This is a genomic window from Sphingobium sp. OAS761, from assembly GCF_024168485.1.
Lineage (GTDB): Bacteria > Pseudomonadota > Alphaproteobacteria > Sphingomonadales > Sphingomonadaceae > Sphingobium.
Window position 1 is genome coordinate 222,066 of the sequence record NZ_JALJVY010000001.1, and the last position, 57,671, is coordinate 279,736.

General features: G+C 65.0%; 52 protein-coding genes and 1 riboswitch (1 of these 53 only partly in view). Of the genes, 36 read left to right on the plus strand and 16 right to left on the minus strand.

Annotation, left to right across the window (positions count from 1 at the left end; translation table 11 throughout):
* Positions 1-109, minus strand: the 5' portion of a protein-coding gene (locus J3E64_RS01145; protein ID WP_253338722.1) for a 50S ribosomal protein L11 methyltransferase. The gene continues 890 nt to the left of window position 1, outside the view; 109 of the gene's 999 nt are visible here — the first part of the coding sequence; it begins with the start codon at positions 107-109; its stop codon lies off the left edge, out of view.
* Positions 110-147: 38 nt separating this feature from the next.
* Entirely contained in the window at positions 148-1,482 is a 1,335-nt protein-coding gene (locus J3E64_RS01150) for a methyl-accepting chemotaxis protein (RefSeq protein ID WP_253338724.1), read from the minus strand.
* Positions 1,483-1,652: 170 nt separating this feature from the next.
* On the opposite strand from J3E64_RS01150, the gene sdhC reads away from it, so the two are divergent.
* The 3 genes from sdhC to sdhA are packed head-to-tail and all read left to right on the plus strand — an operon-like array spanning position 1,653 to position 4,239.
* A complete protein-coding gene (gene sdhC, locus J3E64_RS01155; RefSeq protein WP_253338726.1) occupies positions 1,653-2,048 on the plus strand; it encodes a succinate dehydrogenase, cytochrome b556 subunit in 396 nt (131 codons plus the stop codon).
* A complete protein-coding gene (gene sdhD, locus J3E64_RS01160) occupies positions 2,048-2,437 on the plus strand; it encodes a succinate dehydrogenase, hydrophobic membrane anchor protein (RefSeq protein WP_253338728.1) in 390 nt (129 codons plus the stop codon). Before sdhC ends, sdhD begins: the two co-directional genes overlap by 1 nt.
* Complete coding sequence (sdhA, locus tag J3E64_RS01165) at positions 2,437-4,239, plus strand: succinate dehydrogenase flavoprotein subunit (RefSeq protein WP_253338730.1); 1,803 nt, start codon at positions 2,437-2,439, stop codon at positions 4,237-4,239. Before sdhD ends, sdhA begins: the two co-directional genes overlap by 1 nt.
* A gap of 159 nt (positions 4,240-4,398) precedes the next feature.
* On the opposite strand, the gene tatC is transcribed toward sdhA, so the two are convergent.
* From tatC to glmU, 8 genes are all read right to left on the minus strand, one after another.
* Positions 4,399-5,178 (minus strand): twin-arginine translocase subunit TatC, encoded by a 780-nt coding sequence (gene tatC / locus J3E64_RS01170; RefSeq protein WP_253338732.1) that lies wholly within the window; start codon positions 5,176-5,178, stop codon positions 4,399-4,401.
* Complete coding sequence (gene tatB / locus J3E64_RS01175) at positions 5,175-5,615, minus strand: Sec-independent protein translocase protein TatB (protein ID WP_253338734.1); 441 nt, start codon at positions 5,613-5,615, stop codon at positions 5,175-5,177. The genes tatC and tatB overlap by 4 nt, the downstream gene beginning before the upstream one ends.
* A 27-nt stretch (positions 5,616-5,642) precedes the next feature.
* Positions 5,643-5,879 carry a twin-arginine translocase TatA/TatE family subunit gene (locus J3E64_RS01180; protein WP_253338736.1) on the minus strand — a complete coding sequence of 79 codons (237 nt, stop codon included), beginning with the start codon at positions 5,877-5,879 and terminating at the stop codon, positions 5,643-5,645.
* Between the two features lie 27 nt (positions 5,880-5,906).
* Positions 5,907-6,500 (minus strand): SMC-Scp complex subunit ScpB, encoded by a 594-nt coding sequence (gene scpB / locus J3E64_RS01185; RefSeq protein ID WP_253338738.1) that lies wholly within the window; start codon positions 6,498-6,500, stop codon positions 5,907-5,909.
* A complete protein-coding gene (locus J3E64_RS01190; protein ID WP_253338740.1) occupies positions 6,497-7,282 on the minus strand; it encodes a ScpA family protein in 786 nt (261 codons plus the stop codon). Before J3E64_RS01190 ends, scpB begins: the two co-directional genes overlap by 4 nt.
* A gap of 22 nt (positions 7,283-7,304) precedes the next feature.
* Positions 7,305-9,128: a glutamine--fructose-6-phosphate transaminase (isomerizing) gene (glmS, locus tag J3E64_RS01195; RefSeq protein WP_253338742.1), complete on the minus strand. Its 1,824-nt coding sequence runs from the start codon at positions 9,126-9,128 to the stop codon at positions 7,305-7,307.
* A 101-nt stretch (positions 9,129-9,229) separates the two neighbouring features.
* Positions 9,230-10,105, minus strand: a complete 876-nt coding sequence (locus J3E64_RS01200) for a metallophosphoesterase (RefSeq protein ID WP_253338744.1) — start codon at positions 10,103-10,105, stop codon at positions 9,230-9,232.
* Entirely contained in the window at positions 10,102-11,397 is a 1,296-nt protein-coding gene (gene glmU / locus J3E64_RS01205) for a bifunctional UDP-N-acetylglucosamine diphosphorylase/glucosamine-1-phosphate N-acetyltransferase GlmU (RefSeq protein ID WP_253339378.1), read from the minus strand. Before glmU ends, J3E64_RS01200 begins: the two co-directional genes overlap by 4 nt.
* Before the next feature lie 153 nt (positions 11,398-11,550).
* Here glmU and J3E64_RS01210 point away from each other — a divergent pair, with 153 nt between their 5' ends.
* On the plus strand, positions 11,551-12,219 hold the full coding sequence (locus tag J3E64_RS01210) for an HAD family hydrolase (protein WP_253338747.1): 669 nt from the start codon (positions 11,551-11,553) through the stop codon (positions 12,217-12,219).
* Positions 12,216-12,977: an enoyl-CoA hydratase-related protein gene (locus tag J3E64_RS01215; protein ID WP_253338749.1), complete on the plus strand. Its 762-nt coding sequence runs from the start codon at positions 12,216-12,218 to the stop codon at positions 12,975-12,977. Before J3E64_RS01210 ends, J3E64_RS01215 begins: the two co-directional genes overlap by 4 nt.
* 68 nt (positions 12,978-13,045) lie before the next feature.
* Here the strand turns inward: J3E64_RS01215 and J3E64_RS01220 are convergent, their stop codons facing one another.
* Together J3E64_RS01220 and J3E64_RS01225 are read right to left on the minus strand one after the other, a co-directional pair.
* Positions 13,046-13,174: an entericidin A/B family lipoprotein gene (locus J3E64_RS01220; protein WP_066762587.1), complete on the minus strand. Its 129-nt coding sequence runs from the start codon at positions 13,172-13,174 to the stop codon at positions 13,046-13,048.
* A gap of 346 nt (positions 13,175-13,520) precedes the next feature.
* The gene (locus tag J3E64_RS01225; RefSeq protein ID WP_253338751.1) at positions 13,521-14,477 is read right to left on the minus strand and encodes a cell wall hydrolase; all 957 of its coding nucleotides are present in this window, start codon (positions 14,475-14,477) and stop codon (positions 13,521-13,523) included.
* 210 nt (positions 14,478-14,687) lie between these two features.
* Between J3E64_RS01225 and J3E64_RS01230 the strand changes: the two genes are divergently transcribed.
* From J3E64_RS01230 to gcvPB, 25 genes are all read left to right on the plus strand, one after another.
* Positions 14,688-15,683 (plus strand): cysteine synthase A, encoded by a 996-nt coding sequence (locus J3E64_RS01230; protein ID WP_253338753.1) that lies wholly within the window; start codon positions 14,688-14,690, stop codon positions 15,681-15,683.
* A 41-nt stretch (positions 15,684-15,724) separates the two neighbouring features.
* Positions 15,725-16,054, plus strand: a complete 330-nt coding sequence (locus J3E64_RS01235; RefSeq protein ID WP_367398590.1) for a hypothetical protein — start codon at positions 15,725-15,727, stop codon at positions 16,052-16,054.
* A 3-nt stretch (positions 16,055-16,057) separates the two neighbouring features.
* Positions 16,058-17,320, plus strand: coding sequence for a GldG family protein (locus tag J3E64_RS01240; protein ID WP_253338763.1), 1,263 nt, complete (start codon positions 16,058-16,060; stop codon positions 17,318-17,320).
* A gap of 192 nt (positions 17,321-17,512) precedes the next feature.
* Positions 17,513-18,010, plus strand: coding sequence for a division/cell wall cluster transcriptional repressor MraZ (locus J3E64_RS01245; protein ID WP_253338765.1), 498 nt, complete (start codon positions 17,513-17,515; stop codon positions 18,008-18,010).
* Positions 18,010-18,984, plus strand: coding sequence for a 16S rRNA (cytosine(1402)-N(4))-methyltransferase RsmH (gene rsmH, locus J3E64_RS01250; RefSeq protein WP_253339380.1), 975 nt, complete (start codon positions 18,010-18,012; stop codon positions 18,982-18,984). The genes J3E64_RS01245 and rsmH overlap by 1 nt, the downstream gene beginning before the upstream one ends.
* Positions 18,981-19,631, plus strand: a complete 651-nt coding sequence (locus J3E64_RS01255; RefSeq protein ID WP_253338767.1) for a colicin transporter — start codon at positions 18,981-18,983, stop codon at positions 19,629-19,631. The genes rsmH and J3E64_RS01255 overlap by 4 nt, the downstream gene beginning before the upstream one ends.
* Positions 19,631-21,346, plus strand: coding sequence for a penicillin-binding protein 2 (locus J3E64_RS01260; protein ID WP_253338769.1), 1,716 nt, complete (start codon positions 19,631-19,633; stop codon positions 21,344-21,346). Before J3E64_RS01255 ends, J3E64_RS01260 begins: the two co-directional genes overlap by 1 nt.
* The gene (locus J3E64_RS01265) at positions 21,343-22,788 is read left to right on the plus strand and encodes a UDP-N-acetylmuramoyl-L-alanyl-D-glutamate--2,6-diaminopimelate ligase (RefSeq protein WP_253338771.1); all 1,446 of its coding nucleotides are present in this window, start codon (positions 21,343-21,345) and stop codon (positions 22,786-22,788) included. Before J3E64_RS01260 ends, J3E64_RS01265 begins: the two co-directional genes overlap by 4 nt.
* On the plus strand, positions 22,785-24,176 hold the full coding sequence (gene murF, locus J3E64_RS01270) for a UDP-N-acetylmuramoyl-tripeptide--D-alanyl-D-alanine ligase (RefSeq protein WP_253338773.1): 1,392 nt from the start codon (positions 22,785-22,787) through the stop codon (positions 24,174-24,176). Before J3E64_RS01265 ends, murF begins: the two co-directional genes overlap by 4 nt.
* Entirely contained in the window at positions 24,176-25,249 is a 1,074-nt protein-coding gene (mraY, locus tag J3E64_RS01275) for a phospho-N-acetylmuramoyl-pentapeptide-transferase (protein ID WP_253338775.1), read from the plus strand. The genes murF and mraY overlap by 1 nt, the downstream gene beginning before the upstream one ends.
* Positions 25,250-25,253: 4 nt before the next feature.
* Positions 25,254-26,588, plus strand: a complete 1,335-nt coding sequence (gene murD, locus J3E64_RS01280) for a UDP-N-acetylmuramoyl-L-alanine--D-glutamate ligase (protein ID WP_253338777.1) — start codon at positions 25,254-25,256, stop codon at positions 26,586-26,588.
* A 38-nt stretch (positions 26,589-26,626) separates the two neighbouring features.
* Positions 26,627-27,829, plus strand: a complete 1,203-nt coding sequence (locus tag J3E64_RS01285; protein ID WP_253338779.1) for an FtsW/RodA/SpoVE family cell cycle protein — start codon at positions 26,627-26,629, stop codon at positions 27,827-27,829.
* Positions 27,826-28,992: an undecaprenyldiphospho-muramoylpentapeptide beta-N-acetylglucosaminyltransferase gene (murG, locus tag J3E64_RS01290; protein WP_253338781.1), complete on the plus strand. Its 1,167-nt coding sequence runs from the start codon at positions 27,826-27,828 to the stop codon at positions 28,990-28,992. Before J3E64_RS01285 ends, murG begins: the two co-directional genes overlap by 4 nt.
* Complete coding sequence (gene murC / locus J3E64_RS01295; protein ID WP_253338788.1) at positions 28,989-30,416, plus strand: UDP-N-acetylmuramate--L-alanine ligase; 1,428 nt, start codon at positions 28,989-28,991, stop codon at positions 30,414-30,416. Before murG ends, murC begins: the two co-directional genes overlap by 4 nt.
* Positions 30,413-31,312, plus strand: a complete 900-nt coding sequence (murB, locus tag J3E64_RS01300) for a UDP-N-acetylmuramate dehydrogenase (protein WP_253338790.1) — start codon at positions 30,413-30,415, stop codon at positions 31,310-31,312. Before murC ends, murB begins: the two co-directional genes overlap by 4 nt.
* A complete protein-coding gene (locus J3E64_RS01305) occupies positions 31,309-32,256 on the plus strand; it encodes a D-alanine--D-alanine ligase (RefSeq protein ID WP_253338793.1) in 948 nt (315 codons plus the stop codon). Before murB ends, J3E64_RS01305 begins: the two co-directional genes overlap by 4 nt.
* On the plus strand, positions 32,249-33,178 hold the full coding sequence (locus J3E64_RS01310) for a cell division protein FtsQ/DivIB (RefSeq protein WP_253338795.1): 930 nt from the start codon (positions 32,249-32,251) through the stop codon (positions 33,176-33,178). The genes J3E64_RS01305 and J3E64_RS01310 overlap by 8 nt, the downstream gene beginning before the upstream one ends.
* Before the next feature lie 3 nt (positions 33,179-33,181).
* The gene (gene ftsA, locus J3E64_RS01315) at positions 33,182-34,465 is read left to right on the plus strand and encodes a cell division protein FtsA (protein ID WP_253338797.1); all 1,284 of its coding nucleotides are present in this window, start codon (positions 33,182-33,184) and stop codon (positions 34,463-34,465) included.
* Positions 34,466-34,572: 107 nt separating this feature from the next.
* A complete protein-coding gene (gene ftsZ / locus J3E64_RS01320; protein WP_253338799.1) occupies positions 34,573-36,009 on the plus strand; it encodes a cell division protein FtsZ in 1,437 nt (478 codons plus the stop codon).
* Positions 36,010-36,175: 166 nt separating this feature from the next.
* The gene (locus J3E64_RS01325; protein ID WP_253338801.1) at positions 36,176-38,026 is read left to right on the plus strand and encodes an SPOR domain-containing protein; all 1,851 of its coding nucleotides are present in this window, start codon (positions 36,176-36,178) and stop codon (positions 38,024-38,026) included.
* A 10-nt stretch (positions 38,027-38,036) separates the two neighbouring features.
* Positions 38,037-39,197: a deoxyguanosinetriphosphate triphosphohydrolase gene (locus J3E64_RS01330; protein WP_253338803.1), complete on the plus strand. Its 1,161-nt coding sequence runs from the start codon at positions 38,037-38,039 to the stop codon at positions 39,195-39,197.
* A 59-nt stretch (positions 39,198-39,256) separates the two neighbouring features.
* Positions 39,257-39,356, plus strand: a riboswitch (glycine riboswitch).
* A 175-nt stretch (positions 39,357-39,531) separates the two neighbouring features.
* Positions 39,532-40,683, plus strand: a complete 1,152-nt coding sequence (gcvT, locus tag J3E64_RS01335; protein ID WP_253338804.1) for a glycine cleavage system aminomethyltransferase GcvT — start codon at positions 39,532-39,534, stop codon at positions 40,681-40,683.
* A gap of 26 nt (positions 40,684-40,709) precedes the next feature.
* The gene (gcvH, locus tag J3E64_RS01340; RefSeq protein WP_253338806.1) at positions 40,710-41,081 is read left to right on the plus strand and encodes a glycine cleavage system protein GcvH; all 372 of its coding nucleotides are present in this window, start codon (positions 40,710-40,712) and stop codon (positions 41,079-41,081) included.
* Positions 41,082-41,125: 44 nt separating this feature from the next.
* Positions 41,126-42,484 (plus strand): aminomethyl-transferring glycine dehydrogenase subunit GcvPA, encoded by a 1,359-nt coding sequence (gene gcvPA / locus J3E64_RS01345; RefSeq protein WP_253338808.1) that lies wholly within the window; start codon positions 41,126-41,128, stop codon positions 42,482-42,484.
* Complete coding sequence (gene gcvPB / locus J3E64_RS01350; protein ID WP_253338810.1) at positions 42,481-44,043, plus strand: aminomethyl-transferring glycine dehydrogenase subunit GcvPB; 1,563 nt, start codon at positions 42,481-42,483, stop codon at positions 44,041-44,043. Before gcvPA ends, gcvPB begins: the two co-directional genes overlap by 4 nt.
* Positions 44,044-44,118: 75 nt before the next feature.
* On the opposite strand, the gene J3E64_RS01355 is transcribed toward gcvPB, so the two are convergent.
* On the minus strand, positions 44,119-45,024 hold the full coding sequence (locus tag J3E64_RS01355; RefSeq protein ID WP_253338812.1) for a LysR family transcriptional regulator: 906 nt from the start codon (positions 45,022-45,024) through the stop codon (positions 44,119-44,121).
* Between the two features lie 138 nt (positions 45,025-45,162).
* Between J3E64_RS01355 and J3E64_RS01360 the strand changes: the two genes are divergently transcribed.
* The 6 genes from J3E64_RS01360 (at position 45,163) to J3E64_RS01385 (ending at position 53,949) form a co-directional block, all read left to right on the plus strand.
* The gene (locus J3E64_RS01360) at positions 45,163-45,699 is read left to right on the plus strand and encodes a VOC family protein (RefSeq protein WP_253338814.1); all 537 of its coding nucleotides are present in this window, start codon (positions 45,163-45,165) and stop codon (positions 45,697-45,699) included.
* Positions 45,700-45,727: 28 nt separating this feature from the next.
* Positions 45,728-47,110: an LLM class flavin-dependent oxidoreductase gene (locus tag J3E64_RS01365; protein ID WP_253338816.1), complete on the plus strand. Its 1,383-nt coding sequence runs from the start codon at positions 45,728-45,730 to the stop codon at positions 47,108-47,110.
* Between the two features lie 53 nt (positions 47,111-47,163).
* The gene (locus J3E64_RS01370) at positions 47,164-49,833 is read left to right on the plus strand and encodes a TonB-dependent receptor (protein ID WP_253338818.1); all 2,670 of its coding nucleotides are present in this window, start codon (positions 47,164-47,166) and stop codon (positions 49,831-49,833) included.
* Between the two features lie 2 nt (positions 49,834-49,835).
* A complete protein-coding gene (locus tag J3E64_RS01375) occupies positions 49,836-51,185 on the plus strand; it encodes an MFS transporter (protein WP_253338820.1) in 1,350 nt (449 codons plus the stop codon).
* 12 nt (positions 51,186-51,197) lie between these two features.
* Positions 51,198-52,844, plus strand: coding sequence for a GMC family oxidoreductase (locus J3E64_RS01380; protein ID WP_253338822.1), 1,647 nt, complete (start codon positions 51,198-51,200; stop codon positions 52,842-52,844).
* Positions 52,845-53,070: 226 nt separating this feature from the next.
* The gene (locus J3E64_RS01385; RefSeq protein WP_253338824.1) at positions 53,071-53,949 is read left to right on the plus strand and encodes a hypothetical protein; all 879 of its coding nucleotides are present in this window, start codon (positions 53,071-53,073) and stop codon (positions 53,947-53,949) included.
* Here the strand turns inward: J3E64_RS01385 and J3E64_RS01390 are convergent.
* From J3E64_RS01390 to J3E64_RS01400, 3 genes are all read right to left on the minus strand, one after another.
* The gene (locus J3E64_RS01390) at positions 53,906-55,897 is read right to left on the minus strand and encodes an ATP-binding protein (RefSeq protein ID WP_253338826.1); all 1,992 of its coding nucleotides are present in this window, start codon (positions 55,895-55,897) and stop codon (positions 53,906-53,908) included. The two genes, J3E64_RS01385 and J3E64_RS01390, sit on opposite strands and share 44 nt — an antisense overlap.
* 110 nt (positions 55,898-56,007) lie before the next feature.
* A complete protein-coding gene (locus J3E64_RS01395) occupies positions 56,008-57,270 on the minus strand; it encodes an aminotransferase class I/II-fold pyridoxal phosphate-dependent enzyme (RefSeq protein ID WP_253338828.1) in 1,263 nt (420 codons plus the stop codon).
* Between the two features lie 133 nt (positions 57,271-57,403).
* Positions 57,404-57,649 carry an acyl carrier protein gene (locus J3E64_RS01400; protein WP_253338831.1) on the minus strand — a complete coding sequence of 82 codons (246 nt, stop codon included), beginning with the start codon at positions 57,647-57,649 and terminating at the stop codon, positions 57,404-57,406.
* Positions 57,650-57,671 lie beyond the last annotated feature (22 nt).

The following is a 57,671-nucleotide window of genomic DNA, read 5'->3' on the forward strand; positions in this document are numbered from 1 at the left end:
CCATCAGGGCGAAAGCCGCAATGTCCCCGTCCAGCGCCTCGGCTTCGACGCGCGTGCAGGGCAGGGTGACTTTCCAGCTTTGCGCGGCTGGCGCGGCGGCATTCTTCATCCCGCCGCCTTAGCGAAGGCGGTGGAACAGGGAAAGCGTCAGGCCACCTGACGGCCGAAATCCGAAGATGCGTTCAACAGTCCGGACAGCTTACCCTCGACGCTCATGAACCCGCGTTCGAGTTGGTCGATCTCCGATGCCACGACTTCGGTATCCTGCCGGATCGCGGAAATCGTCGTCGACATCGAGTCGGCTGCCAGCGCGGTTTCGTCCACGGCCGCGGTAATCATCGTCACCGTTTGCGCCTGGGCGTCCATGGCGTGGCGGATACGGTCGGCACTGGATTGAACCTCGCCAACCGTATTGCGGATACGTTCGTTGGTTTCAACCGACTGCCGGGTCGAAGCCTGGATGTCGGCGATCTTGCCGGCGATCTCGTCCGTTGCGCGTGCCGTCTGGTTGGCCAGGCTTTTGACTTCCTGGGCGACGACCGCGAAACCCCGGCCCGCATCGCCCGCACGCGCTGCCTCGATGGTAGCGTTGAGCGCCAGAAGGTTTGTCTGGCCCGCAATGTCGCGAATCAGGCCCAGGATCGATTCGATCGATTTTGCGTGCTCGGACAGGGTCGAGGACATGGTGACCGCGTCGCTCGATTGCTGGGCCGCACGCTGCGCGACGTCGGCCGCGCTTTCGACTTCCGTGCGGGCGTCGTCGATCGCGCGGATCAGTCCGGCGGAAGTCCGGGCCGCCTCGCGCATGGCCAGGGCGGACTGTTCGGCTGCTGCGGCGACTTCGGACGCCTTGCCCAGCATGCCGCGGGTAGCCGCAGAAGCGTCTTTGGCCTGTTCACGCAGCGATTCACCAAGCCGCGACGCGCCGTCGATCTCGGCAACAATGCGCTGTTCGAACATCACGCTGTAGCGCTGGCGCTCGGACCGTTCGGCCTCGGCCTTGTCATTGGACAGGACGCTGCTGAGGATCCACGTATCCATCATGCCGATCCTGTAGGTCGCAATGATCATGCGCTGGCACTTTTCAGGGTCGTCCGCGCAGGCGTTGAATACCAGTCTGGCCATCATTTCATTGCCTTTGGCGACGGCCGTCATGACGGAATAGACCGTCAGGCCGTGCTTGGCCGCATGCCGGACGCAATTGGTGATCTGACCGATCCATTCGCCCACGAGAAAATTGGTCATCTTCTGTTCGAAATAGCGCCGGGAATCCGCGCGGATTTTTTCGCAGGCCGCCAGCGAGAGCCGGTCTTTCAGGCCAGCCGATTCTTCATAGGCAAAGTAAAAGGCATCGGCGACATCGTCGAGTGACCCGGACAACAATGTGTAAAGTTCGCGGGCGCCCGCGCCCAATCCATATACGGGTTCCAGGTTGACGAGGTTTTCCGCGGTCGCCTTCCAGTTGTTCTGCCCCGTGTTCATCTAGTGCTTCCTTGATCGATGCGTCGTTTAGCTGGCACAGCGATAGGGCATTTTGGTTAATCCATTCTTAGCCCGGCAAGGACGCTTCAGAATGCGGCGCGGCTTGCCCTCATGCCACATCGACCCTAAGGGGACGGAATCAGGTAAAAGCTTCAGGGACGAAGAACTCGATGGCGCAATCCAACAGCCGGCCGCTTTCGCCGCATCTGACGATCTGGAAATGGGGGCCCGCCATGGCCGTTTCCATCATGCACCGCGTGACCGGAAACGGGCTTGCCACGGCTGGCGCGCTGGGGCTGGTATGGTGGCTGATGGCTGCCGCGACCGGACCGGATGCCTATGCGTACTTCGTCCGGTGCGCGACGTCGCCGATCGGCTATCTGGTGATGATCGGCCTTAGCTGGTTCTTCTTCCAGCATCTTTGTTCCGGCTTGCGTCACTTTGTGCTCGACATGGGCGCTGGCTATGAACTCAGGAACAACAAGAGCTGGTCGATCGCGACCTTCATCCTGTCGCTGCTGCTGACCGGGTTCATGTGGCTTTACATCTTCGGAAAGGCGCTCTGATGGGAACGGGAACTGGGATCGGCCGCGTCCGTGGCCTCGGCTCCGCCAAACATGGCGCGCAGCATTGGCTGGTGCAGCGTTACACCGCGGTCGGCAATCTGCTGCTGGTGCTCTGGCTGCTCTTCAGCCTGCTGACCCTGCCGGGGCTCGACTATGAAAGCGTCACCGGCTGGATCGCCAATCCGCTGGTCGCCGTGCCGATGATGCTGATGATCGTCAGCATCTTCTGGCACCTGCGCCTGGGGATGCAGGTGATGCTGGAAGACTATGTGCATGATAAGGGCCTCAGCTTCTTCTCCATGCTGCTGCTGAATTTCTATGCCTTCGGCGGCGCGGCCGCCGGCGTTTTCGCGATCGCCAAGATCGCCTTTCTGGGGGCCGCAGAATAATGACCGAAGCCTACAAGATCATCGACCACACATATGACACAGTGGTCGTCGGCGCGGGCGGTTCGGGCCTGCGCGCGACCATGGGCAGCGCCGAGGCGGGCCTGAAGACGGCCTGCATCACCAAGCTGTTCCCGACCCGCAGCCACACCGTCGCGGCGCAGGGCGGCATCGCGGCGTCGCTGGGCAACAACAGTCCCGACCACTGGACCTGGCACATGTACGACACCGTCAAGGGGTCTGACTGGCTGGGCGACCAGGACGCGATCGAATATATGGTGCGCGAGGCGCCGGCGGCGGTCATCGAGCTGGAACATGCCGGCGTGCCGTTCAGCCGCAACGAGAACGGGACGATCTACCAGCGTCCGTTCGGCGGCCACATGCAGAATATGGGCGCCGGCCCGCCGGTGCAGCGCACCTGCGCCGCGGCCGACCGCACCGGCCACGCCATGCTGCACGCTCTGTATCAGCAGTCGCTGAAATATGACGCGGACTTCTACATCGAATATTTCGCCATCGACCTGATCATGGAAAATGGCGAGTGCCGTGGCGTGATCGCCATCTGTATGGAAGATGGCAGCATCCACCGCTTCCGCAGTCATGCGGTCGTGCTGGCGACCGGCGGTTATGGCCGTGCCTATTTCTCCGCCACCTCGGCGCATAGCTGCACCGGCGACGGCGGCGGCATGGTGCTGCGCGCGGGCCTGCCGCTCCAGGATCTGGAGTTCGTGCAGTTCCACCCGACCGGCATCTACGGCGCGGGCGTGCTCATCACCGAGGGCGCACGCGGCGAGGGCGGCTACCTCACCAACTCCGAAGGCGAGCGGTTCATGGAACGCTATGCCCCGTCGGCGAAGGACCTCGCCAGCCGCGACGTCGTGTCGCGCTCGATGGCGATGGAAATGCGCGAAGGGCGCGGCGTGGGTCCCAACAAGGACCACATCTTCCTGCACCTCGATCATATCGATCCCAAGGTGCTGGCCGAGCGCCTGCCCGGCATCACCGAAAGCGGCAAGATCTTCGCGGGCGTCGACCTGACCCGTCAGCCGCTGCCGGTGACGCCGACCGTCCACTATAATATGGGCGGCATCCCCTGTAACTATCATGGACAGGTGGTGACGAAGGTCGGTGACGATCCGGAAGTCGTGGTCCCGGGCCTCTACGCCGTGGGCGAAGCGGCTTGCGTTTCGGTGCACGGCGCGAACCGCCTCGGCTCCAACTCGCTGATCGACCTTGTCGTTTTCGGCCGTGCGACCGGCCTGCACCTCAAGGAAACGCTCAAGCCCAACGGTAGCCACAAGCCGCTGCCGGCCGATGCGGCCGATCTGGCGCTGTCGCGTCTCGACAAGTATCGCAATGCCAAGGGCGGCACGCCCACGGCGCAGATTCGCCTGGAAATGCAGCACACCATGCAGAAGCACGCCGCGGTGTTCCGCGACAGCGACCTGCTGGCCGAAGGCGTGACGAAGATCGCGCAGGTCAACAAGCGTATGGAGGACGTCGCCGTTTCCGACCGCTCGCTGATCTGGAACACCGACCTGATCGAGACGCTGGAACTGGACAACCTCATGTCCTCCGCCGTCTGCACCATGGTCAGCGCTGAAAACCGTAAGGAAAGCCGTGGCGCCCATGCGCATGAGGATTTCCCGAACCGCGACGACGAAAACTGGATGAAGCATACCATCAGCTGGTTCGAAGGTTGGGGTGGCCAGGGCGGCAAGGTGACGCTCGATTATCGTCCGGTCCACGACTACACGCTCACGGACGAGGCGGAATATATCAAGCCCAAGGCCCGCGTTTACTGATCCGCGCGTCGGGTTGAAACAGGACAGGGCGGGCCGCAAGGTCCGCCCTTTTTTGTCAGGCGATGGCGCGGCGTGCGTAGCGGTTGCGTGACGCGAAAGCGCCGCCAGCTTTGCGGCTGGCTACATTTTGTGCCGTGCTTCTCCGCCGGTGCGGCCGGTTCAGGCGGCGGCTTCGTCGCCTTCCTGCGCAACCTTGCCTTGCCGCCGATCGGTAATCCAGATCGCCAGGATCGTGATCTCGTAGAGCAGCAGCAACGGCACGGCGAGCATTAGCTGCGATACGACATCGGGCGGCGTCAGCACCGCCGCCAGGATGAAGGCGGCCACGATCATGTACCGGCGCATGCCGATCAACTGCGCGCGCGTGACGAAGCCCGCGCGATTGAGCAGCATGAGCAGCACCGGCATCAGGAAGCTGATCCCGAACGCCAGGATGAATTGCATCACCAGGGTCAGATAGGCGTCGGTGCTGGGTAGTGCCTCCACCGCAAGTCCGCCGGCATCGCCTTGGAATTCCAGGAAGAAGTGGAAGGCGGTTGGCATCACCACGAAATAGGCGAGCGACGCGCCGAGCAGGAAGAGCACCGGCGTCATCACCAGGAACGGCAGCAACGCCTTCTTTTCCTTGGCGTAGAGGCCGGGCGCAACGAAGGCCCATAGCTGGTTGGCGATGATCGGGAAGGACAGGAAGAAGGCGCCGAACAGCGCGACCTTCACCTGCACGAAAAAGGCTTCGTAGAGCTTTGTGTAGACCAGCCGTCCGCCACCATCGCCGAAAGCCGCCTTGAGCGGCTGGACCAGGAAAGCGAAGATATGATCGGAGAAATAGAAGCAGACCGCGCCGGTGACAAACAGGGCGTAGACGCATTTGAGCAGCCGCCCGCGCAGCTCGATCAGATGGTCGAGCAGCGGTGCCTTGGTATCGTCCAGGTCCCTCATGCGGCGGCATCGCCCTTGGTGGAGGGAGCCTCCGCGACATAGGGCGGCTTGTCTCCGGCTGCCGGCGCGGACGGCGCCGCTTCGGCGACATAGGGCGGTTTTTCGGTATACGTCGTTTCAGCCGACGCCGTTTCCGCACCGTGAGACGGCGCTTCCGGGGCGGGCAGAGTGTCGGTCGAAGCGGGGCCCGGAAGGGATTCGGGCGGATGCTCGTCCATGATCCGCTTATTCTGTTGTGCCCACTTCTTTTCCAGTTCCTCCAGCTCCACCTCTCGCACCATGGCGTCGATGCCGGTGCGGAAATGGCGCGCCATGCCCTGCGCCTTGCCGACGATTTGCCCCACCTTGTAGAGCGCGCGCGGCAAGTCCTTGGGACCGATCACGATCACCGCAATGATCACGATCACCAGAAATTCGGTCGAATCGATGCCGAACATGGCCTGTCGCTATCCGGTTATGGACTTTTAGGCCTTGGTCTTTTCTTCGGTTGCGCTCGGCGCATCCTGTTCCGGTACGCGATGGCCCTCGATGCGCGTCGCAGGCTTGGTCGGGACGTCATCGTCGTCGTCGGCCATGCCCTTCTTGAAGCTCTTTATGCCCTTGGCAACATCGCCCATCAGGCCGGAGATGCGACCGCCGCCGAACAGCAGCATGACGACCAGGAGCACGATCACCCAGTGCATCAGCGAGAAGGAACCCATAACAAATACTCCTGAAAGGAGGCCTATCTAGGCCTCTTCCCCATCATTTTCCAGAACGGATTGGCCGCCCAGACCCTCCAGCGCAAGATCGACGGGATCGAGAAGACCCGCCGCACGCAGGTCTTCCAGGCCGGGCAGGTCGCGCCGGCTGCTAAGGCCGAAATGTGTCAGAAAATCTACGGTCGTGGCATAAATCAGGGGGCGGCCGGGCACTTCGCGGCGTCCAGCGGGGCGAATCCAGCCAGCTTCCATCAGCACGTCCAGCGTACCCTTGGCCACCTGAACGCCGCGGATCGCCTCGATTTCCGCGCGGCTGACCGGTTCGTGATAGGCGATGATGGCCAGTGTTTCCATCGCCGCGCGCGACAATTTGCGCGGTTCATCCTTTTCCCGTCGCAATATATGAGCAAGGTCCGCCGCTGTCTGGAAGTGCCAGCGGCCGCCCCGTTCGACCAGATTGATCCCCCGCCCGGCATAATCGCCGGCAAGGCGCGTCAGCGCGGCAGGCAGATCGCCGGCGTCGCCGACATGCAGGCGCAACTCCGCCGGGGTCATGGGTGCCTCGGCCACGAACAGCGCGGCTTCGACCGCGCGCAGGAAATCGTCCGGTTCCGTTGTCATGATGATGATCCGGCAAGCGGTGCGGGCGGGGCAACGCGCAGATAGAGAGGAGCGAATATGCCATCCTGCCTTATCTCCAGCTTGCCCTGCCGCGCCAGTTCCAGTGCCGCGACGAAGCTGCTGGCGCGCGCGGACCGGGTGCGGGCTGGGTCCAGCCCGTCGGGCAGGAAGGATTCGAGCGTCGTCCAGTCGATCGCCATGCCGACCAGCGATCCGACCCGGTGTATCGCCTCATCCAGCGTCATGACGGGCCGCACCGCGATGGTGTGCACCACCGGCTGGGTGCGAGCCCGGATCTGGCCATAGGCCTGGATCAGGTCGTAAAGGTCCGCGCGCCACCGCGCCTTTCTCACCAGCCGCAACCCTTCCGGCCGGCGGCGCGCAAATACGTCGCGGCCGACGCGGTCGCGCGCCATCAGCCGGGCGGCGGCGTCGCGCATGGCATTCAGTCGCTGAAGCCGCAATTGCAGCCGTAGCGCCAGTTCCTCCGGGCTGGGATCGGCCTGTTCCTGCCGGGGCAGCAGCAAGGAGGATTTGAGATAGGCGAGCCAGGCCGCCATCACCAGATAATCTGCCGCCAGTTCGAGCTTCAACTCCCGCGCACCGTCGATGAAAGCCAGATATTGCTCGGTCAGCGCGAGGATGGAAATTTCGCGCAAGTCGACCTTCTGGGTGCGCGCAAGCGTCAGCAGCAGGTCCAGCGGCCCTTCCCAATGGTCGAAGCTGACGGTCAGCATGTCGGGCCGGGGGATGGGGGGCAGGTCGAACAGATCCTCGTTCATGCCGCCCCCGTTCCGGCGCAGGTCATTCCACCGTGACCGATTTCGCCAGGTTGCGCGGCTGGTCGACGTCCGTGCCCTTGAGCACCGCGACATGATAGGCGAGCAACTGGACCGGCACCGCATAGACCATGGGCGCGATCAGTGGATGAACCTTGGGCATGGTGATCGTCGCTATGCACCCTTCGCCTGCCGCCTGAACCCCGTCATAGTCGGAAATGAGCACGACCTTGCCGCCACGCGCCTGCACTTCCTGCATGTTGCTGACCGTCTTTTCGAACAGCGGGCCACTGGGTGCAAGCACGATCACGGGAACCTGGTCGTCGATCAGCGCGATCGGACCGTGCTTCATCTCGCCCGCGGCATAGCCTTCGGCGTGGATATAGCTGATTTCCTTGAGCTTGAGCGCGCCTTCCAGCGCCAGCGGATAGTCCGGCCCGCGGCCCAGATAGAGGACGTCGCGCGCCGCCGCGACCAGATGCGCCATGGCCTCGATCGATTCGTCATAGGCCAGCGCGGCGTTGAGCGCTGCCGGGGCCTCGGCCAGATGGCGCACCAGTTCCTTTTCCGCCTTCTCGTCCAGCCGCCCCTTGGCACGGGCAAGGTTGGCCGCGAGCGCGGCCAGTACCGCAAGCTGGCAGGTAAAGGCCTTGGTCGACGCGACGCCGATTTCCGGCCCCGCATGGGTTGGCAGCAGCAGGTCGGCCTCGCGCGCCATGGTGCTGGTCGGAACATTGACGACGGCGGCGATCTTCTGGCCTTCCGCCCGCGCGTGACGCAGCGCCGCCAGCGTGTCGGCGGTCTCGCCCGACTGGCTGATGACGATCATCAGCCCGCCATCCTCCATCACCGGGTCGCGGTAGCGAAACTCGCTGGCGACGTCGATGTCGACGGGCACGCGGGCGAATTGCTCGAACCAGTATTTCGCGACCATACCGGCATAATAGCTGGTGCCGCAGGCGACGATGGTGACACGTCGGATCGACCCCAGGTCGAAATCGGGCACGGGCAGCGACACCTGGTCGTCCATCCGGCGCAGATAGGATCGAAGCGTCTGGGCTACGACCACCGGCTGCTCGTAAATCTCCTTGAGCATATAGTGGCGGTGATTGCCCTTGGAGATAAGTTCGCCGGTCACGCCGGAAATGGTAATTGGGCGCTCGACGGGCTTGTCATCCTTGTCGAAAATATCCGCGCCGTCCTTCGTGATGACGACCCAGTCGCCTTCTTCCAGATAGGCGATGCGCTGGGTCAGCGGGGCCAGCGCCAGGGCGTCGGAGCCGAGAAATGTCTCGCCCTCGCCATAGCCGACCACAAGCGGCGATCCGAGCCGGGCGCCGATCAGCAAGTCGGGATGGCTACGGAACAATATGGCGAGCGCGAACGCGCCGTGCAGGCGTGGCAGCACCTGGGCGACGGCGTCCTTCGGGCTTGCGCCCTGTTCGACCAGTTCGCTTACCAGGTGGGCGACGACCTCCGTATCGGTCTGGCTGTCGAAATGACGGCCGCGCGCCTGCAATTCATCGCGTAGCGTCTTGAAATTCTCGATGATGCCGTTGTGGACCAGCGCGACCTCGCCGGTGGCATGGGGGTGGGCATTGCTGGTCGTAGGCGCGCCGTGGGTGGCCCAGCGGGTGTGGGCGATGCCCGTCGTGCCCGGCAGCGGTTCCCCCGCCAGTTCCTTCACGAGGTTGGCAAGCTTCCCCTCAGCGCGGCGTCGTTCGATCGCGCCGTCATGGACGGTGGCGACGCCCGCACTGTCGTAGCCGCGATATTCAAGACGCTTGAGTCCATCGACAAGCCGTTCCGCCACGTCTTCCTTGCCGATGATTCCGATGATGCCGCACATATGTCGATACGCCCCGCCGATCCGAATGACCCTGACCCGCGCCTAGCGCAGGAAAATGGCCATGCCATTAACGCGGCCGTCATGACAGGGGGGGCGGACGATTATTGGACGTCGGGCGCAGGACGGATCGTCACCAGCCAGATGTCGGGCGGCGCCAGCAGCCGGATGGGCAGGCCGCTGGTGCCGACGCCCGCCGCCACGATCATAAGTTTCGCGCCGTCGCGATACAGGCCGCAGGCATAGCGCGTTCCATATCTTGAGGGCACATAGACGATCCCGGCGAAGGGCAGGGCGACCTGTCCGCAGTGGGTGTGGCCAACCAGGGCCAGGATCGGCGCATCGGGCAGCGGCGGAAAGACGTCCGGCCCGTGCGACAGGAGCACCGGGGCGCCGCCCACGCGGGCCATCGCCGCCAGTGTGGCGCCGATGTCGGGCTTGCGGGTGTAGATGTCCTTCACCCCGCCGATGGCCAGCGGCCCGCGTCGGACGGCACCGTCCTGCAACAGGGTGATCCCTATCTTCGAAAAAGCCGCGCGCCAGTCAGGCTGGCTGAGCGCCCGCCGGTTTTTCCGGCTGCGGCTGTCATGATTGCCCAGCACGGCGACCACGCCCAGCGGGGCGCGGAGAGAGGCGAAGGAAGCGATGCTCGCCCGCGCGTCATAAATGGCGCCGCCCTTGGCATCCCCGATATAGTCGCCGCCCAGCAGGATGAGATCGGGATGCAGGGCGTTGATCCGCGCCACGATCCGCGCCATCCGTGCCGGGCTGTTGTCCGGTCCCGACAAATGCGTGTCTGTCAGCAGCGCGACGGTTACCGGTCGCCGCGGTGCACCGGGGGGATAGGGCAAGGCGATGTCTGCCCGCCGTACCACCGGCATGGCGCGGGCGTTCATCACCAGCCATCCCAGAACGGCGACGATCAGCAGGAGAAGGATGGCGACACCGGTCAGGACCGGATAGCGCCCGGCTCCCTTCACCCCTTCGCCGCCTTGCGTGCCTTCATCTTCTCCCGAAAACGCCTGGCCCAGCCGGGCTTGTTGTCCTGCGCCGGGCGGACGAGGCAGAGCGCGTCGGCTTCTACCGGCTTCGTGACCACGCTGCCGGCGCCGACGATTGCGCCCGCGCCGATGCTCGCAGGGGCGACCAGCGCGCTGTTGGAGCCGATGAAGGCGCCCGCGCCGATTTCGGTCCGGTATTTCAGGAAGCCGTCATAATTGCAGGTAATCGTCCCCGCCCCGATGTTGGCATCCGCCCCGACCGTGGCGTCGCCGATATAGGACAGGTGATTGGCCTTGGCCCCTTCGCCCAGGCTCGATTTCTTGATCTCGACGAAATTGCCGACCTTAGCCTTGGGGCCGATGTCCGCGCCGGGCCGCAGCCGGGCATAGGGGCCGATCGCCGCGCCGCTGGCGACGCGGGCGCCTTCCAGATGGGAAAAGGCGTGGATGACCGCGCCGTCCGCGACGGATACGCCGGGGCCGAACACGACGTTGGGTTCCACCACCACGTCGCGGCCCAGGATCGTGTCGTGGGCGAAGAACACCGTGTCCGGCGCGACCAGGGTCGTCCCTTCGCGCATCGTCTCGATCCGGCGGCGTGCCTGCCACAGTGCCTCTACCGCGGCCAGTTCGATCCGGCTGTTGACTCCCGCGACTTCCCAGGCGTCGGTTTCGATGACAGCGCTCTGGGCGCCCGGCAGCATCACGACATCGGGCAAATAATATTCGCCCGCCGCATTGTCGTTGCCGATCTGGTCCAGCAGCACGAACAGATCGGTGGAACGCACTGCCATCAGCCCGCTGTTGCACAGGGTCACGGCGCGTTCCGCTTCGCTGGCGTCCTTATACTCCACCATCTTGTCGATGATGCCCTGTCCGTCGGCGATGATGCGGCCATAGGCGGCGGCATCGTCCGGGCGGAAGCCCAGCACCACCGCGCGCGGTTCGTCGCCCCGGCTCAGCCGGTCCAGCATCGCCCGCATCGTATCCGCCCGCACGAGCGGCACGTCACCGTACAGGATCAGGATGTCGCCCGCGAAGCCGGCCAGCGCATCATGGGCCTGGGCCACGGCGTGACCGGTCCCCAGTTGCTGTTCCTGCACGGCGATGACGGCACCGGTGCCCGCCACGGCCTTCTCCACCTGATCGCGGCCCGCGCCCACGACCACTACCTGCCGCTCCGGCGCCAGCGTGCCGACGCTTGCCAGCAGGTGCAGCAGCATCGGCCGGCCGGCAATCGGGTGAAGAACCTTGTGAATCGACGATTTCATGCGCGTGCCTTGCCCTGCGGCAAGGATGATCACGGCGAGCGGGCGGGGCAGGGTCACTTCGGGTCGGTCCTTATGCAAAGCGCGGTTCGACGGGTGCGCTCTGTGCCATGTTTGGCTTGCCTTTGCCACCGCGCACGCGGCATGGGGCTGGCCATGGCACGCTTTCCCTTCGACATTGTCGGCTTCGACCTCGACGGCACCCTGCTAGACACCAGCGGCGATCTGGCGGCGGCGGTCAATCATGCGATCGGCACAATCGGTCGTCCACCATTTCCCACTGCCGACATCCGGCCGTTCGTGGGCAAGGGGGCCAAGGTGATGCTCCAGCGTGCGCTCGCCGCTTCGGGCGGCTGCGACGATGCGATGCTGGAGACGACGCTGCCCATCCTGCTCGATTATTATCAGCAGAATCTGGCGGTCCATACCGTGCCCTATCCGGGGCTTATCGCGGCAATGGACGAACTGGCGGCGGCCGGGGTAAGCTTGGCCATCTGCACCAACAAGGCGGAACGCTTTACCTTGCCGTTAATGCGCCAGATCGGCCTGTCGGACCGGTTTGCCGCGATCGTGGGTGGTGACACGGTGGGGGTGGCCAAGCCCGATCCCGCCCCCATCCATGCCATGATCGACCGGGCTGGGGGCGGGCGCGCGATTTTCCTGGGCGACACGATCAATGACATTGCCGGCGCGCGCAATGCCGGTATCCCGAGCATCGCGGTCAGTTTCGGCTTCCTCGACGGACCGGTCGAGGCGCTGGAGGCGGATGCGGTAATCGATCATTTCGACGAACTGGCTCCCCTGCTGGAAAGCTGGTCGGCGTGACGCTGCGGCTGGAGCGGGACGGGCCGGTCGCCCGGCTGCTGATCGACCGGCCCGAACGGCGCAACGCCATGACCCAGGCCATGTGGGAGACGCTGCCCGCGCTGGTCGCACAGGCGATGGCCGACGATGCCGTGCGTGTCCTGATCCTCGGTTCAGCAAGGCCGGGTCTGTTCTGTGCAGGAGCCGATATTGACGAATTTGCCCGCCATTCGGGCGAGGAAAAATGGCGGATCGCCAATCAGGCGGCGATCCGCTCTACCCAATATGCTCTAGCCCATGCCGAAAAGCCCGTGCTCGCCGCAATCGACGGCGATTGCGTAGGCGGCGGATGCGGGCTCGCCCTCGCCTGTGACCTGCGGATCGCCGCGCCGCACGCGCGGCTGGGCATCACGCCCGCGAAGCTGGGGATCGTCTATTCGTTGTTCGACACGAAGTTGTTGGTCGATCTGGTGGGACCGGCGCGGGCCAAGCGAATCCTGTTCACCGGCATGTTGCAGAACGCGCAAACCGCACTCGCTATCGGCCTGATCGACGAAATCGCAGCCGACCCGATGGCCGCAGCCGAACGGCTAGCCCTGACGATCGCTGCCAATGCCCGGCATAGCGTACGATCGTCCAAGGCGATGATTCGCCGCATCCTGGACGGACAGGCGGACGACGACGACGTGACGCTGGCCTTGTTCCGCGATGCCTTCACCCTGCCGGACTTCGCCGAAGGCGTCGCCGCTTTTCGCGAAAAACGGCGTCCGGATTTCTGAAGCTGAAAAAAATGGCCCGCTCCGGTGGGAGCAGGCCATCCAGGAAAGGGAACCGTCAGGAAAAAGCGTCAGTCCGCCGCGTCTTCCACTGCCTTGCCTGCGCTCTGCACGTCGCGACCCGCACCTTCGACCGTATTGCAGGCCGCGACCATCAGCGAACCCGTCAGCAGAAGGGCGGCCAGGATCTTCTTCGTCATCGAAAATCTCCTCGTGGAACATGTGGCCGCGCATCTTTCAACGAAGCGGCAACGCGAGGGAAAACCCGCAGTTACGCAAAGCGTTCCGCTATCAAAATCATTATAATTTGAGGATGTTGCCGCCGAAAAAAGCTGAGCCCGGAACGCGTCGGGGGGGGGGAGAAACGTTCCGGGCTCATGTTATTGTGGATAGCAAGAGCGGGGGGCAAAAGATTTGCTATCCGAAATGTAGAACCCGCAAGGAATGATAAGGTTCCGGGCGATCTGCTAATTTCCTGCTTTTTTATTTTCGCGTTTATCAGTTGTTTCGGCGGTAAACCGAGCATTAACGGCAAAAAAACGCGTCTCAGGTAAGCGGGCGGCCGCTGTTGCGATATTCGGGGCGAATGGTGGATTCGGGGAGCGCGTCGTCTTCGCGCGGGGACCGGGGTAGCGGCGCCGCAGTCCAGCCGGTCGATGGGGGGGCGGCGAACGGCGGGGCCGAAATGGGCGCCAGTTCGACAGGCGCAACCGGCTTTTGCGGCCAAACGCGGCGAGCAGGCCCGGAAATCCATTCATGACCGCCATAGGCGACGGTGAACGCCGCGGGTGTCCCGTTAAAGCCCGGATTGCGATAGAAGATGTGCGCCCCGATCACCGCAACGGGGTTAAGGCTGGACGACCAGGCCGGGCGCACCGCCAGGGTATGATAATGGGTGGCGAGGCCGACAGGGGCATAGACGTGACCGTCAAGGGCGTCCTGAGCCACCCGGCGCGCACGTGCCCAGGCTGCTGCTGCGGGCATTCGCGCCATGGAGCCGTCGCAGCTGAAGGTGAACTGGCACCGGAAATCCAGCCTTTCCGACCCTTCGTAGATGACACCGCAGACCGTATCGGGCCAGAGCCGGCTGCGCACGCGGTTCAGCACCACCTGTGCCACCGCGCGCTGCCCGTCCTCCGGTTCGTTGCCTGCCTCATAATAGACCGCGTTGGTCAGGCAGTTGACCGCGCGATAGCTGTCGAGCGCGGTCATGCCGCGAAACAGCGCCGCGGGCGCGGCCTTGACCGCGTCCAGTCCCAGCACATGCGCACTTCTTACGGTTTCGACGCCGGGCGCCGGATCGAACGCCCCTTCGGCGAAGAAGAAGGCGGAACCGGGAAAGTTCGCGCCCGGCTCCTCGGCCGGATCGACGGGTGGAGGCGTGCCTTCCAGCATGTCGAGCGGGGCGGCGGTGATCAGATGGGGCGCGACGAGCAGAAGCAGCGCGACCGCAAGAATCGCGCCGCGTCCCTTCCATCCCACTATCCGCAGCCAGCGCGGCATATGCCATCCTTGCCAAAAAGAACGCGGCCACCGCCGCCCGGATGTGAGCCATAGGCGAAAACCCTTGACGCTTCGCCCTCGCTTTTCGCGCTGTACCGGGATGGGACGCACACTCGCGCAAAAGTTAACGGGGCAGGGCAAGCGGCCCTTTGCGCGTGCCATCATTCCATTGCTTGGCAAAGCGACCACGCCTCCGCTATGCGTGGCGCCATGCAATCTGGACCCAACAGCCTGGCGCTGATCGGCAACACTCCGCTGGTGCGCCTCGCCGGCCCGTCGGAAGCGACAGGCTGCGACATTTTCGCCAAGTGCGAATTCGCCAACCCCGGCGCCTCGGTCAAGGACCGTGCGGCGCTTTTCATCGTGAACGATGCCGAGGAAAGGGGGGTGCTTCAGCCCGGCGGGACGATCGTCGAGGGGACGGCGGGCAATACCGGCATCGGCCTGGCGTTGGTGGCCAATGCCAAAGGCTACAAGACGATCATCGTCATGCCCGAGACGCAGAGCCGGGAAAAGATGGATACGCTGCGTGCACTGGGCGCCGAACTGGTGACAGTGCCGGCGGCGGCCTATTCCAATCCCGGCCATTTCGTGCACACCTCCCGCCGGATCGCGGAGGAGACGGAAAATGCGATCTGGGCCAACCAGTTCGACAATATCGCCAACCGCAAGGCGCACATCGTCGGCACCGCCGAAGAAATATGGGCGCAGATGGATGGCCGGATCGATGGATTTACCTGCGCGGCCGGGACCGGCGGGACGATCGCCGGCGTGGGGCTGGGCCTGAAGGCCAGGGACGATCGGGTCACGATAGCACTGAGCGATCCGCACGGCGCCGCACTCTATAATTATTATGCCCATGGCGAACTCAAGGCCGAAGGCAGCTCGGTCGCGGAAGGGATCGGCCAGGGGCGTATCACAGCCAATCTCGAAGGCGCGCCCATCGACACGCAATTTCGCCTGTCCGACGAGGAGGGGCTCTACTGGGTCCGGCGCCTGCTGGCGGAAGAGGGGCTGTGCCTGGGCCTGTCATCGGGGATCAATGTCGCGGGCGCCGTGGCGCTGGCGAAGCAGCTCGGGCCGGGTCGGCGGATTGCGACCATATTGTGCGACACCGGCTTCCGTTATCTTTCGACGCTATACAATCGCGCCTGGCTGGAAGCGAAGGGCTTGACGATATTCCCTTGGCTGACGCAAGCTGGGTGATCGCCGACACGGGTCGCGGCGCAGGCAGCGAGAGCGCAGACATGGCTGAAACACCCCGCCGCGTGGAAGGGTTGCAGCGCGTCCAGATCGGTCTCACCGGTCTGGCGGGAGTGGTGCTGCTGGTCGGCCTGGCGAACATCGTGATAGACAAGGCGCGCATCGACGATGCTGCCGCGCCGCCTCCGACGATGCCGGCAGCGACGGCAAATGCGGTCGCGCCGAAGGAGCCGCTGGCCGAACTGGGCGTGCAACCGGCGCCGGACCAGGCGCCGGTCGTGCCCGATCTTCAGCCGGACCCCAATCTGAACAAGCCGATGGATCAAGATCCGGCGGGACCCGAGCAGCCACCGCAAAATTCCCCGCAGAACTGATCGATGACAACCGCCGGGGCTATGACCGCCATCCGGGCGGGCCTGGGCCGATTCCTCGGTTTGTGGGTGCCGATGCTGCTGGTTCTGCTGGCGGGGCTGGCGCGTGCCTGGCTGACGGGGCAGGCGGACCCGTGGGATTGGGCGGGCGCAGCCTTGGCGGTATTGGCGCTCACCGGCCTGATATCGGCTACGCACGGAACGCCGCTGCTCGTCTGGGCGGCATTGGGCGTTTGCGGGTCGGTGCTGCTGTTTTGCGCCTTCGCGGCGATGCGACTGCCCGATGGTCCGGCAGCAGCCGGCATCGTTTTCGTCGCCTTGCTGGCCGTGCTCGGCGGCGCGTGGCTGCGCGCTCCCCCCGGTCGGGTGACAGTCGCGCTTGAACGACACCGGGCATGGAGCAGGCTGTCTGGCCTGGCCCTGCTGGCAATGGCGGCATTGTTGCAGTGGCGCGGGCCGGTTCAGCCGCTCAGGCCTGCTGCCGAACGTCCGCTGCTCGCAATCCTGACCGGCCTGCCGCTGTTCTGGGCAGAGCCGGGCCGGGATGGGACAGGCCCCCGCGACGCGCCGATCACCGCGGTCCTGCGCACCCGGTTCAGCCTGCTCCCCATCGACGATCCCGCCGCACTGGTGCCGTCCCGTGCGCGCCTCTTGCTGCTGGCCCAGCCCCGCGCCCTCCCGCCTGAGGGACTGGTCGCGATCGATCGCTGGGTGCGTGCGGGCGGCACTGCGCTGGTCCTCGCGGACCCGCTGCTGGATTGGCCTTCGACGCTTCCACCCGGAGACCGCCGCCGTCCACCGCCGACCAGCCTGATAGCTCCCATGCTCGCCCACTGGGGTTTCGCTCGATCCGGACAGGATGATACCGAAAAACGGCACTTTTTGCCCGACGGGGGATTGCTGGTCCTGTCGGGAACGGACCTGTTCGACGCGCTTCCTGCGCGTCGCAAGGTCGGTCGCGGATCGGTGCTGCTGGTGGGTGACGCGGATCTGATCGACGACCGGCTGTGGCTCGCCGATCCGGCCCGACCGCTCGACCCGCGTGCATGGAGCGCGGAAACGCCGGCCCGGCTGGCGCGATGGCTGGGCGCGGGGATGCCGCGGCCGCGCCGCTGGATGCGTGACGGCGATGCCGTCGTCCTTGCCCTTCGCGCCGCGTTTCTGGCCGGGACGATCTGGGCGATCCTGGGAAGCATGATGTTCCGCCCCGCTTTCCACGCGCGATGGTGGATTCCCCAGACCCGGGAGAAAACAGAAAAAACGGACTGAAAACGCTGTATCCCAAATAAATCCGGTTTTTCCCGACCTCACCCAAAAAATCCCTTCCCCTCTCGCCCCGTGCTTGGTAGGAAAACCAGCATTGGGGTTTTCAGGCGTTGATCAGTCCTGGCGTCGGGATTCGCGGATGCGATTCCGGCGGTCGGAAGCCTGTGCTCCACGCAACAGGGGTCAGTTTCCAGCGTGTCGGACGCCATTCTCTATTCGGGCAACGCATTCAGCGTAGCGGACGGCAAGGGCCGGTTCGTGCTGCCCCTGGAGATGCGCAAGCTGGTCAAGCAGGCCAGCGGCGGCGAAAACCGGCTCTGCCTGTCCGTGCATCTCGAAAATGGCTGCGCAACCGGTTTCGGCCTTTCCCACAAGCAGTTTCTGTTCGACGAGGTGGGCGAACTGGAACGTCTCGCGCGGGAAGCCGGGCGTCCCTTCAACGGCGACCTGGAGCGCGAGAATCGCCTCGGCACGATCGAGGACGTGAATTTCGACGATGGCGGTCGTTTCTTCCTGCATCCCGACATCAAGGAAGAGGCGGGAATTGACGACGCCATCTTCTTCTACGGTGTCGGTCGCTATTTCCAGATCTGGCAGCCCGAGGCGCTGGTCGCCAGTCCCGAACGCCCCGCGCTCATCCGCAACAAGGTCCGCCGCTGGCTCGATGCGCGCGCGGCTGGGGGCAGCAAGTGATCCCGCCGCCTGCCGATCCGGCCGATGCCGGTGCGCCTCATGTGCCTGTCCTGCTCGCAGAGGTGCTGGGTGCGCTCGCCATAGCCCCGGGCGAGGTGCATATCGACGGTACGTTCGGAGCGGGCGGCTACTCCAGCGCCATGGCGCGCGCCGGCGCCCGCGTCTTCGCCTTCGATCGCGACCCCGATGCGATCCGGGAAGGGCAGGGCATGGCCGATGCGTCCGGCATCGCGCTGATTCCCGGCGAGTTTTCGCGCATGGCCGAGTTGCTGGCCGAGCGCGGCATCGCCCAGGTGTCCGGCGTGACGCTGGACATCGGTGTTTCCTCGATGCAGCTGGACCGGCCCGAGCGCGGCTTTTCCTTCCAGTCCGACGGCCCGCTCGCCATGACGATGAGCCAGGATGGCATGAGCGCCGCCGATTTCCTCAACACCGCCCCCGAAGAGGAAATTGCCGACGTCATCTATCGCTACGGCGAAGAGCCGCGTTCGCGCCGCGTTGCCCGTGCCATTGTCGATGCCCGGCCGCTTGAGCGTACCGGGCAACTCGCCGCGGTCGTTCGCCGCGCGCTGGGCTACAAGCCGCATGACAAGAAGGATCCGGCGACGCGGACATTTCAGGCCATCCGCATCCATGTGAACCGCGAGCTGGAGGAGCTGGAGCGCGGGCTGGAAGCAGCCGAGTCGCTGCTTGCGGAGGGAGGGCGGCTCGCGGTCGTTACCTTTCACAGCCTTGAGGACCGCATCGTGAAGCAGTTCCTGCGCGGTCGCAGCGGCGGAGAAGGCGGCGGTTCGCGCCATTTGCCCGAACGCGCGGCCGGCCCCGCACCGACCTTCGCCAAGCCCGCCAAGCCGGTTCGTCCCGGCGCCGCCGAACTGGCGCACAATCCCCGTGCCCGCTCCGCCACGCTGCGCAGTGCCGTCCGTACCTCAGCCCCCGCCCTTTCGTCCCATCGCCGGAGTGTCCGCCCATGATCGCCGTCAAGAGGTTGCAAAGCCTGATCTGGGTCATCCTGGTCGCGCTCGGGGCATTGGGGGCTTATATGGTTTCGCTCAAGGTGGCGACCGAGCGCAACGAACTGATGCGCGTCCGGGGTCAGATCATCGCGGCGAAAGCCGACATCCGCTATCTGGAAACCGAATTCAGCGCGCGGTCGTCGATGCGACAGCTGGAAAGCTGGAACCAGCATGATTTTCTTTATGCGACGCCAACCGCCCAGCAATATCTGGGGGGCGAGCGCGCGCTGGCGCAGCTTGACGGTATTCAGCCCAACGGGCCGGACTATGTCGCGCCGCCGGTGATGGTGGCCATGGCGGAAACGCCCGCCGACCTGCCGTCCGCACCGCTGAAAGCGCCCGAAAGTCCCGCCGCGAGCCAGATCCGCAGCGACATCGCCGTGATTCGGGAGGCTCACGCGGCCGACAATGTCGACAAGATCGCCCGGCCAGAGCCGCGCTCGCCCGCGCAGCAGGCCAGTGCCGACGCCGACCTGTCCAGGCCCAACCCCATCGCACGCAAGGCGGAACGCATGGCGATGCTGGATGCCAAGCTGCTGGATGACAGCACATTGGGCGATATCAGTGCCCGCGCCGCGCGCGAGCGCAAGAAGGGGGCGCAATAATGGCCACGGTTATCGTGCAACCGGGCGGCCCGCGTGCCGGGCGCCAACGGGTCAACCTGACTGCGCTGGCGCACAATCGGTTGATGCTGCTGCTCATCCTGTTCATGGCCATCACTCTGGCGGTGGTCGGTCGGCTCACCTGGGTGGGCCTGTTTGCGCATGGTGCCGGCGGGGACGGGGCGCTGGGTCCGTTCGTGCCCGCCCGCGCGGACATCGTAGATCGCAACGGCGTGCCCCTGGCGCGTACGATGGACGCCTATTCGATCGCGGTCCGACCCTCCAAACTGATCGGCGAACCTGCGGAGCTTGCCCGCAAGCTGCATGAAATCTTTCCCGACGAGGCGGAAGCGACTTTCTACAAGAAGCTGAGCGGCACGGGCTGGGCCTATCTGCGCCGGCGGGCCCTGCCGGAACAGGTGGCGGCGGTCAACGCGCTGGGTGAGATCGGCATCGAATTCCCGCGCGAGAAGGAACGGCTCTATCCGCAGCGCACGCTGGCCGCGCATGTGCTGGGCTTTGCGCCCAACAGCGAAGGGGTCGGCGGCATGGGTGTGGAGGCGGCCTTCAACGACCGGCTGACCGATCCTGCCTTGCGCAGCCAGCCCTTTGTCCTTTCTATCGACAGCCGGGTGCAAGGCGCGCTGGAAAGCGAACTATACGCGCAGATGGTGTCCCAGAATGCCAAGGGCGCAGGCGGCGTCATCATGGACGTCAATAGCGGCGAAGTGATCGCCATGGCGTCCATTCCGGTGTTCGATCCGAACAAGCTCAAAAATTATTCGGGCAAGCGGTGCAGCGAATCGCCGATCTGCAACCATATCATCCAGGCGCGTTACGAACTGGGGTCCACCTTCAAGCCGCTGTCGATCGGCGCGGCGATGGATCGCGGCATCGTGACGTCGATGAGCAAGCGCTACGATGCAACCCAGCCGCTGGCCGTCGGCGGTTTCCGGATCAAGGACGACCACCCGCTGGGCCGGTGGATCAACGTGCCCGAAACGCTGGTCCACAGTTCCAACATCGCGACCGCCAGGATCGCCGACGAAATGGGCGCGGAACCGATGCAGCAGCTTTTCCGCAGCCTGCATTTCAACGATCGCGCGCCGATCGAGCTGAAGGAGCGCGCCGGTACCCTGTGGCCGGTGAACTGGGGCCGGATCACGACCATGACAGTGTCGTACGGTCACGGCATCGCGGTCACGCCGCTGCATCTGGCCGCGGCCTATTCCGCATTGGTGAATGGCGGCATATGGCGCCCTGCCACGCTGCGCAAGCTGAAGCCCGAAGAGGTGCCGCAGGGGCATCGTGTCTTTTCCGCCGCCACCAGCGCGCGGATGCGGCAATTGTTGCGCATGATCGTGGCGGCGGGTACAGGTCGCAGTGCCGACGCCAAGGGATACCGGGTGGGCGGCAAGACGGGTTCGGCAGAAAAGCCCGAAGAGGGCCGCTATAACAAGAGTTCGCTGGTGACCACTTTCGCGTCCGCCTTTCCGATGGACAATCCCCGCTATGTCGTGCTCGCGATGATGGACGAGCCCAAGGGCAACGCCCAGACCTTTGGCCTGCGCACCGCCGCGTGGACGGCCGCGCCGGTGGTCAAGCGGGTGATCGAACGGACCGGCCCGATGCTGGGCGTGATGCCCGACGAACGGCGCGACGTCGACATTTCCGACCTGATGCCGTTGCTGTGGAAGCCCAAGGAGGCGAGCGAATGACGCGCCTGTCGGCGCTGCTGGACGGGCTGGATGCGACGATCCACGGCGATGCACCGGGCGATCCGGCCGTTACCGGTTTCGCCATCGACAATCGCAAGGTTGCGCCGGGCACGGTCTTCGGCGCCTTCCGGGGGCTGCGCGCCAATGGCGAGGATTTCATCGCCGACGCGGTGAAGGCCGGGGCGATCGCGGTCGTGGCGCGGCCCGAAGCGAGCGTAGAGGGCGTCATTCACATCGCCCACCCCAATCCGCGTCGCCTGTTCGCGCGGGTCGCGGCGCGCTATTTCGCGCCCTTCCCGGACGTGACCGTGGCGGTCACCGGCACCAACGGCAAGACCAGCACGGTCGAACTGGTGCGGCAGATATGGCGGATGCTGGGTTTCGCGTCGGCGTCGATCGGCACGTTGGGCGTCACGACATCGGTCGATCAGGTGTCGACCGGCCTGACCACGCCCGACATCGTCACATTCCTCGCCAACATGTCCGGGCTGCGGCGCGAGGGCGTGACCCACGCCGCGTTCGAGGCGTCGAGCCATGGCCTCGACCAGTATCGCACCGAAGGCCTGCCGGTCATGGCCGGCGGTTTCACCAACCTGTCGCGCGACCATCTCGACTATCATGGCGACATGGACCGTTATTTCGATGCCAAGATGCGCCTGTTCGATGATGTCGTCGCGCAGGACGGCGCGGCGGTGGTCTGGGCCGACGACGCGTGGTCGACCAAGGTGATCGACCGGGTCCGTGCGCGCGGTTTGCAGCTGCTGACGGTCGGCGAGCAGGGTGAGACGCTGCGTCTGGTCCAGCGCACCCCGACACATCTGGGTCAGACGCTGTCGATCGAGGCGGGCGACACGCGCTTCACGGTCAATCTGCCGCTGATCGGCGCCTATCAGGCGGCAAACGCCCTGACCGCGGCGGGGCTCGTCATCGCAACGGGCGCCGATACGGCGAAGGTGCTCGAACTGCTCGCCCGCGTCCAGCCGGTACGCGGGCGTCTGGAGCGCGCCGTCATCAGCAAGGCCGGCGCGCCGGTCTATGTCGACTATGCCCACACGCCCGACGGCCTGCGCGCAGCGATTGAGGCGCTGCGGCCGCATACCAGGGGGCGCCTTATCGCCCTGTTCGGCGCGGGGGGCGATCGTGACGCGGGCAAGCGCCCGCAAATGGGCAAGGTTGCGGCGGACCTGGCCGATCATGTCATCGTCACCGACGACAATCCCCGGTCGGAAGATCCGTCAGCCATCCGCGCTGCCGTGCTGGCTGGCGCACCCGAGGCGCTGGAAATCGGCGGTCGCCGGGCCGCAATCGCCGCTGCCATCGACATGGCGGGCGCCGATGACATTGTGCTGCTCGCGGGCAAGGGGCACGAACAGGGACAGATTATCGGCGACAGGGTCCTGCCGTTCGATGACGTAACGGTCGCGCGGGAGTGCGCCGGTTGAGCGAGTTGTGGAACGCGCAGGACATTGCCTTGGCAACGGACGGCGCCGCGTCGGCGCCGTTCGCCGTTTCAGGCGTCGCCTTCGACAGCCGTGAAGTCGGCCCCGGCGACCTGTTCGTTGCGATGAAGGGGGAAACGACCGACGGGCACCGTTTCGTCGAGCAAGCATTCGCGCAGGGCGCTTCGGGCGCTGTCGTGAGCACGCCCGTCGATCATCCCCACATTCTTGTGCGCGACAGCGCCGCCGCGCTCGAAGCCATGGGAAGATCCGGGCGCGAGCGCATGAAAGGCCAGATAATCGGCGTCACCGGTTCGGTCGGGAAAACTGGCACGAAGGAAGCCTTGTATCTGGCGCTGGACCGCGCGGTGCCGGGAAAGGTTCATCGATCCGTCAAGAGTTACAACAACCATGTCGGCGTGCCGCTCAGCCTTGCGCGGATGCCGCGCGACAGTGCTTTCGGCATATTTGAAATGGGCATGAACCATGCCGGCGAACTGGCTGTCCTGACACGACAAGTGCGTCCCCATATTGCCATCGTTACCGCCATCGCCCCCGCGCATATCGAATTTTTCGGGACGGAAGCGAAGATCGCCGAAGCGAAGGCCGAGATTTTCGAAGGGCTGGAACCTGGAGGAACGGCGATCATCCCTTATGACAGCCCGCATGTCGCCATCCTCTACAACAAGGCCGAACGGCACGCGGCGCGGATTTTGACGTTCGGCATGAACCGCGATGCCGATGTGCACGCGATTGAAAGCGTCCCGGCCCGTGGTGGCGGGACGCTTGTCACGGCGAAGCTGCCGGAGGGCGAACTCTGCTTCACCGTTGCGGCCCCGGGCGATCACTGGGTGTCAAACGCGCTCGCCGTGCTGACGGCCGTCGAGGCGGTGGGCGGCGACATTGCCGCCGCCGGTCTTGCGCTGGCGGAGATGCCCGGCCTCCCGGGACGCGGCGCGCGTCGCGCGCTGGCGCTGCCGGGCGGTGAGGCGCTGCTGATCGACGAAAGCTACAATGCCAACCCGCTGTCCATGGCCGCGACGCTGAAGCAGTTGGGCAGTGAGCCGGCAGACCGCCGCCTCGCCATATTGGGCGGTATGCGGGAATTGGGCAGCCGCAGTGCGGAACTGCACGCAGGCCTGGCCGGCGCGCTGGAAACCGGGCGCGTCGATTTCGCCGTTCTCGTCGGCGAGGAGATGGCTCCGCTTGCCGACGCGCTCGACGGCGTCATTCCCTATGCCCATGTTCCGGACGCCGCGTCGGCCATCCGGCTTACGCAAACCGAAATGCGCGCGGGGGACGCTATCCTCGTCAAGGGCTCCAATGGCATCGGCCTGTCCCGGCTGGTGGCGGCCCTGGCAAGCGATGCCCGCGACGGAGATTCCGACTGATGCTCTACTGGCTAGCCCAGAACCTTGATTTTGCAGGCGTGTTCAACCTGGTCCGCTACCTGTCCTTTCGTGCCGGTGCCGCGATCGCCACGGCGCTGCTGATCGGCCTGCTGATCGGTCCCCGGTTCATCGGCTGGCTGCGCGTGCGCCAGGGCAAGGGGCAGCCGATCCGCACCGACGGGCCGCAGACCCATCTCGCCAAGCGCGGCACACCCACCATGGGCGGTCTCATGATCCTGACATCCATGGTCGTTTCCGTGCTGCTCTGGATGGATTTGAGTTCCACCTATGTGTGGGCCTGCCTGTTCGTGACCCTGGGTTTCGGCGCGATCGGCTTTCTCGACGATTATGACAAGGTGACCAAGGCCAGCCACAAGGGGCTGTCGGGCAAGGCGCGTCTGCTGTTCGAATTCCTGATCGCGGGCGTTGCTGCCTGGATGATCGTGCACCAGCATGGCAACACGGCATTATACGTCCCATTCTACAACGGACCTGCGATCGAACTGGGGCCTTTCTATTTCTGCTTTGCCGCCTTCGTCATCGTTGCGTTCGGCAATGCCGTGAACCTGACCGACGGGCTGGACGGCCTGGCGACCATGCCGGTGATCATCGCCAGCCTTGCTTTCCTGCTGATCGTCTATCTGGTCGGGCGCGCCGATTTCGCGGAATATCTGGGCATCCCCCATGTGCCGGGCGCGGGCAATCTGACCATATTGTGCGGCGCGATCGTCGGTGCGGGGCTGGCGTTCCTGTGGTTCAACGCGCCCCCCGCCGCGGTTTTCATGGGCGACACCGGCTCCCTGGCGCTCGGCGGCACCATCGGCGTCATCGCGGTCACCGCCCATCATGAAATCGTGCTGGGCATCATCGGCGGCCTGTTCGTCGTGGAGGCACTGTCGGTGATCATCCAGGTGTTTTTCTACAAGCGCACCGGCAAGCGGGTGTTCAAGATGGCGCCGATCCACCATCATTTCGAACAGATGGGCTGGGCCGAACCGACCGTGGTGATACGTTTCTGGATCATCGCCTTCGTGCTGGCGCTCGCCGGCCTCGCCACCTTGAAGCTGAGGTAAGCGGATGATCGTTTCGGATGCTTTCCAGGGGAAGACTTATGCGGTGCTGGGGCTGGCGCGCTCGGGTCTGGCAACGGTCGACACGCTGGTGGCGAGCGGGGCGCGGGTCGTCGCCTGGGACAGCCGCGAGGAAGCGCGCGCCCTGGTCGCCGGCAAGGCGGAGATTGGCGATCCGATGGAAATCGATCTGGCCGGATTCGACGGGATCGTCGTGTCGCCCGGCGTGCCGCTCAACCGGCATCCCATCGCCATGCGTGCGAAGCTGGCGGGCGTGCCGATCATCGGGGACATCGAGCTGTTCGCACTCGCCCGCCCGACGCTGCCGCCCCACAAGGTTGTCGGCATCACCGGCACCAACGGCAAGTCGACCACGACGGCGCTGATCCACCATATCGTCCAACAGGCCGGCTACCCCGCGGTGATGGGCGGCAATATCGGCCTGCCCATCCTGAGCCAGCCGCCGCTGGAACCGAATCTGAAGGGGCCGGGCGTCTATGTTCTGGAACTGTCGAGCTACCAGATCGACCTGACCCGCAGCCTCGACTGCGACGTCGCGGTGCTGCTCAACATCACGCCCGATCATCTGGATCGCTACGACGGGTTCGAAGGCTATGTCGCGTCCAAGGCGCGATTGTTCGCCATGCAGTCACGAGGCCATGGAGTCGCCGTCATCGCAACCGAGGATGAGCCAAGCGTTGCGATTGCCGCCCATCTCCAGCGGGTCGATGTGCGACGGGGCGACGTAATAGAAGTTGGTATCGGAGACATTGATCCCGCGGATCAATTGACTTGGCCCTCACTGCAAGGCCCACACAATGCGCAGAATGCGGCTGTTGCCATTGCGGTGGCGCAGGCGCTCGGCATAGACGACGCCACCATCGCCAACGCCCTCGCCAGCTACGCCTCGCTCCCCCATCGGATGCAGGCCGTGGCGACTCGGGACGGCGTCCTCTACGTCAACGACAGCAAGGCGACCAATCCCGCCTCCACGGCACCCGCGCTCGCCGCATGGCCGGCGAAAGACGGCAAGCCGCGCATCCACTGGATCGTCGGCGGTCTCGCCAAGACCGACAATCTGGACGAGTGTGCGCCGTATTTCGCCAATGTCGCCCACGCCTATACCATCGGCGAAGCGGGGCATATGTTCGCCGATCTGCTGCGCCCCCATATGGCCGTGGATGACAGTGAAATGCTAAGCGCCGCCGTTCGCCGTGCGGCGCGGGTTGCCCGGCCGGGCGACGTCGTGCTGCTGTCGCCGGCCTGTGCGAGTTTCGATCAGTTCCGGGATTTCGAGGCGCGGGGCGACGCATTCGTGGCGGCCGTGAACGCGCTGGAATGATGGGCGCGGGGGGCGAGCATAGGATGGAAGGAACAAGGATGTTCAGGGCTGGCGAATTGGTGAAGGGGTTCAAGGCCCGCACCGTTCCGCGCGAACGCACGGCGCTTGCCATCTGGTTCTGGGAAATCGACCGCGTTCTCCTGTCGCTGATCGTGGCGCTCATGGCCATCGGTCTGGTGGCGGTGGCGGCGGCTTCTCCGGTGGCCGCGATCGACCGGTCGACCGCCGACGTCGCGGTCAATCCGCTACTCTACTTCTACCGCCAGCTCGTGTTCGTCATTCTTGGCGTGCCGATCATGCTGGTCATATCCATGCTGCCCCGGCCGCAGGCCCGGCGGCTGGCGACCTTTCTGGCCGTGTTTTTCTTCATCATGCTGCTGTCCGTGCCGCTGCTTGGCTCGACGGTCAACGGCGCCCGGCGCTGGATCGATCTGCCCGGTTTCCGGTTCCAGCCCTCGGAATTTCTGAAACCCGTCTTCGTCGTCACCATCGCCTGGTTGCTGTCGCTGCGGTCCAAGGACATCAGCCTGCCGGTGATCCCGCTGACCGGCGCGATGACGCTGATCGTGGCGCTGGTGCTGATGCGCCAGCCCGATTTCGGACAGACCGTCATCTATTGTGCCTGCTGGGGCGTGCTGCTGCTGCTGTCGGGCGTGTCCATGCGCTTCATCGGCGCAATGGGCGGCGTGGCGCTCATGGGGCTGGTCGCTGTCTACATGTTCTACGAAAACGGGCGGCAGCGCGTGAACGACTTCCTGGGCATCGGCGTCAATCAGGATACCGGCCCTGATCAGACGGATCTCGCCTTCCGGACTATCACCCATGGCGGCTTCACCGGAGTGGGGCCGGGCGGCGGCCAGAACAAGTTTCGCCTGCCCGAAGCGCATACCGACTATATATTTTCGGTGATCGGCGAGGAGTTCGGCCTGCTCGCCTGCATCGCCATCGCCTGTGTGTACCTTGCCATCGTGGTCCGCGTGCTGCTGCGCCTGCTGGACGAGGAGGATAATTTTACCATTTTGGCCGCCGCCGGACTGACCATGCAGTTCGGCTTGCAGGCGATCATCAACATGGGCGTCAACGCCCAGATATTTCCGTCCAAGGGCATGACGCTGCCCTTTATCAGCTATGGCGGCTCCTCTATGCTGGCGCTTTGCATCGGGGTCGGCCTGCTGCTCGCCTTCACGCGGCGCAATCCATTCATGGGCCGGCACACCGTTGTCAAATGGAGTGGCCGATGAGCATTTCCCGTCACTTCGTTCTCGCCGCCGGCGGAACGGGGGGTCACATGATTCCGGCGCATGCGGTGGCCGAGGAGCTGATGGCGCGAGGCCATCATGTCGCATTGGTGACGGACGAGCGGGGCGCGAAGATCCCCGGCATCTTCGACCGGGCGCAGGTCCATGTGATGCCCGCCGGCCGCATGACCAGGAATCCGGCAAGCTGGCCCGGTGCGCTCAAGGCGATCCTGGCCGGTCGCGCGATGTCGCGGCGCCTGAACGAAACCTTCCGGCCTACCGCCGTCGTCGGCTTCGGCGGCTATCCCGCCATGCCCGCCTTGCTGGGGGCGCTGGCAGACGGCATTCCAACCGCCATCCATGAACAGAATGCGGTGCTGGGCCGGGTCAACCGCCTGCTCGCCGGGCGTGTGGATGCCATCGCCACTGCCTATCCCGGCGTCGAGCGGCTGAAGGACAAATATGATGCCAAGGTGCATCTGGTGGGCAATCCGGTGCGCGAGGAAGTGAAGGCGCTGCGTGACGAGGAATTTCCCGCACTGACCGACGAAAGCGTCTTCCGCCTGCTGGTGATCGGCGGCAGTCAGGGCGCGACGATCCTGTCCCGCGTTGTTCCCGAAGGCCTGTCGATGCTCCCTGTCGCGCTGCGGCGCCGGCTTCAGGTGACGCAGCAATGCCGGGCCGAGGATATCGATCGCGTGCGCAAGCTCTATGCGGAGATGGAAATCCCCGCCGACCTTGCAACCTATTTCAACGATGTACCGGAAAAGCTGGGCTGGTCGCATCTGGTGATCGCGCGCGCCGGGGCGTCGACGCTGGCGGAACTGACCTGCGCGGGACGTCCGGCCATCCTCATTCCGCTGCCCAGCGCGATGGACGATCACCAGACCGCCAATGCCCGGGAAATGACCGAGGCGGGTGGCGCGCGCACCATCACACAAGCGCGGTTCACCGCGGTCGAACTCGCCAAGCAGATGCAGAAGATGGCGATGGAACCGGGCGCGCTCCAGAATGCGGCCAAACGCGCCTGGAATTGCGGCCGTCCCAATGCTGCGCGCGACATGGCCGATTTGCTGGAAAGCATCGGCCACGCGCCCATCGTCAACGATCCCGTCCGCGTCGGCCCGGCGCCGACCAGCCTCAATCTCCAGGGAGTTCCCGCATGAAGGGTGTCGGCACCGACATCGGCACGATCCATTTCATCGGCATCGGCGGCATCGGCATGTCCGGTATCGCCGAAGTGATGCACAATCTGGGGTATAGCGTTCAGGGATCCGATGTTGCCGAAGGCTATGTCGTGGAAGGGCTGCGCGCCAAGGGGATAAGGGTGATGATCGGCCACAAGGCCGAAAATCTGGGCGACGCCGCCGTGGTCGTCACTTCGACCGCGATCAAGCGCGGCAATCCCGAGGTGGAACTGGCCCTGGAAACCCGGGTACCCGTCATCCGCCGCGCCGAAATGCTGGCCGAATTGATGCGCCTTAAATCCACCGTCGCGGTCGCGGGCACCCATGGCAAGACGACGACCACCTCGATGATCGCCGCCTTGCTCGACGCGGGCGGGGTGGACCCGACCGTCATCAACGGCGGCATCATCAACAGCTACGGGTCGAACGCGCGGCTGGGCAACAGCGACTGGATGGTGGTGGAGGCCGATGAGAGCGACGGCAGCTTCCTGCGCCTGGACGGCACCATTGCCGTCGTCACGAACATCGATCCCGAGCATCTGGATCACTATGGCTCCTTCGACCGGGTGAAGGACGCCTTCGTCGAGTTCGTGGGCAACGTGCCTTTTTACGGTGCAGCGATGCTGTGCCTCGACCATCCCGAGGTGCAGGCCATCCTGCCGCGCGTGCAGGACCGCCGTATCGTCACCTACGGCTTTTCGGCGCAGGCCGATATTCGCGGCGAAAATGTCCAGTCCATCCCCGGGGGCAACCGCTTCGACGTGCAGATCCGCGATCGCGATGGTTCGGTCCGCCGCATCGAGGGGATCGAAATGCCGATGCCTGGCCGGCACAATGTGCTCAACGCCATGGCCGCCATCGGTGTGGCGCTTCAGATGGGCATTGACGACACGACCATCCAGACCGGCTTCGCCAAGTTCGGAGGCGTGAAGCGCCGCTTCACCAAGGTCGGGGAAATTCCGGCGGGCCAGGGGATCGCAACGGTCATCGACGATTACGGACATCACCCGGTCGAGATCAGGGCCGTGCTCGCCGCCGCCCGCGAAGGGGCGAAGGGCCGGGTCATCGCCGTGGTCCAGCCGCACCGCTTCACCCGTCTGCGCGACCTGATGGACGAATTTCAGCAGGCCTTCAACGACGCCGACATCGTCTACGCCGCCCCGGTCTACACCGCTGGCGAGCAGCCCATAGAGGGCGTGGACAGCGCGACGCTGGTCGCGGGCCTCAAACAACGGGGGCATCGCCACGCGGCAACGGTGATCGATGCCGCCGACCTTGCCGCCCATATCGCCGCCGATCTTCAGCCCGACGACATGATCGTCTGCCTGGGCGCGGGCGACATCACCAAATGGGCGGCCGGCCTTTCGGTCGCCGTGGCGGCGAAAGTCACGGAGAGCGCGTGACGGCGATCCTGTCCCTTCCCCCGGTTCGCGGCAAGCTGACGGCATACGCGCCGCTGGCGCCGCTTGTCTGGTTCAAGACGGGCGGCGCGGCGCAATGGCTGTTCGAGCCCAGGGACGCGGACGACCTGTCGGCCTTTCTCGCCGCGCTCGATCCGTCGGAGCCGGTGATGGCGCTCGGCCTCGGGTCCAACCTTATCGTCCGCGACGGCGGCGTGCCGGGCGTGGTCGTGCGGCTGGGCAAGCCCTTCGCAACGGTGGAGGCGATCGACGCGACGACGCTACGCTGCGGCGGCGGCGCGTCGGGCATCCTCGTATCGTCGACAGCGCGCGACGCGGGCATATCGGGCCTCGAGTTCCTTCGCTCCATTCCCGGTACGGTCGGTGGCTTCGTGCGGATGAACGGCGGCGCCTATGGCCGCGAAACCTGCGATATCCTGCTCGAATGCGACGTGGTCCTCCGCTCGGGCGAGCGGGTGACGCTGTCCAATGCCGACCTCGCCTACACCTATCGCCACAGCAGCCTGCCCGAAGGTGCGGTCGTGACCAGCGCGACCTTCCGCGGCCAACCGGGCGAACCGGCTGCGATTCAGGCGGAAATGGACCGCATCGCCGCCGCGCGCGAAGCCAGCCAGCCGCTGCGCAGCAAGACCGGTGGCTCCACCTTCAAGAATCCGGACGGTCACAAGGCATGGGCGCTGGTGGACGAAGCGGGCTGTCGCGGCCTGAAGATGGGCGGCGCGCAGGTGAGCGAGAAGCACACCAATTTCCTGCTCAACACCGGCAACGCAAGCAGCGCCGACATAGAGGCGCTGGGCGAGGAGGTGCGCAGGCGCGTGAGGGAAAGGAGCGGCGTTGAGCTTGAGTGGGAAATCCAGCGCGTGGGCCTAGCGAAATGAGAGGCCCCTGGCATGTCGCCGTCCTCATGGGCGGCTGGTCGGCGGAACGCCCCGTCTCGCTTTCCAGCGGGGAAGGCGTCGCCACGGCTCTTGAATCGCGCGGCCACCGCGTCACCCGCATCGACATGGATCGCGACGTCGCCGCCCGCCTCGCCGAAGCGAGGGCCGATGTCGTGTTCAACGCGCTGCACGGCGTTCCGGGGGAGGACGGCACGGTGCAGGGCATGATGGATCTGATGGGCCTGACCTACACCCATAGCGGCCTCGCCACGTCGGTGATCGCGATCGACAAGCAGCTTACCAAGCAGGCGCTGGTGCCGCACGGTATCCCCATGCCGAGCGGTCATGTCGTGGAAAGCGAAAGCCTGTTCGCCGCCGACCCGCTGCCGCGCCCCTATGTTCTGAAACCGGTCAACGAAGGCAGTTCGGTAGGTGTCGCCATCGTTACGGCGGACGGAAATTATGGCAACCCTATCGCGCGCGACAGCGCTGGCCCCTGGCAGGATTTTCCCCAATTGCTGGCCGAGCCCTATATTCGCGGTCGCGAACTGACGACTGCGGTGCTTGGCGACCGGGCCTTGCTGGTCACCGAACTCCGGCCCAAAAGCGGTTTCTACGATTTCGACGCGAAATATACCGACGGCATGGCCGAGCATGTCTGTCCGGCCGAGATCCCGGCCGAAATCAGCGAAGCCTGCAAGGACATAGCGCTGCGAGCGCACCGTTTGCTGGGGTGCAGGGGGGCGTCGCGCTCCGATTTTCGCTGGGACGACAGCCGGGGCGTGAGCGGACTCTATCTGCTGGAGGTCAATACCCAGCCGGGCATGACCCCTCTCAGCCTCGTCCCCGAACAGGCGGCGAAGCTGGGCATTGACTATGCCACGTTGGTGGAGACTATTGTTCAGGAGGCGCTGGACCGCGCCGGGGGACGGGAACATGGCTGAGGCACGGATCAGGCGCGGGGGCGCCGCGCGATTGAGCAGCGCCCGGGACAGAACGGGTAAGGGGCGTGGCCGCACGCTCAAGCGCCAGAGTCGGATCGATCGCCTGATCGAGGCCCTGCCGGTCAGCGAAGCGACATTGCAGCGCATGGCGAGTTGGGTCATCGTCGGGATCGTCTGCGCCGTCCTCATCGGCCTGGGGATCATATTCGGCCTGCCATCGATGGCGCACAAGCAGGCGGCCGAGCTGGCATCGCGTGCCGGTTTCGAGGTCGAAAAGGTCGAAGTGCGCGGCGTCGAGCGGATGGACGAGATGCCGGTCTACAACATCGCGCTGGGACAGGTTGACCGGTCCATGCTGTCGCTCGACCTGCCAAAGGTCCGGACCGAAATGCTCAAGCTGGGCTGGGTGAAGGACGCGCGCATTTCCCGCCGACTGCCCGACACGCTGGTGGTCGACATCGTGGAGCGGGACCCGGTGGCGGTGTGGCAGCACAACGGTCAGCTTCACCTGATCGACGTCAGTGGCGCCGTGCTTCAGCCCGTATCGGTCAGCGCCATGCCGGACCTGCCGCTGGTCGTCGGCCCCGATGCCAATCGGCAGACGGGTGCGCTGGCGGCGCTGATGGAAAATGCGCCCGCCCTGAAGCCGATGCTGGCCGGCGCGACATGGGTAGGGAACCGGCGCTGGGACTTGCGCTTTCAGTCCGGTGAAACCCTCTCCCTGCCGGAGGGGGACCGGGAATCCGCGTCGGCGCTAGTAAATTTCGCACGGATGGACGGAGTTAACCGGTTGCTGGGCCGGGGCATCGTGAAGTTCGATATGCGCGACCCCGACCGTTTTGTCCTGCGTCTGCCGCAGGGACGGGTCGAGGACAGGCCGATGGATGCGGCGGCAACGCCGGCGAAGGGCGAGGAAGGCTAAACCATGGCGCAGCCCAAGGTCGAAAAGCTCATTACCGCGATCGACATTGGCTCCTGGAAGGTGTCGGCGTTGATCGCCGGGCGCACCGACACCGGCGAACTGGCAATATTGGGCACCGGCCAGCGGGAAAGCCGGGGCGTGCGCCGCGGCTTCATCGCCGACATGGAACGTACCGAACTGGCCGTCCGCGAAACGGTCGAGCAGGCCGAGCGCGTGGCGGGCACCAATATCGAGGATGTGTGGGTCAGCTTTTCCGGCGGCTCGCTCGTCAGCGATGTCGTCACGGTCGAACGCGACATGGGGGGGTATCGCATCGAGCAGGCGGATGTCGACGACCTGTTGACCACCGGCCAGCAAGGTATCGACCCCGATGGCCGCATCGTCCTGCACGCCCAGCCGACATGCTTCACCATCAACGGCAAGGTGCCGGTGAAAAAGCCTCTGGGCATGCACGCCGACCTGCTCGGCGTGGACATCCATGTCGTGCTGGCCGACGGTGCGCCACTCGCCAATCTCGACCTTTGCGTGCGCGGGGCCTATCTCAACGTCAATTCGATCGTCGCCGCGCCGATTGCCACGGGGCTTGCCTGCCTTTCGGAAGAGGAAAGGGACCTGGGCGTCGCGCTGGTCGAAATGGGTGCGGGCGTGACAAACGTCTCGCTTTATGCGGGCGGCATGCTCGTGGGCCTTCATTCCATCCCCATCGGTGCGGCGGACATCACCGACGACATCGCGTCTGCCTTCGGCATCCGCCGCAGCCAGGCCGAGCGGGTCAAATGCTTCTACGGATCCGCCATGCAGAATCCGCGCGATTTTCGCGAAATGATCGAAATCGCGCCGCCGCATGGTGACGTTGCGATGCCCGGCCAGGCCGCCGGGCCCAATGCGGAGGGCGGCAAAATCACGCGCGCCGCGCTGGTCGGCGTCATCTGTGAGCGGCTGAACCAGATCATGAGCGAGGTCAACGGCGCGTTGTCGGGCATGGGCTTCAATTCGACCGGACGGCAGGTCGTGCTGACCGGCGGCGGCGCCGAGATGAAGGGGATTGCCGATTATGCGCAGGGCGCGCTGGGCCGCGCGGTGCGGATCGGGCGCCCGCGGGGCTTGTCCGCCCTGCCCGAGGCGCATAGCGGCCCGGCCTTCACGACGCTGGCAGGACTCGCGCTTTATGGCGCTTCCAACCCGGTTGATCTCCGCACGATGGCGCCCGCGCCGCAGACCGTGCATCGTATGGGATCGCCCCTCTGGTGGCAGCGCATGATGCGGGCGATGAAGGCGAACTATTGAGCGAATTGACAGATAGACGAAAATAGCTGGTGAAATCCCCTATTTTCTGGTGTTAACAAATGATGACGGTTTCGCTTCCTGACGAGGAAGCTGAGGGAGCAGAATATATGAGCATTGAGATCAGCCCGCCCCATGTGGACGAACTGAAGCCGCGCATCGCGGTCATCGGCGTCGGCGGCGCGGGCGGCAATGCCATCGCCAACATGATCGCCGCTTCGGTGGAGGGCGTCGATTTCATCGTCGCCAACACCGACGCGCAGGCGCTCAACAGTTCCCCTGCCGAACGGCGTATCCAGCTCGGCCCGCAGATCACGGAGGGCCTGGGCGCAGGATCGCGTCCGGAAATCGGCAAGGCTGCCGCCGAGGAAACGATCAATTCGGTCGAGCAGGCGCTGGAAGGCGCGCATATGTGCTTCATTACCGCGGGCATGGGCGGCGGCACCGGCACCGGCGCGGCTCCCGTTATTGCCAAGGCTGCGCGCGAGCGGGGCATCCTGACCGTCGGCGTAGTGACCAAGCCCTTCACCTTCGAGGGCAATCGCCGCATGAAGTCGGCGGACGCGGGCATCGAGGAGCTTCAGAAGCATGTCGATACGCTGATCGTCATCCCGAACCAGAATCTGTTCCTGATCGCCAATCCGAACACGACCTTCAAGGAAGCGTTCCAGATGGCGGACGAGGTGTTGCAACAGGGCGTGCGCTCGATCACCGACCTGATGATCATGCCGGGCCTGATCAACCTCGACTTCGCCGACGTGCGCTCCGTGATGGGAGAAATGGGCAAGGCGATGATGGGCACCGGGGAGGCGGAAGGTGACGGCCGCGCGCTTCAGGCAGCGGAAAAGGCGATCGCCAACCCGCTGCTGGACGGCGTCTCGATGCGCGGTGCGAAGGGCGTGATCGTGTCGATCGTCGGCGGCGAGGACATGCGCCTCATGGAAGTGGACGAAGCGGCGAACCATATCCGCGAACTGGTCGATCCGGATGCCAACATCATCTGGGGCAGTGCCTTCAACGACAATCTGAACGGCAAGATCCGCGTGTCCGTGGTCGCCACCGGGATCGACAACGACGTCGGTGCGCAGGCGGCGCCTCTGACCCAGCCCTTCAGCTTTGCCAGCCGCCCCTCGGTGGCGGTGCCGCAAGCCAAGCCGGCGCCGGCCGCGCCGCAGCAGCAGGCCGCGCCGCCCGCGGCGGAACCCGCTGCCGAAGAAACGCTGGAACTCGATGTTCCCGAAGCGCCCGCGCCCGCGCCGGTCGCTGCTCCCGCGCCTCAGGCGCCCTTTGCGCCGCCGCGACCCGCCGCCGTCTTTTCCGATGAAGGCACGGACGAGGACGAGCTGGTGCTGGGCGCAGACAGCGCGCAAGCCGCCGAGCCCGCTCCTGCGGCTCCGGCCCAGCCCGCGCCCCGGGTCGCATCGGGCGGTACATTGTTCGAACGCATGGCCGGCCTGACGCGGGGCAGCGAAAAGACGGCGGGACAGGATGACGCGGCCCCCGGAGTCGACATTCCCCGGTTCCTGAACCGTCAGAGCAACCAGTAATCGACAGAGGCGGCGTGTCCCCGCGCCGCTCCACGAAAAAGCGCGCCATCCGTCTTCCGAGGCGGATCGGCGCGCTTTTTCGTGGAGCGCATTTCCCAAGTGAGGTTGCATCGGTTAAGGCGACGCCGTGATACGGTCTCTTTCCTGGATTCTCTGCGGCGTCCTCATGTCGGGCCTCGCGCATGCCCAAACCGACCAGGTTCAGCTCGTTCGTCCGTCGGACGCGGACGACCTTGGCCGCAACCTGTCGCGGCTGGCCGCAAATCCGCGCGATGTGCAGGCGTTGATCGGTGCGGGCGAGGCGGCGCTGGCGCTGGACGACCCCCATGGCGCGGCGGGTTTCTTCGCCCGCGCCGATGCGATCGAGAGCGGCAATGGTCGGATCAAGGCTGGTCTCGCGCGCGTGATGCTGAAACTGCGCAATGCTGGCGAAGCGCTGAGGCTGTTCGATCAGGCCGCCCGGCTGGGCTATCCCGATACCACCATATTGAGCGACCGCGGCCTGGCGCGCGACATGGCGGGCGATCAGGCGGGCGCGCAGCGCGACTATGCCGCGGCAATGAAGACTTCGCCGGACGATCCGGAATTGATCCGGCGCTATGCGGCATCGCTCGGTATTTCGGGGCAGGTGCCAGCCGCCGAAAAGATACTGGAACCTCTGCTCTACAAAAGCGACCGCGCCGCGTGGCGCTATCGCGCGTTCATTTACGCCATGAACAATCGGCAAGGTGAGGCACAGAAGTTCGCGGCCCAGACCATGCCCGCGCAGCTGGCGGCCGCGATCGAGCCCTATATGCGCAAAATGCCCTATCTGACGGCGGCGCAAAAGGCGGCGGCGGTGCATTTCGGGCAGTTTCCGACCCAGGTCGGAACGACTATCGCCGCAGTCGCGCCGACCGCGCCGCCGCCATCCACCATTGCACCGCCGGAGCAATCCGTCGCATCTGCGTCCGAGAAACCCGCGGACAGGCCTGCGCCCGTCAAGCGTCTGAGCCGCTCGGAACAACGGCGTCAGCAGAGGGAGGCCGCCCGGCTCGCCAGGGAGGAGGGGCGTGTCCGGATCGCGACGGCGCAAAATGTGCCGACGCCGTCACCCGCCCCGACGCCGACCGCGGTCCAGGTATCGCCAGAACCGGTCGCACCGGCGCCTCCGACCCCATCGTCGGATATGGTTCAGCCTTTGCCGGATCGCGGCGTGCGGACCGTCCAGGCGCTGCCGTCCGCGTCGGGATCAACCGATGGGCCTGCCACCCCGGCGCCTCCGCCCACGCGCGTAGTGCAGGGACCGCCAGCCCCGGGCTTTGAATCTATCGATCAATCGCCCGCTGCGACGCAGCCGCCGTCATCCTCCGCATCGCAACTCAACGCGATTGCGCTGGCACGGGCGCCCGCACCTTCGGCGTCGCCTACGCCTACGCCAGCCCCGGCGCGAACGGACGGCGCCGCTTCGAGCGTCCAGCCTCTGCCGTCGCCCGCGGCCGTGCAGACGCCGGACCCCGAAGCAACCCGGACGCTGGCCGACATCATTCACGCGATCGATGTTCCGGACAGCGAACGGCAAACCAGCGTTGCTGCGGTCGACCTGGATGAAATCGCCAGAATGCAGGCCGCGCGCCGGGCCGAACGGCGGGCCGCTGCAACCGCTGCGGCGGACAAGGCCAGGAAGGCAGCGGCGGCCAAGGCCAAGGCGGAAGCCGATGCCAAGGCGAAGAAGGAGGCCGAGGAAAAGAAAAGGCTGGCCGACAACCCTTCGCGTAACTGGCTGCAGGTCGGGGTCGGGCAGAGCAAGTCGGCGCTGGCATTCACCATGAAGAGGCTGCGCGGCAAATATGACAGTATCGCACCCCAGGATGCCTGGGTGGCGGGTTGGGGACAGACCAACCGGCTGCTCCTGGGGCCATTTCCCAGCTTCACGCGGGCAAAGGACCTGGAAGGCAAGCTGAAGGCGGCGGGCGCCGACGTGTTCGCCTGGAAAAGCGACGCGGGAGAGGTGGTCGAGCGGCTGGGAGGCGAGTAAGGGGCGTCGCATGACGATGCTCGCGCCCTATGCCTGTCACCCCGCCGCCAGCCGGGGCCGCCTTCATGCCGAACCCGGCGGCGAGCGGCGCGGGCCGCGCGATATTTTTCAGCGCGATCGCGACCGCATCATCCATTCCATCGCCTTTCGCCGGCTGCGTCACAAGACGCAGGTGTTCGTGTCGCCCGATGGCGACCATTATCGGGTGCGGCTGACGCACAGCCTGGAGGTCGCCCAGATCGGTCGCGCCATTGCCCGAACGCTGGGGCTGAACGAAGATCTGACGGAGGCCTTGTGCCTGGCCCACGACATCGGCCACCCTCCTTTCGGTCATGCCGGCGAGGATGCATTGGAAGCCATGCTGGAATCCCATGGCGGTTTCGATCACAACGCCCATACGCTCCGCACGCTGATGCTGCTGGAAAGCCCGTATCCACGCTTTCCCGGGCTGAACCTGAGCTGGGAAATGCTGGAAGGCCTGGCCAAGCATAATGGTCCTGTCGAACGGCCCGGCTGGGCGATGCGGGAACTGGACGGCCTGTTTCCGCTGGACCTGCGCAGCCATGCGTCGATCGAGGCGCAACTGGCCGCGCTGGCCGACGACATCGCCTACGACAACCATGACATAGACGACGGATTGCGCGCGGGCCTGCTGACGCTCGAACAATTGCTGGAGGTGCCTCTCGTGCGCAATTGCTGGGACAGGGTGCAGGCTCGCTATCCCGATGTGGCGCATGAGCGCCTGCAAAGGGAACTGGTGCGCGAACAGATCGGCGTCATGGCGACGGACCTGATCGACGAAACGACACGCGCCATTGCCGCGTCCGGCGTCGAAACGGTCGATGACGTCCGGTCCCTCGGGCACGGGCTGGTCGCTTTCTCGCCCGAACTGGCGGCGCAGGAACGCGAACTCAAACGTTTCATGTACGCAACGCTCTACCACCATCCGGACCAGATGGCGGCGGCGGACCGGGCACGGGTCATCGTGACGGACCTGTTCCGCGCCTATCACGACCGGCCGGACCTGATGCCGCCCGAATGGCGCGACGATTGCCGGGCCGATGAACCGGGCCGCAGCCGCCATGTGGCCGACTTCATCGCAGGCATGACCGACCGCTATGCGGAAAAGCGTCATGCCGAAATCTTCGGCGAGGTCGCGTTGGCGGATTGACGCAGCCTGTCCTTTGGGCGATGCCGACATGGTCGCCCGGCATCGTAGATTCGGTGTCGGGGCATGATGCGGGAGAGTATGGGAAGCCTTTCAGGCCATCCCGTCGCCGAAGGAGCAACCGCCCCGGAATCTCTCAGGCCAACGGACCGCATCGCGCGCAAGGCACTCTGGAAAGCGGACGGGATTGCCCCGTCCCACCGAAGGGGTAAGCCATCAGGCCGCAAGGCAATGGTCAAAGCTCTCAGGTTCCGTGACAGAGGGGGTGGCAGAAGGGCAGGTCCGGTTCCGGGCCATCCCGCTGTCGCACCGACACTCGCACGGAAAGGCTGCCTTCATGTCCGGCACTGACGACATTACCCAGTTCGAAGAAGAGTTGCCGTTGCAGCCGCTGCCGCTCGATGCCTGGCATCGTGCGAAAGCCGCACGCATGGTGGGCTTCGCCGGTTACCACATGCCGATCCAGTATGAAGGCATCATGGCCGAACATGGCTGGACCCGCGAGCATGCCGGGCTTTTCGACGTCAGCCATATGGGGCAGCTGACATTCACCGGCGACGGCGTGGACGACGCCCTGGAACATCTGCTTCCGTCCGACATCAGGGGGCTCAAGCCCTTTCGCCAGCGCTATTCCATGCTGCTGGACGAGGACGGCGGCATTCTGGACGACCTGATGGTGTCCCGGCTCGGCGATGGCGCATTCGACGACGCAGCGATCTACATGGTCGTGAATGGCGCGACCAAATATGACGATATCGGCTGGATGATCGAACATCTGCCGGACGAAGTCGTCATGAACCATATGGACGAACAGGCGCTGCTCGCCCTTCAGGGGCCGGAAGCGGGCGACGCGCTGGCCAGCCTGATCCCCGGGACGGCCGATCTTCTGTTCATGCAGTCGGGCCGATTCGTCTGGCGCGGCGTGACGCTGTGGATCAGCCGGTCGGGCTATACCGGCGAGGACGGTTTCGAAATCAGCGTGCCGGGTGAAGATGCGGCCTTGCTCGCCGACGCGCTGTGCGCCCTGCCGCAGGTGAAGCCGATCGGCCTTGGCGCGCGCGATTCGCTGCGGCTGGAGGCGGGATTGCCGCTCTATGGCCACGATCTGACGCCCGCCGTCGGCACCATCGGCGCTGATCTGGGCTTTGCGATCCAGAAGCGCCGCCGCGAAGAAGGCGGCTTCATCGGCCATGCCCGCGTGATGAAGGAACTGGCCGATGGCCCCGGTTCGAAGCGCGTGGGGCTGGCGATTGAAGGGCGCGTGCCCGCACGCGAGGGGGCTCGGATCTTCGCCGGCGACGTGCTGGTGGGTACAGTCACGTCGGGCGGCTTCGCGCCGACCGTGGGCGCGCCGATCGCCATGGGCTGGGTCAGTCTGCCCCATGCGGGACCGGGCGAAGCTCTGGAGATCGAGGTGCGGGGTCGCCGCATCATCGCGACCGTCGCGCCGATGCCGTTCGTTCCGCACCGCTATCGCCGCAAGGCGTGACCGACTTTTCCTAGGGGAGTATCATCATGAGCCGTTATTTCACCGACGAACATGAATGGATCGATGTCGAGGGCGAAATCGCCACCGTCGGCATCACGGACTATGCGCAGGAGCAGTTGGGCGACATCGTGTTCGTCGAACTACCCGCCGAAGGGGCAAGCTTCGAAAAGGGCGACGATGCCGCCGTCGTGGAATCGGTCAAGGCCGCGTCCGATGTCTACGCACCGATCTCCGGCGAAGTGGTCGAAAGCAACAGCGCGCTCGAGGACGAGCCGGCGCTGGTGAACAGCGATGCCGAGGAAGATGGCTGGTTCTTCAAGCTGCGCATCGCCGATGCCAGCGAACTGGAAGGGCTGATGAACGAGGCGGCGTACAAGAAGTTCGTGGCCAGCCTTTGAACACCCTATGACCCCTCCCTTTCGGGGAGGGGGGAGCTTTCAACATGCGCTACCTGCCCCTTACCGACACTGACCGCCGCGACATGCTGTCCTTCATCGGCGCCTCCTCGATCGACGATCTCTTCGTCGACGTGCCTGCACAAGCGCGCCTGCCCGGCACGATACCCGGCTTGCCCGATCATGCCAGCGAAATGGCCGTGGAGCGCCATATGGCCAGGCTGGCGAAGCGGAATCTGTCGGCAGGGGAAGCGCCATTCTTCCTTGGCGCGGGCGCATACCGGCATCACATCCCGGCCAGCGTCGATCATCTGATCCAGCGGGGCGAGTTCCTGACGGCCTATACGCCCTATCAGCCGGAAATCGCCCAAGGTACGTTGCAGGTGCTGTTCGAGTTCCAGACGCAGGTGGCGCGCCTGCTGGGCTGCGATGTCGCCAATGCGTCCATGTATGACGGCTCGACCGCCTGCTGGGAAGCGATCGTGATGGCCCGCCGCGTGACGAAGCGGGGCAAGGCGCTGCTCTCTTCGGGCCTGCACCCGCATTATGTCTCGGTCGCGCAGACCATGGCGAAGTTCACCGGCGACGCGCTGGCCTACCGGGCGCCGACGCTGGATGCCGCGACCGACATCGATGCGCTGATCGGCGCGATCGACAAGGATACGAGCTGCGTCGTCGTCCAGTATCCCGACATTCTCGGGCGCGTTGCCGATCTTACCCCGCTTGCGGAAGCCGCGCAAGCGGCCGGCGCGCTGCTGGTCGCGGTGGTGACGGAACCCGTTGCGCTCGGAGCGATCCGGGCGCCCGGGTCCATGGGCGCGGATATCGTCGTCGGCGAAGGCCAGTCGATCGGCGTCGGGCTCCAGTTCGGCGGGCCCTATCTCGGCCTGTTCGCCTGCAAGCAGAAATATGTCCGCCAGATGCCCGGGCGGCTTTGTGGCGAGACGGTGGATGCGTCCGGCAAGCGCGGTTTCGTCCTGACCCTCTCGACCCGCGAGCAGCATATCCGTCGTGAAAAGGCGACGTCGAACATCTGCACCAATTCGGGCCTGTGCGCGCTGGCGTTCAGCGTCCACATGACGTTGCTGGGCGAAAAGGGGCTGCGCGATCTGGCGGGCCTGAACCATGCGCTCGCCTGCCAGGCGGCGGACCGGCTGGCGCAGGTGCCGGGCGTCACGCTGCTGAACGACAGCTTCTTCAACGAATTCACGCTGATCCTGTCGAAGGATGCACGCGATGTCGTCCGTACCCTGGCCGACAAGGGCGTGCTGGCGGGCGTCTCGCTGGGTCGTCTGTTCCCGGCCGCGCCGGAAATCGGCAACGGGCTGGTCGTCGCCGTCACCGAAACGGTGACGCCGGAGGATATCGAAACCCTTGCCAAGGCGCTGGAGGAGGAACTGGCATGACCATGCTGAAGGAAGGTCGACCGACCGCCCCCGCACCGGTGGAAGACGCGCATATGGCTCCCGCCACCGCTACCGGCAATCGCGCGCTGATGCTGGAGGAAAAGCTGATCTTCGAGATCGGGTCGACGGAAACGACCGGCGTCGATTTCGCTCAGGCGCCTCTGACCGGCAGCCGGCTGGGCAATCTGGCCCGCACCGACGTCATCGGCTTGCCGGGCCTGTCGGAACAGGAGACGGTGCGCCATTATACCCGCCTGTCGCGGCAGAATTATGCCATCGACCTGGGTCTTTTTCCGCTTGGCAGTTGCACCATGAAGCATAATCCGCGCCTCAACGAGAAGGTTGCGCGGATGCCCGGTTTCGCGGACATTCATCCCCTTCAGCCGCAATCGACGGTGCAGGGCGCGCTGGGCGTCATCAACGAACTGGCCTTCTGGCTGATCGAGCTGACCGGGATGCATGGCGTCGCCATGACGCCCAAGGCCGGCGCGCATGGCGAACTGTGCGGTTTGCTGTGCATCCGTGCCGCTCTGGAGGCGCGCGGGGATGCGCGTAGCGTCGTCCTGGTCCCCGAAAGCGCCCATGGCACCAATCCCGCCACCGCCGCCTTTTGCGGTTACAAGGTGGAGGATATTCCCGCGACCCCCGAAGGGCGGGTAGACCTGGAAGCACTGAAGGCCCGGCTCGGTCCCGACGTCGCGGCGGTGATGATCACCAATCCCAATACGTGCGGCCTGTTCGAACGCGACATGAAGACCATATCGGATGCGGTCCACGCCGCCGGGGCCTTCGTCTATTGCGACGGCGCGAACTTCAACGCCATCGTCGGCCGGGTTCGCCCCGGCGACCTGGGCGTCGACGCGATGCACATCAACCTGCACAAGACCTTCTCCACGCCGCATGGCGGCGGCGGTCCCGGTTCCGGCCCGGTCGTGCTGTCGGAGGCGCTGGCCCCCTTCGGCCCGCTTCCCTATACCGCCCGCATGGCCGATGGCACGATCCACCTGATCGAGGAGGAGAATGTCGGCGAGGAAATGCCGCGCAGCTTCGGCCGTATGTCCGCTTTCCACGGCCAGATGGGCATGTTCACCCGCGCGCTCGCCTACATCCTGTCGCATGGAGCGGACGGTCTGCGCCAGGTTGCGGAAGATGCGGTGCTCAACGCCAACTATATATTGCGCAGTCTGGACGACGTGCTGGATGCGCCCTTCGGCCAGAGCGGCCCGTGCATGCATGAGGCGCTGTTCAGCGACAAGGGGCTGGCCGAGGGCTTCACCACGCTGGACATTGCCAAGGGGCTGATCGACGAGGGCTTTCACCCCATGACCATGTATTTCCCGCTGGTCGTCCATGGCGCGATGCTGGTCGAACCGACCGAAACGGAAAGCAAGGCCGCGCTCGACCAGTTCATCCTGGCCTTGCGGAGCCTGGCGGAGCGGGCAAAGGCCGGAGACGATGCGTTGAAGGGCGCGCCTTATCATGCTCCCCGGCGACGGCTGGACGAGACACTGGCAGCCCGCAAGCCCGTCCTGACCTGGACCGATCCCGGTATGGTCTAGGGGCGGGGGCTCCCGCGCCTGCACCGGAACAGCATCCGCTGAGGCATATTGGCGCGCGTCCCTCCGCCGGGCGGATCAGGCGACTTCGGCCGTTTCGCCCGCACGGCTTGCGACCAGATTCCTGAACGCACCGACCAGCCCGCCGCCGTTCTGGCGCATCCATACCAAATCAAGATCAAGGGCGACCTGCAATTCGTCGACCCGGCGCAGCACGATGTCGGCGGGAAGCGTGTAGCAGGCGGACATGTTGACGAAGCCGAGCCCGATCCCTTCTCGGATCAGGGCGATCTGCAATCTTTCGGAATCGACATGGACGGCGGGACGCGGCGTAAATCCGCAGGCGTGACAACGGGTCAGCAACTTGCTTTGCGACAGCCAGTGTCGCTCGGCCGATATGGCGACGAAGAGTTCGTCCATGATGTCCGCGACGGACAATGTCTGCCGGACGGCAAGCGGATGGTCTTTCGGCATGGCTAGCACGAAATCGTCGCGACCGATCGAAAGATGGTCCAGTTCGTTCATCGCGGCTGGCCGTTCTATGACGACGCCGGCCTCGATCTGGTGATTCCGCAGTGCACGGAATTGCTCGATGGAGGTCATCATCGTCGTTTTCAGCAGGACTGCGGGATGCAGCCGTACAAATTCGGCGAGGGCCCAGACGATCGTGGGGTGGCGCACGGACAGTTCGTTCACGCCGATAGTCAGGGAACCGACCGAGCCCGCTGCGGCCAGCCTCGCCTGTCCGAAGGCGTTTTCAACCTGGGCCAGTGCGTCGCGCGCGTCGTCGAAAAAGACGCGGCCGACCGGCGTCATATGGACCCCGTTCGCGGATCGTTCCAGCAGGGGCGCCCCGATCGCCTGTTCCAGCTCGGCGATATGGCGGGACAGGGCAGATTGGGCGACGTGCAGGGTCGCGGCCGCGCGGCTGAAGCTCTGATTTTCCGCGACCGCGACGAAATATCTCAGCTTGTGCAACGACATGATGACCCTTCCTCCCGCTCGTTCGGCTATCATCTCATTTTGAGATAGAGTGCGCGCGCATCGCTATTGGACGCTGAACCCGGGCTTGTCCACTATTGCGGCCAAGGCGCGAACGCAGCAGCGCCGAAGGAGAGAGAGATGGGCACAACCACGCCCCGCCGGATCACGCAGATCGCATTCGCGACGCGCGATCTGGATGCCAGCATGGCATTTTACAGCCGCCACCTGGGTATCGGTCCCTGGTTCGTGCTGCCCATCGCACGCTTTGCCGACCCCCTGTTTCATGGCGCGCCCTGCGACGCCCAGGTGCGTGTTGCCTTCGCCAACAGCGGGGGCATGGAATATGAAATGGTTCAGCAACTGGACGATACGCCGTCCATCTGGCGGGATTTTCTGAAGGACAGCGCCGAGCGAGAGCGGTTTCATCATCTGTGTGAACGCACGCATGACTTTAGTGAGAGCGAGCGCCGGCTGCTGGACGAGGGCTACAGGTCAGCGCTGGAAGGCGCGACCAGGCGCGGCCGCTTCACCTATTTCGCGCATCCCGACGCGCCGGGCACATATCTGGAATTGCTGGAGAGCAGCCCTTCGCGTGAGGCGATGTACGCGCACATTCTGTTGCACGGACAGAGTTGGGACGGGCGCGACCCGGTGCGGTCGTTGCCGCCGTTATGATCGATATTCTGCTGAACGGACCGATATGATGGCTCAGAAGCAAATCGTCCTGGGTGCGCTCGATTGTTTCGCGCCCGGCTTCCTGGCACAGGGCATGTGGGCGCATCCCGCCGACCGCACAGGTGATTTCAACAGCCTTTCCTACTGGACGGACTATGCCCGCCTGCTGGAGCGCGGCCTGTTCGACATGCTCTTCCTGGCCGATACCATCGGCGTCTACGACGTCTATGGCGGCTCGCGCGATCCCGCATTGCGTCTGGGCGTCCAGGTGCCGATCAACGACCCCTTCGTGCTCATCGCTGCGCTGGCGGGCGCGACCAGCAATCTGGGCCTCGCGGCGACCGGCAACCTGCTTTACGAGCCGCCCTATCTGTTCGCCCGGAGGCTTTCGACGCTCGATCATCTGACCGGCGGGCGCGTGGGGTGGAATATCGTCACCGGTATCCTTGCCAGCGGCGCGCGCGCCTTCGGTCGGGACCTGATGGGTCATGACGACCGCTATGACTTTGGCGACGAGTTCATGGAGATCGTGTATCGCCTGTGGGAGCATTCGTGGGAGGATGGCGCGGTCGTGCAGGATCGCGAACGGCCGATGTTCACCGATCCCGACAAGGTGCATCAGGTCGCCTATGCCGGGCGGCATCTGAAGATGTCGGGCATCCACCTGACCGCGCCGTCGCCCCAGCGGACGCCATTGCTCTTTCAGGCGGGCGCTTCGGGTCGCGGAAAGCAGTTCGCCGCGCGTCATGCGGAATGCATGTTCGTCAACGGGACGTCGCGCGCCTCGCTGAGCCGCGCGGTCGCGGACATGCACCGGGCGCTGGCGGAGCAGGGACGGACGCCCGACCAGGTCCGCATACTTGCCGGCCTGACGGTCATCGTCGGCGAGACACGGGCGCATGCCCGCGACAAGCAGGAAGCGTTCAAGGCGGCCGCCAGCGCCGAAGCGACGCTGGTCCATGCGTCGGGAGGCCTCGGCATCGACCTGTCCCGCTACCCCTATGACAGTGAGATCGAATATAGCGAGACCGACGCGAACCGGACGCTGATGGACAATCTGACGCGGCAGCCCGACGGCAGCCGGATCACCATCCGCCAGGTGGCGGAAAAAATGTCCCTGTCGTCGCGCAATATGCTGATTGTCGGCGATGCCCAGACGGTCGCCGACGAGATGATCGCGGTCGTTGCGGAAACGGGCATTGACGGATTCAACCTCGCCCGTGTCCTGATGCCGGACTCGCTGGAGGATTTCGTGCGCCTCGTGGTGCCGCGACTTCAGGAAAAGGGTGCGTACAAGGCGGCCTATCGGTCGGGCACGCTGCGCGAAAAACTGGGGTTGGGCGACGGTGCCCGACTCGCGGCCAATCATTATGGCCGCCACGCCGGGGAGGAAGCGGTCGCCAGCATCTGAATCCCGGATTGGAATGCGTAACAAGAAAATGACAGTGGGAAGGGGATAGGTATATGAAGAAAGGATATATTTCCGTGCGCGGGCGATTTGCTTCGCTGTTGCTCGCGGGCACTGCGGCACTGCTCTTGCCGTCCCTTGCGGCCCAAGCGGCGGATCAGCCCGAAGCGACCGATCCGGCACCCGACATCGTGGTGACGGGGTCCCTTATCCGGCAATCGTCGACGCCGTCTCCGACCGATCTCGTCACTGCCAAGGATATCGATACGCGGGCGATCGTGAACGCATCTGAACTGGTGCGGGCGGTGTCGGCCAATGCCGGGTCGGAATCCCAGGTCGATTCCCTCAACCAGACGCTCACCGCCGGCACCGCGCAGTTCAACCTGCGCAACCTGGGCCTGGGCTCGACGCTCGTCCTGCTCAATGGCCGGCGGCAGACGCTGAGCGCGGTCGCGTCGATCGACGGCAGCACGTTCGTCGACATCAACTCGCTGGTCCCGCTGATTGCCATCCAGCGTATCGAAACGGTCAAGGACGGCGGTGCAGCGACCTACGGGTCGGATGCGGTGGCCGGCGTGGTCAATTTCATCACCCGCAAATCAGTCGACGGGCTGGAGATGAATGCGCGTTCCTATTTCATGGACGGTGCGCGTCAATATTCGATCGAAGGGATTACCGGGTTCAAGCTTGGTGGGGGCGACCTCGTCCTGGCAGGATCCTATTATGGCAGTACCCGACTGGCCACCAACGAACGCGCCTTCACCCGTGCGCGAACCTACGGGCGACCGAGCTGGCATTCGGTGTCGAGCTATGGGCAGCCCGGCTCCTATTATGTCCCGAGCCAGGGTCGATACGTGCCCGACCCGGATTGTACCAACGCGGCCTTCACTGACAGCTATCGCAATTCCGCGACGGACGCATTCTGCCGGTTCGACTTTTCGGATTTCTACGATGTGCTGCCCAAGGAGCAGCGCGCGCAGATCTTCGCGTCCTATAATGTAGATCTGGGCGCCAGCACCAAGCTGACGCTGGAAGGCGCCTACGCCTATACCAATTCCGAAACCACATCCTCACCGTCCTTCCCGATCCTGTCGATCAGCCCGGTGGTCCCGGCCGGCAACCCCTATAATCCGTTCGGTGAGGATGTGCTGTTTCGCGGCCGGGTCAAGGGAGCGGCCTATGGTCCGACCATAACGATCAACCGATACAACACCTTCCGCCTGGCCGCCGCGCTGGAAGGGCGGCTAAGCGACGACTGGCGCTGGACTACGGCCGCGACCTACAGCCAGCAGACCGTGTTGTACGACAAGCCCGACACCAGGGCATCGCGCCTCACGGCCGCGCTCAACGGGTTCGGCGGACCGGCCTGCAACGCATCGACCGGCACAGCGGGGATGGGCGGATGCCAATATTTCAACCCCTTCGGCACGGCGACGCTGGACGCGACCAAGGCGAACAGTCCGGAACTTATGAGTTGGCTGTTCGGGTCGACCGACATGCACGGCAAGAGTACGCTGGCGACGGTTGAGGGCGTCGTGAGCGGGGATCTGTTCACCTATGCCGGCGGCACGGTCGCCAGCGCTTTCGGCGTCCAGTTCCGTGGCAGCACCTTCCGCCACAATTGGAGCGATCTGGTCAATGCGGGCGATCTGATCACCCTGGGCCAGGCGCCGGACTTCTCGGGCGACCAGAAAGTCTATTCCGCCTTTGGCGAACTGCGCATTCCGGTCGGCGATCGCGTCGAGGCGCAGGTTTCCGGGCGGTTCGAGAAATATGAGGGCAGCTTCAGCAACTTCAGCCCGAAATTCTCGCTCCTCGCGCGGCCGACCGACTGGCTGTCGCTGCGCGGCTCCTACGGCAAGGCGTTCCGCGCGCCTTCCATCTACCAGACCGTCGCCGTTCAGAGTTCGCAGCCGTCCGTCAGCGACGGCGGCACCTTCGTGTTCGTCAATACCCAGGCCCGTGGCGACCCAAGCCTGCGGCCGGAAAAATCGACCAACTATAATCTTGGCTTCACGGTCAAGCCGGCGCGCCTGATCGACCTGTCGCTCGACTATTATTCCTTCGACTATCAGGACCTGATCGTGAAGGAAAATCCGCAGGTTATCATCAATCAGGAACGGGCCGATACCGCCGCCGGCCTGACGAACACACCCGCACAGCAGCGCGTGGAGCGTGACTCGCTGGGCGCCCTGCGACTGGTGAAGATCAACTTCATCAATGCATCCGCCGTCAGGACCAAGGGGCTGGATGTGGCCGCGAACCTTGGTTTCGATGCGGGGCCGGGGCAACTGACATTCAATGCCCAGTGGAACCATATCTTCAATTATCGCATCCAGATCGCGGCCGGACAGCCGGCGATCGAAGGGGCAGGCAACGTCAATTTCAACAATCTCGGCCGGTCGCTGCCCCGCGACCGGGTTGAATATGGGGTCGGATGGACTTCCGGTCCGCACAGCCTGAATCTGCTTGGCCATTATGTCAGCGGGTACAGGAACGACCGGAGCGGCATAACCCAGACTCACATCCGGGCTTGGAACATTTTTGACCTGCAATATTCGCTGGATACGGAAGGGCTGATAGGAAAGAACAGCAAGTTGACCGTGGGCGCGCTTAACCTGTTCGATCGCGATCCGCCATTGGCGCAGCTCAACCTGGGCTATGACCCGATCGTTCACGATCCGCGCGGGCGCGTGCTCTACATCGCGATCGGGCAGAAGTTCTGACGATGGCAAGGGGGGACGAGGACATGCCGATGGGCGTACCGGGCGAGAGCGGTCAGGCGACTGACCTGCGCCATGCCAACATCGCGCTCGGCATATTCCTCGTCGCCTATATTCTCTCGTTCGTCGATCGGCAGATACTCAGCCTGATGGTGGAGCCGATCAAGCGTGACCTGGGGCTCAGCGACCTTCAGGTCGGCCTGTTGCAGGGACTGGCCTTCGCCATGCTCTACGCCGTGGTCGGCATCCCCATCGGGATGCTGGCCGACCGGGTCAGTCGGCGCAAAATCATCGCCGGCGGCATTCTTTTCTGGAGCGCCTGCACGGCGATGTGCGGTTTCGCCGGCGGCTATCTTCAACTGTTCGTCGCGCGGATGGGCGTGGGACTGGGCGAAGCGTCCCTCTCTCCCTCCGCGCATAGCTGGCTTAGCGACGCCTATCCGCCCGCGCGCCTCTCGCGGGCCATGGCAATCTACAATCTGGGCATCACCATCGGCGGCGGTCTTGCGCTGCTGGTGGGCGGTGCGGTGGTCGACATGGTCGCGACCCACGGTGTCCCGGTGCTGCCGGTGGTCGGGGCGATGCCGACGTGGCGCATCGCTTTCCTCATCGTCGCGCTGCCCGGTCTGCTGGTGGCGGGGCTCGTCGCTTTCGCGCGCGAACCGGCACGCCGGGGACAGACTGGACCCGGCCCCATGTCGCTGGGCGCTGCCCTGTCGCATCTGCACCGCCACGGCCGCACTTTTTTGGCAATCTACGGCACTTCCGTCGCGCTGGGCGTGATGGGCTACGGTCTCACCGCCTGGTATCCGACGCTGCTGATCCGGACGTTCGCAATGACGGCGGGCGAGGCGTCGTTGCGACTGGGGCTGATCTACCTTGTCCTCGGCAGCCTGGGAGCGCTCGCCGGCGGGTTCGCAGCGGAGCGCCTGACGCTCAGAGGAGTGCGCGACGCGAATCTTCGCGTGCCCATGATCCTCGCCCTGCTTTGCGCGATACCTGCGGCCTGTGCGCCGCTAATGCCCTCGCCGGTCTTGCTGCTGCTGCTGTTTGCGCTGCTCACCTTTCTGTTCAACGGCTATTTCGGCTGTGCGCTGGCGGCGATTCAGTTGGCCACACCGCCGCGGATGCGCGCTACGGGTGCGGCCTTGTTCCTGCTCGCCAACAGCCTGATCGGGCTGTCGCTGGGTACGGCGATAGTCCCACTCATCGACCGGGCCTTCTTCGGCGGCCAGGGGCAGATCGGTCCGGCACTGGCCGTCATCGGCCTGCTGGCCACGCTCATCGCGGCCGTCGCCGCCCGGTCGGGTTTGCGCGCCTATGCGGCGACCATCGACGCGTTGGCGCGGGATTGAACCGGCGCCAACATGGGATTTCGCAAGGCCCGCCGGGCGGAAATCGGCTATGATTATGTGGTGGTAGGCGCCGGCGCGGCTGGCTGTGCCGTGGCGGCGCGCCTGTCCCGGCTGGAAGGTGCCAGCGTCCTGCTGATGGAAGCGGGCGGTTTCAGTCGCAATCCCCTGCTGGGCGTTCCGGCGGCGGCGGTGCTGAGCATGCGCACGCCGCGCTATTCGTGGCGTTACGATACAGAGGCCGAAGATCCAGATCCCGCCCGGGCCTCGTCCCTGATGGCCGGGCGGATGGTTGGCGGTGGGACGGGGATCAACGGCCTGATGTACTTGCGCGGGCATCCCCGCGACTATGATCGCTGGCGGGATGTAGCGGGCTGCCCGGGTTGGGGATATGACGATATTCTCCCCTTTTTTCGCAGGTCCGAAGCCAGCGAACGGGGCGAAAACGCGTATCATGGCGGTAGCGGGCCGATCGGGACCAGCCGGGGCAGGGCCTCCTTGCCGATCGGTGCCGCCTTTCTGGAGGCCTGCGCGCGCAGCGGCCTTCCCGTCGTGGACGATCTCAATGCCCTGACCGGTGAAGGGGCTGGCCTTTATGACCTCATGGCGCGCGGTGGCCGGCGATCCATGGCGGGGGATTATCTGCGTCATGTCGCCGATGCCCGTGGCCTGACTGTCATCACGGACGCCCTAGTAACCGGCATCGACATTCAGGACGGCCGCGCGCGGGCGATAGACTATGTGCACCGGGGTCGGCGCCGACGGGTCGAAGCGGGCAGGGACATCATAGTGGCGGCCGGTTGCATCAACACGACGCAGCTGCTGCTGCTTTCCGGCATAGGTCCTGCAACCGACCTGACCAGTCACGGCATCGCCGTGCGGGTCGACGCACCGCAGGTCGGCGCGAACCTGCAAAACCACGCGGCGGCATCGCTGCATTTCGCCTTCGATGCGGGCATGACGGCCACGGATCGCCTGCGCGGCGGGGGTCTGTTGACGGCCGGGATTCAGTATCTGGCGGGGCGCAGCGGCATATTGGCGGAACTGCCCACGCCCGCGGGTGCGCTGATCCACGCGGACGGCGCGGGGGCGGACGCGACGCCGGATACCCAGATCATTCTGGGGGCGGGCCTGCCGGGGAAGGGGCGCGGATGGAATGCCCTGCTGTCCGGTACGCCGGGTTTCATGCTGATGGTCAATCAGGGAAGGCCGGAAAGCAGGGGCAGCATCCGGTTGCGGTCCGCCGATCCGCTGGCGCCACCGCTGATCCGCAACGGATTTTTTCGATGCGACGGCGACAGGAACATGCTGGCCCACGCGGTACACCGCGCGCGCGCGATCGCGGAAAACGGCTTTTCGGCCGCAATCGGCGTCCAGCCGCAGCTCTCAAGCCGCTTCGCGCTGGAAGATGATGTCGATGCGCTCGCCAGGACCATCCACCGCCACGTCGCGCCCTATTATCATATGGTGGGAAGTTGTCGGATGGGCACCGATGCAGGAGCAGTTGTCGACCCTGAATTGCGGGTTCGGGGCATTGCGGGATTGCGCATCGCCGACACGTCCGTCGCCCCGCTGCTCGTGAACGGCAACACGTCGGCGATGGCGTTCATGATCGGCGAACGGGCCGCCGACTTCATCCGGGCCGACGCGGACAAGGCCTGAACCGTCATCCCGGCGGGGATTGGTCGCTTGAAACGGCGGCGGGCCGGTGTCGTCCGGGTGCCGGTCCCGGGCTATCGCCCCGGCGTTGGCCGCCATGAAATGGTGATGTGATCTGTTCATTTGGATTGAAGGATGGTGCCGGAAACGTCATGGGCCGGGGCGGCGTGGCATGAACCGCGCTGTTGTGGCAATCGATGATGGTAGAAACCGGCTCTTGATCGGGAATATGGCGAAAAATCTCCCTCCTCTTGTCGCCGCTGAACTGGCTCAGCCGGTCGACCAGCGCGCGGCCGCCATGGCCGGCGCGCTTGCGGCCCGCTATGCCAATGCCGCGCGCGCTGTCCTTTTCTACGGCTCTTGCCTGCGGGAACGAAATCTCGATGGGCTGATGCTGGATTTCTATCTTATCGTGTCGGACTATCGCAGCGCCTATGGCGGCGGTTGGCTGGCCACGGCCAACCGGATGATCCCGCCCAATGTATTTCCGTTCGAACATCAGGGGCTGATCGCGAAATATGCGGTTCTTTCCGAAGCCGATTTTGCGCGGCTCAACGGTATGGATGCCGACAATGTCTCGGTATGGGCCCGCTTTTCGCAGCCCGCTCGCCTGCTCTGGGTTTCGGATGCCATGGCGCGCGCGCGCGTCATCGGGGCGATAGCGGGCGCCGTTCCGACATTGCTCTCGCTCGCGCGGCCGATGGCGGATGAGGGCGTGCCGGTGCTGGAACTCTGGAAGACGGGGTTCGCGCTTACCTACAATGCCGAACTTCGCGCCGAAAAGACGGGACGGTCGACGTCCATCGTCGATGCCGACCCTGTCCGCTACAGCCGGTTCGGAGAGGCTGCGCTGGCAGACGGTCTGCCGCCGGCGCCACAACATACGGCGCGACATTGGCGCCGGCTTCAACGGCGGGGCAAATTCCTCTCGATCGCACGATTGGCCAAGGCCAGTTTCACCTATGCCGGCGGGATCGATTATCTCGCGTGGAAGATCAACCGGCACGCGGGAACCGCGCTGGAAATCAAGCCGTGGCAACGGCGCTGGCCGTTGCTCGGCGCCATCACTCTGCTGCCTCGGCTGCTCCGGTCCGGGGTGATTCGGTGAGCGCCTGCGACAGGGCATGTGCCAGACCCGCAAGCGTGTAGGGTTTTCGCAACACCACATGATCGGCGAAGTCCGCGCTTTCCGCCATGTCGCCGGCATAGCCCGTGACGAACAGGATCGGCAGATGCGCGTAACATGCGGGCAGGGACCGGACCATTTCCGGCCCGGTCAGGTCGGGCATCAGCACATCGGTCATGATCAGGGTGACGTCGCTATTGTGGGCGAGCAGCCGTGCCGCCTTGGCGGGATGATCGCAGGCGATGGGCAAATGGCCAAGTTCGGACAATGCCGCCATAGTTTGGTTCAGCACGCGTCGGTCATCCTCCACCACGAGTATCCTCGCGGGGGGATGGCGTACCGGCGTATCGGCCATCATTCCGGGTTCGTCGGCGACCGCCACGTCATCGGCCCCGCGCCGCGGCAGGTACATATGCACGCGGGTGCCCTTGCCCGGTTCGGTATCGATACTGATTTCGCCCGCGCTTTGCCGGACGAAGCCGAAAATCTGGCTCAGTCCCAGCCCGGTTCCCTTGCCGACCGGCTTGGTGGTGAAAAAGGGTTCGAAAACCCGCGCCGCGATCTCGGGCGCCATGCCGCAGCCGTCGTCGGACACGGTCAGCCGGACATAGTCACCGGCGCTACATTCCCCGACCTCGCCGTCCTTCAACGTGACCGGGCTGGTCGACAAGCTGAGAAGGCCGCGTCCGTCCATTGCGTCCCGGGCATTGACGCACAGGTTCAGTATCGCATTTTCCACCTGGTGCTGGTCGACGAAAATGCACCATCCGCGCGCGGCGGGTGACAGGTGAACGGTAATCTGATCACCGATGGTCCGGTCGATCAGTTCGGCCATGCCGGAAAGGAGCTTGTCCGGATCGATTGCGCTGGGCAGCAGCGGTTCTGCGCGGGCGAACGCCAGCAACCGTCGCGTCAGCGCGGCAGCGCGATTGGCCCCCTCGGCCGCATTGTCGAGGTGGCGGGCGGCTTCTTCGGGTTTCAGCCGCAATTTGCGCTTCGCAAGTTCCAGGCCGCCAACGACAACCGCCAGCATGTTGTTGAAATCATGCGCGATGCCGCCGGTAAGCTGACCTACCGCGTCCATCTTGTGCATCTGGCGCAGATTTTCCTCGGCGGTGGCGCGCTCCGCCGTTTCCTGCTTCAATTGCTGATAGGCTTCGGACAGTTCGGCCGTGCGCGCCTGAACCGCCGCCTCGAGGCGATCGGCCCGTTCCGTTTCCTGTTCCGCCTGTCTGCGCGCCTTGCGCCGCTCATTATAGGCGACATTGGCGAACCAGGCGGCAAACAGCGCGCATACCAGCAGAACGAGGCCGAACAGCCGCCAGGTCCGTCCGACCCATTCGGTGCGATCGCCCGCCAGCGACACGGCCAGGCTCCGTTCGCGCAGCCGAGCGTTTTCCGCCGTAATGATCTTGTCCAGCAGGGTCGCTATCTGCACCAGATCGCGGGATTTTCCCGCTTCGTGAAACCGCGCCAGCGCCGCCATCTTCTGGTCATAGGTCGTGCGAAGGCCGATTTCATTCAGAGTCTTGCCGCGCTCCCCGAACAGGCGTTGAAGGGATTCAACATTGCCACTCTGCCACCCCGCCTGGCGCGTGGCATAACGCAACGCCTTCAATTCGCTGGCGGCGCCGCGCCACTGATCCTGGAACAGGCGCCCCGTATCGGGGTCCAGGCTGATGACATAGCGCGCCAGCGTGGCTTCGGACCGGGCGATGCTGGCGTCGAGCGCATGGGCGAGCGCGATGACCTCGAAACTGCGTCGCTGCTCGATCAGTGCCCTTTCATGATCCCGCGACGCGTTGCTGGCGGTGTAGAGCAGGACGCCGAGCGACCCCACCAGCAGAGCCACCAGGAGCAACGGTATCGCGCGGCGCATGCGGGAACGCCAGCCTCCATCCTGCGGGGTTATGCAATCGCCGTCGGCCATAAGCCGTTACACTAGCCCAACAGGATCGTCCGTGGAACCACCTGCCGATATTGTTCCTTCGCCGGTACACGACTGGCCGCGCATTCGCAGCGCCCGGCCGCAAGCTCCGATCAGCCGATCGCGCCCGTCGCCTTCCCGGCCGTCGCGAAGATCGCAATGATCTGTTCGACCTGATCGTCGCTATGGTCGGCGCATAGCGAGCAACGCAGCAGGAAGGTGCCGGCCGGAGTCGCCGGCGGGCGCGCCATGTTGACGTAAAGACCAAGTTCCAGCAGCGCCTGCCACATGGCCACCGCCTGTGCCTGATCGTTCAGGATCACGGCGATGATGGCCGACTGCGGCGTTTCGGTCCCCAGCTTGAAGCCCAGGTCCGTCAGCCCCTTGTGCAGGCGCTGGCTGTTTTTCCACAGATGCGCGCGCTTGTCGGCCGCATGCATGAGTTTGCGGATGCTGGTGGCGGCGGTCGCGACAACGCTGGGCGGCAGCGACGCGGTAAACACATAGGGGCGGCAGACGAGGCGGAGCACCTCGAACTTGGGATGGTTGGACACACAGAAGCCGCCGACGGTACCGACCGATTTCGAAAAGGTCCCGACGACGAAATCGACATCCTTCTCTACGCCCTGCTCTTCGTAGACACCCCGGCCCTTCGCGCCGAAAAAGCCCATGCCATGGGCCTCGTCCACCAAAATCATGCAGTTGGGATGCCTGCGCACGGCGGCAACCATGTCGGGCAGCGGCGCGACGTCGCCCAGCATCGAATAGACGCCTTCCAGCACCACCAGCTTCAGCGCATCCGCCGGCAGCCGGCCGAGCCGCTTGTCCAGATCCTCCACGCTGTTGTGGCGGAACCGGACGATGTCCGCATCGCCAAGGAAGCAGCCGTCATAGATGGACGCATGGCTGTCCGCGTCCAGCACGACAAAGTCGCCCTTGCCCGCCAGGGTCGATATGATGCCCAGATTGGCCTGATAGCCGGTCGAAAAGACCATCGCCGACGACGTGCCGTAAAAGTCCTTGAGCGCGTCCTCGACTTCCTTGTGCCCCTGATAGGTGCCGTTAAGCACGCGGCTGCCGGTGGTGCCGGCGCCGAACTCGTCCAGCGCCTTCTTGCCGGCGGCGACGACGTCGGGGTCGAAGGTCATGCCCATATAGTTGTAGGTGCCCAGGAGGATGGTCTCCTTGCCCTTGATGATCGCGCGGGTGGGCGAAAGCACCTGGTCCATTACGATGGCGAATGGATCGCGCACGCCGGTGGCCAACAGCGCCTCGCGTTCCGCGATCAGGGCGTCGAACTTGGAAAACAGGTCGCGCGCGTTCGATATCTCGGCCGGCTTGCGGGTGTCGGGTGCTGTGGCGGTGGCTTCGGTCATGGTCATTGTCCGTTTGGTTCGAGCAGCATCGAGCGGTGTCGAGACATGTCGGTCGAGAACGAATTGCCCGCCTTCCCGACATCGGTTCTCGACAAACTCGAACCGCCGCCCGGGTCGAACGGCGGGCGGAAGATCAGGCGGCCTTCAACTTCGCGACCGCATCGACAAGCTGGCCGACGGTTTCGATCTCAGCCTGCATGTTCATGGTGATGATGATGTCGAATTCATCCTCGATGGCGGCAACGAAATCCATCACGGTCAGGCTGTCCCATTCCAGATCGCCTGCGAAGCTGGTGCTTTCGTCCAGGTCCACGCCCTTCTTGTTGAAAGGCTCGATCTGCGCCTTGACGCTGTCGAAAATATCGCTGCGATCCGTCATCGGTGAAAATTGTCTTTCCGTC

Bases quoted from the DNA above. Each gene is read 5' to 3' on its own strand.
- sdhC (WP_253338726.1), top strand. From the start codon at position 1,653: ATGGCGCAATCCAACAGCCGGCCGCTTTCGCCGCATCTGACGATCTGG.
- gcvPB (WP_253338810.1), top strand. From the start codon at position 42,481: ATGACCATGCTGAAGGAAGGTCGACCGACCGCCCCCGCACCGGTGGAA.
- J3E64_RS01150 (WP_253338724.1), bottom strand. From the start codon at position 1,482: ATGAACACGGGGCAGAACAACTGGAAGGCGACCGCGGAAAACCTCGTC.
- ftsA (WP_253338797.1), top strand. From the start codon at position 33,182: ATGGCGCAGCCCAAGGTCGAAAAGCTCATTACCGCGATCGACATTGGC.
- glmS (WP_253338742.1), bottom strand. From the start codon at position 9,128: ATGTGCGGCATCATCGGAATCATCGGCAAGGAAGACGTGGCGGAACGG.
- J3E64_RS01260 (WP_253338769.1), top strand. From the start codon at position 19,631: ATGGCCACGGTTATCGTGCAACCGGGCGGCCCGCGTGCCGGGCGCCAA.
- J3E64_RS01360 (WP_253338814.1), top strand. From the start codon at position 45,163: ATGGGCACAACCACGCCCCGCCGGATCACGCAGATCGCATTCGCGACG.
- J3E64_RS01380 (WP_253338822.1), top strand. From the start codon at position 51,198: ATGGGATTTCGCAAGGCCCGCCGGGCGGAAATCGGCTATGATTATGTG.
- J3E64_RS01220 (WP_066762587.1), bottom strand. From the start codon at position 13,174: ATGACGAAGAAGATCCTGGCCGCCCTTCTGCTGACGGGTTCGCTGATG.
- tatC (WP_253338732.1), bottom strand. From the start codon at position 5,178: ATGAGGGACCTGGACGATACCAAGGCACCGCTGCTCGACCATCTGATC.
- J3E64_RS01225 (WP_253338751.1), bottom strand. From the start codon at position 14,477: ATGCCGCGCTGGCTGCGGATAGTGGGATGGAAGGGACGCGGCGCGATT.
- J3E64_RS01385 (WP_253338824.1), top strand. From the start codon at position 53,071: ATGGCGAAAAATCTCCCTCCTCTTGTCGCCGCTGAACTGGCTCAGCCG.
- scpB (WP_253338738.1), bottom strand. From the start codon at position 6,500: ATGACAACGGAACCGGACGATTTCCTGCGCGCGGTCGAAGCCGCGCTG.
- J3E64_RS01285 (WP_253338779.1), top strand. From the start codon at position 26,627: ATGTTCAGGGCTGGCGAATTGGTGAAGGGGTTCAAGGCCCGCACCGTT.
- J3E64_RS01395 (WP_253338828.1), bottom strand. From the start codon at position 57,270: ATGACCGAAGCCACCGCCACAGCACCCGACACCCGCAAGCCGGCCGAG.
- J3E64_RS01310 (WP_253338795.1), top strand. From the start codon at position 32,249: ATGGCTGAGGCACGGATCAGGCGCGGGGGCGCCGCGCGATTGAGCAGC.
- J3E64_RS01365 (WP_253338816.1), top strand. From the start codon at position 45,728: ATGGCTCAGAAGCAAATCGTCCTGGGTGCGCTCGATTGTTTCGCGCCC.
- murC (WP_253338788.1), top strand. From the start codon at position 28,989: ATGAAGGGTGTCGGCACCGACATCGGCACGATCCATTTCATCGGCATC.
- murD (WP_253338777.1), top strand. From the start codon at position 25,254: ATGATCGTTTCGGATGCTTTCCAGGGGAAGACTTATGCGGTGCTGGGG.
- murG (WP_253338781.1), top strand. From the start codon at position 27,826: ATGAGCATTTCCCGTCACTTCGTTCTCGCCGCCGGCGGAACGGGGGGT.
- ftsZ (WP_253338799.1), top strand. From the start codon at position 34,573: ATGAGCATTGAGATCAGCCCGCCCCATGTGGACGAACTGAAGCCGCGC.
- J3E64_RS01330 (WP_253338803.1), top strand. From the start codon at position 38,037: ATGACGATGCTCGCGCCCTATGCCTGTCACCCCGCCGCCAGCCGGGGC.
- sdhD (WP_253338728.1), top strand. From the start codon at position 2,048: ATGGGAACGGGAACTGGGATCGGCCGCGTCCGTGGCCTCGGCTCCGCC.
- J3E64_RS01180 (WP_253338736.1), bottom strand. From the start codon at position 5,879: ATGGGTTCCTTCTCGCTGATGCACTGGGTGATCGTGCTCCTGGTCGTC.
- J3E64_RS01370 (WP_253338818.1), top strand. From the start codon at position 47,164: ATGAAGAAAGGATATATTTCCGTGCGCGGGCGATTTGCTTCGCTGTTG.
- J3E64_RS01230 (WP_253338753.1), top strand. From the start codon at position 14,688: ATGCAATCTGGACCCAACAGCCTGGCGCTGATCGGCAACACTCCGCTG.
- J3E64_RS01265 (WP_253338771.1), top strand. From the start codon at position 21,343: ATGACGCGCCTGTCGGCGCTGCTGGACGGGCTGGATGCGACGATCCAC.
- J3E64_RS01375 (WP_253338820.1), top strand. From the start codon at position 49,836: ATGGCAAGGGGGGACGAGGACATGCCGATGGGCGTACCGGGCGAGAGC.
- J3E64_RS01325 (WP_253338801.1), top strand. From the start codon at position 36,176: ATGTCGGGCCTCGCGCATGCCCAAACCGACCAGGTTCAGCTCGTTCGT.
- J3E64_RS01235 (WP_367398590.1), top strand. From the start codon at position 15,725: ATGGCTGAAACACCCCGCCGCGTGGAAGGGTTGCAGCGCGTCCAGATC.
- glmU (WP_253339378.1), bottom strand. From the start codon at position 11,397: ATGAAATCGTCGATTCACAAGGTTCTTCACCCGATTGCCGGCCGGCCG.
- J3E64_RS01240 (WP_253338763.1), top strand. From the start codon at position 16,058: ATGACAACCGCCGGGGCTATGACCGCCATCCGGGCGGGCCTGGGCCGA.
- mraY (WP_253338775.1), top strand. From the start codon at position 24,176: ATGCTCTACTGGCTAGCCCAGAACCTTGATTTTGCAGGCGTGTTCAAC.
- J3E64_RS01355 (WP_253338812.1), bottom strand. From the start codon at position 45,024: ATGTCGTTGCACAAGCTGAGATATTTCGTCGCGGTCGCGGAAAATCAG.
- tatB (WP_253338734.1), bottom strand. From the start codon at position 5,615: ATGTTCGGCATCGATTCGACCGAATTTCTGGTGATCGTGATCATTGCG.
- J3E64_RS01305 (WP_253338793.1), top strand. From the start codon at position 31,309: ATGAGAGGCCCCTGGCATGTCGCCGTCCTCATGGGCGGCTGGTCGGCG.
- J3E64_RS01210 (WP_253338747.1), top strand. From the start codon at position 11,551: ATGGCACGCTTTCCCTTCGACATTGTCGGCTTCGACCTCGACGGCACC.
- J3E64_RS01190 (WP_253338740.1), bottom strand. From the start codon at position 7,282: ATGAACGAGGATCTGTTCGACCTGCCCCCCATCCCCCGGCCCGACATG.
- gcvT (WP_253338804.1), top strand. From the start codon at position 39,532: ATGTCCGGCACTGACGACATTACCCAGTTCGAAGAAGAGTTGCCGTTG.
- gcvPA (WP_253338808.1), top strand. From the start codon at position 41,126: ATGCGCTACCTGCCCCTTACCGACACTGACCGCCGCGACATGCTGTCC.
- J3E64_RS01400 (WP_253338831.1), bottom strand. From the start codon at position 57,649: ATGACGGATCGCAGCGATATTTTCGACAGCGTCAAGGCGCAGATCGAG.
- sdhA (WP_253338730.1), top strand. From the start codon at position 2,437: ATGACCGAAGCCTACAAGATCATCGACCACACATATGACACAGTGGTC.
- J3E64_RS01255 (WP_253338767.1), top strand. From the start codon at position 18,981: ATGATCGCCGTCAAGAGGTTGCAAAGCCTGATCTGGGTCATCCTGGTC.
- J3E64_RS01390 (WP_253338826.1), bottom strand. From the start codon at position 55,897: ATGGCCGACGGCGATTGCATAACCCCGCAGGATGGAGGCTGGCGTTCC.
- gcvH (WP_253338806.1), top strand. From the start codon at position 40,710: ATGAGCCGTTATTTCACCGACGAACATGAATGGATCGATGTCGAGGGC.